The sequence below is a fragment of the Streptomyces luteosporeus genome (genome assembly GCF_039532865.1).
GTDB lineage: Bacteria > Actinomycetota > Actinomycetes > Streptomycetales > Streptomycetaceae > Streptomyces > Streptomyces luteosporeus.
On sequence record NZ_BAAASL010000019.1, the window covers coordinates 57,672 to 111,901 of the forward strand.

The following is a 54,230-nucleotide window of genomic DNA, read 5'->3' on the forward strand; positions in this document are numbered from 1 at the left end:
CGGACACGTGGAGAACGGCGAGAACGGGGTGAGCGACCCGGCCATCGCCACGCACTGACCCCGCGGACGTCCGGACCGTCCCGCCGCACCCGCGGTCGGGACGGTCCGGTGCTTTTTGACCGTTGTGTGACGAGAGGAACCCCTGCCGTCACGCGTGACATCACCACTTCCGGAAACACGTTCATGGCGCCCCGGTCGGGGCGCAGCAAGACCCCTGGAGTGTCGTGATGCCCCTCTCGCGCCGCAGGCGCCGGCTCTGGCTGGTGGCCCCTCTGGCCGTCCTCGCTCTGGTGGCCTGGCCGGTGCTGAATTTCTTCGGCGTCTTCTCCGACAAGGGCGACCCCGTCGACTTCGGCAAGGGCGGCGGCAAGGGCGCCGCGGGGACGCTGATGCCCACGGGTCCGCAGGCCGACTTCCGGGTGGAGAACACGCTGGGGGACGGCACCAAGATCGCCCGTACCACGCTGCACGGCAAGAAGTCCGGCTTCACCGGCGACGTGTGGGTCTGGGCGCCCGAGCAGTACAAGGAAGCCCAGTACGCCAACAGCGGCTTCCCCGTGCTCATCGCGCTGCCGGGCGGCGCGGGCTACCCCAGGAACTACTGGATGGGCACCAACCTCAAGCTGCAGTCCTCCATCGCCACGTGGTCCAAGGAGGGCACGTCCCTGCCCTTCATCGTGGTCATGCCCGTGCTCAACCCCGAGAACCACGACGAGGACCCCAAGGACCCCGAGCTCGGCCGGTACTGGGACGGCAGTGACATCCCCGGCCAGCCGAAGATGGGCACGTGGCTCACCGAGGACGTCCCCGACCTCGTCAAGGCCAACTTCCGGACGCTGACCTCCCGCGACGGCTGGGCGTTCATGGGCTCGTCCACCGGCGGCTTCGCGGGCCTGAAGTCCGTTCTGAAGAACCCCGACAAGTTCAAGGCCGTCATCGCCTCCGGCCCCGACACCGTCCCCGACTCCCTGCTGTGGAGCGGCCACGAGAAGGAGAAGCAGGAGAACAACCCGGAGAAGCTCGCCCCGCAGCTCATCGCCCGCAAGGGCCCGGACGTCTACCTCGCCTTCCAGGTCGGCACCAAGGAGAAGAAGGCGATGGCCGCGGCCAAGAAGTTCATCGCCTCGTACGGGAACAAGGGCCCCGTCCACACCATGCTGCGGGAGATACCGGACGGCGAGCACAACGCCGCCACGTACGTCCCCAGCATGGGCGAGGGGCCCATCCAGTGGATCAGCCGGCACATGCAGGGCCCCACGCCGGCCCCGTGACGGACGGTCCGCCGGCGCTCCCGCCCCACCGCCGCAGACAAATGTTTCTTTCTGCGTGCAACCGTCCAAGCGCACAGATCATCTGTAGAGGTGTGGTGGGGGCGCCGCCGGACTGTTCGGACATCGTGCGGCGGTTCGGCTGTGGGCGTGTCCGCCGCGAAGCTCACGACACTGTCAGACAGCTAGAAAGGTCGACTCACGTGCACGTCGGATCGGGCCGTCGCACCGCCCTGGTGGCATCCGCTCTTCTGGGCTCCATCGCCCTCACCGCCTGCTCCGGGGGCTCCGGCGGTGCGGACGCCGGGCCCGAGGCCAAGGTGACCGTCACCCCCGGCGGCGGCCAGGACGTCGCACTCGGCTCGCCGATATCCGTCAAGGCCGACGGCGGCCGGCTCACCGGCGTCGAGGTCAAGGACGACAAGGGCAACGCGGTCACGGGCAAGCTGGCCGGTGACGGCTCCGCGTGGACCTCCGACGGCAAGGTCGCCCCGAAGACCACGTACACCGTGCACACCAAGGCCAAGGGCGGCAAGGACGGCAAGGGCAAGGAGTCGCAGACCACCGCCACCTTCACCACCCAGCAGGCGCCGAAGGTCAACAAGCTCACCAACACCCCCGGCAACGGCGAGACCGTCGGCACGGGCATGCCGGTCTCCATCCTCTTCGACCACCCTGTCGACGAGAGCAAGCGCGCCGAGATCGAGAAGTCCCTGACGGTCACCACCCAGCCGAAGGTGGAGGGCGCCTGGGGCTGGGTGAAGGACTGGTCCGGCCAGGACCGCATCGACTGGCGGCCCAAGGACTACTGGCCCACGGGCACCAAGGTCTCCGTCAACGGCAACCTCGCCGGCGTCGACTCCGGCGAGGGCGGCTGGTTCGCCCGCAACTACGCCTTCGGCTTCTCCATAGGCGCCGACCGCAAGGCCGTCATCGACGTCCCGGCCCACAAGTTGACGATGTACGAGAACGGCAAGGAGGTCGGCCACATCATGGGCTCCGCCGGCTCCCCGACCGACCCCACCCGCGGCGGCATCCACACCGTGCGCAGCAAGAACGCCGCCGAGACCATGGATTCCTCCACCATCGGCCACGGCAACGAGTGGATGCTGGACTCGAAGTGGGTCACCCACCTGACCGCGTCCGGCACCTTCCTGCACTCCGCACCCTGGAACAACTCCATCGGCGTGGAGAACAACAGCCACGGCTGCTTCGGCATGACCACGAGCGACGCCAAGAAGATCTACGACTTCCTGCTGATCGGCTCCACCGTCGAGGTGAAGAACACCACCAGCACCAAGAAGACGGAGGTCGGCAACGGCCTGGAGGTCTGGCAGGAGAGCTGGGAGCAGTGGCAGAAGCGCACCGCGCTGAAGAAGTGACCACGGCCGGGGCCGCGCACGGGCCCCGGTGACCGTGAGGTCAGCCGTCGGGGTTGGCCTCCAGGCACGTCAGCTCTATGTCGTCGATGAGCGCCTCGTGCGTCTTGCTGGTCAGGTGGGCGATGTTCTCGATGCCGACCGCCGTCCACCCGGCCAGGCTCATCACCAGCACCCGCAGCCCGTCGGTGCCGTGCCGGGCCAGGACGTCGTCGGCGACCGCCAGCGCCTCCTGGGGCACCCGCTCCGCGGGCTCGAGCCCCACGGTCCTGCGCATCAGGCCGATGGTGACGTAGGAGATCTCCGGCGCGATCGCCCGTAACCGCCGGTCCTCGTCCTCGTCCATGCGTCCTCTCCCTCCGCCGGCTGCCGCCGGTCGTCGCCGAGCACAGTAGGGCAGCCGGGCGGCCGGCGGGAGGGCGCCACCGCCGCCCCCGCCGGCGGTCAGCGGATCGTGACACAGGCACGGCCGTGCGGCACGGTCTTCTCCTCCAGGTGCTCGACGCCCTCGACGCAGATCCGGTCGGGGGCGGGCAGCCGCCGGCCCAGCGCCTGGGTGTAGCGCTGGCCGTGCCGCCAGTGCCGCAGGGCGCTGGTGGTGTTCAGCCCGGCCCCGTAGAGGTGGAAGTGCCCGAAGAAGTCGCCGTCGGGGGCCGGGGAGGCGGAGATCCTGGCGACGTACAGCCCGTTCCCCTCGACGAGGACACAGGTCCCGCCGTCGCACACCGACGCGTCGGCCCCGGCCGGCGCGGCCGTGAGGAACAGCAGGACGGCCGCGCCCGCGACAGCCGGCACCGACCGCACCCGGCGGCGTCGTCCTGCTGTACGGCGAAGTGCGGCGTGACGGCGTGCGGCGTGGCGGAGTGCTGCGGCGATGCGTCCCATCTCCTGCGTCCCTCGGCTCGGCGGTCGGTGCTCGGTCGTGATCAGCACACGCTCGCGGGGCGGCACCCGTCGCCGCAACCGGCTCCGCCGGTCTTCACCCGGTCGCAGTAACCCCCGCCCCGGCCGTCACGCGCCGTCGGCCTCGCCGCCGCTGCGCCGCCAGTCCTGGCGCCGGCCCTCCTCCCGCACGACGATCCCCATCGCGCCGAGGTCCGCGCGCAGTTGCTCCGCGTCCTCGTGACGGCTCTTGCCGAGCGCGTGGGCGCGGGCCCGCAACAGGGCGTGGGCGGCGGGGGAGAGGGCCGGGTCGCCCGCGATCCAGCGCCGGAAGGCGGCACGGTGCGGATCCCCGTCCGGCTGCCAGGGCCAGCCGTGCCGCGTGAACGCCGCCTCGAACGCCTCGACCGAGAACTCGCCGGATATCCGGGCCACTTCCTGTGTGCCGCCGCCCAGCAGCACGATCCGCTTGCCGTCCCGGAACACCGCGGCAACCGCGTCGCGCGGCACCGTGCGCGTGTGCCCGTTCCGGGTGAAGGACACCTGCTTGCCGTCCATGACGGCGGTGACGTACTCGCGCTCGGTGAGCAGCGCCAGGCCCCCGCCCGCGGCCAGCCCGAGGACGACCGCCCCGATCGTGGCGTACGGCTCCGGCACGGAGGCCACCAGTTTGAACGGGCCGTGCAGCGGCGCCCAGGGCAGCGACGCCACCCAGCCCGCCGACGCCTTGAGCAACCACGCGACGGCGGCCCCCAGGAGCGGGAGGACGCTCCAGAGGAAGACGCGCTCCCCGGGCGTGGGGCCGAGCAGACTGCGGCCGTCGGCCGGTGGGTCGTACGAAGCCATGGCGGTACATCGCCTTTCGTCGTCGTGGTCTCGTCAGGGTCGTGCCGTGGTGCGCGCTGGTGCTCAGGACGGTGCGCGGCCCGTCAGCCAGGCGACGATCCGGCGCAGCTCGGCCGCGTGCGCCACGGGATCGAAGCCCGGCTCCCCGGCGCCGAGATAGCCGGAGTCGACGAGCCGGTGGATCCACCCGGCCACCCGCGCGGGGGCGAAGAGCGGGGTCCGGCCCGCCGCGGCCAGTCGCTGCACCAGCGTGGTGAGTGCGGCGCGCGTACGGGCCTCGTCCGCGGCGACCAGCCGGGCGAACTCCTCGTCCCGGTTCACCTCGAACAACACCGCCGCGGCCAGGCCCGGCACCAGCGGGTCGCCGAGATCGGCCAGCAGATGCTCCAGCAGCGCGTCCAGCCCCGCGGCCGGGTCCCCGAGGTCCAGGGCCTGCCGGCAGGCGGCGGCGTTCTTCTCGAAGTCGTCGCCGAAGAGCGCGTGGAAGATCGCGCGCTTGGTGGCGAAGTAGTGGAAGAGCGTGCCCGAGCCGATGCCGGCCCGGCGGCAGATCCGGGCGGTGGAGGTGCCGTCCACCCCGTGCGTGGCGAACTCCACCGCGGCGGCGTACAGGATCGCCGCCCGCTTGCGGGCGTGCTGTTCGGGATCGACCGTGCGCATCGCCCAATAATAGAGCAGCTGCTCCATTAATGGCGGCCGTGACGCGCGTCATGGGAGCCCGGCGCGCCGGCCGGTACCGTTACGGGTTCTCCCGCACCCGAGCCGAATGGTTTCTGGTTCCTCGTGTCCGCAGACCTCACCCCGCTCATCGCCGCCACCACCCAGTGGCTCACCCGCGCCTACGCGCCCACCGGCGGCGCCCTGAGCGCCGCCCTCGCCCAGACGCAGGCCCGCCAGGCCGTCACCGCCGCCGCCTGGCTGCGCTACCCCACCGAGCTCGACGCCGCCCTGGTCGTCGTCGCCGGGCCCGGCGGCTCCGCCCGCCTCGACTGGATCAGCGGCGCGGACTGCACCGACCTCGACACGGACGGTGCTCACGCGTGGCGGACCTGGGTCGACGAGGTCGTCGCCAGCTGGGCGGCCTGCCTGCTCTCCGACCCCGCCCTGGCCCGCACCGCGGCCGCCGCGGCCGCCGGCACCGACCACGCGGGCGGTCTGCCCGTCGACTTCCGCCGTCTGACCGCCCCCGACGACGGCGACCGGCGCGCGGCCGCCCTGCTGCGCCACCCCGACCTGGTCGCACCCCTGGCCGACCTGCACCGCCCGGCGCTCCTGCAGCACCTCGACGCCACCGCAGGCCCCCTCGCCGCCTGACCGAGCCCGACGGAGCCGACGGAGACCGACGGAGACCGGCCGCGCCGCGCCCGCCGCCGGACGCCGTATCCCACTCGGCCAGGCGAATGAAAAGCCGCCCCCGCGGCTGCTGCGACCGGACCACAACGGGTACCCGGTACCGGCGTATCCGCCGTCCGATCCGACAGGGAGTGGTCATGGCACAAAGGGCCCACGAGGGCGCCGCAGGCGCGCAGGACGACGTGGTGACGCTGCTCAAGCAGCAGCACCAGCAGATCCGCGAACTCTTCCGCGAGGTCGAGGCCAGCGGCGGCACCTCGCGCAAGGACGCCTTCAACCGCCTGGTGCGCCTGCTGGCCGTCCACGAGACGGCCGAGGAGGAGATCGTCCACCCGGCGGCCCGGCGCGCCTTCGCCAGCGGCGACAAAGTCGTCGACGACCGGCTGCGCGAGGAACACGACGCCAAGCAGGTCCTCTCCGAACTCGAGGACATGGACCCCGAGAGCCCCGAGTTCATGCCCACCCTCAACGCGCTGCGCGACGACATCGAGGCCCACGCCGACGCCGAGGAACGGCTGGAGTTCGACCGGCTGCGCGAGGCCCACGACCCCCGCCGGCTCGCCAGCATGGCCAAGGCCGTACGGACCGCGGAGGCCATGGCCCCCACCCACCCCCACCCGGGCGTCGAGAGCGCGACGAAGAACATCCTCCTCGGACCCTTCGCCGCCATCGCCGACCGCACCCGCGACGCCGTGCGGAAGGCCATGGGCGACGGCAAGTGACACGGCGCCGCCCCGCGGCGGCGCAGCCCGGCCTCCCCGTGCTCACCACCCTCGACGCGGTGGCCGCCCTTGTCGAACGCGTCGGCGAGCCCCTGTACGTACGGTGGTCCCGCGGGCCCGAGCCGGACCTCGCCCACCACGCGGGCGCCTCCAGCACCGACGACCTCACCGGCACCAGCCTGCCCGGGCTGTCGGCCAACCCCCTCGGCGTCGAACCCTGGTGGTCCGACCGCCCCGTCCGGCTGTGGGTGGCCAGACGCCTGCACGACTACAGCCACCTGCGCCACGACAAGGCGCCCGGGGTGCGCCCCTGGGTCCTGTCCGGCCGCGAGGCCGGCCGCGGACCCGACAACGAACCCCTCGTCCGCGACGTGCGCCCCATGGCCTGGATCGACCCCCGCGTGATCGACGAGGCGGAGGACGAGGTCCGCCGCCAACGCGGCCCCTGGGGCCCCCTGCGCCGCGCCCCCTGACGCCCCGAGATGTGCCCGGCCCGGTTGTGTGCCAGCCTGCTGCTGAACCGGGCCCTCCGCGGCCCCGCCGCCCCCGCGGAAGGGAGCACCCCATGCGGCCCACCCCGCCGTCGCCCCATTGCGGAGCGCCGCCCCTGCGGAGGGCGGCGCGCCGGCCCCGTTGCGGCCCGTTCGAAGCGGTCCGCCGAGCGGCTGCCGCCGCGTGGGCGCGACACGGCATCCCGTCTGCGGGCGCGTCGTGGCTTGTCGCGCAGTTCCCCGCGCCCCTTACGGGGCACTGCACCAGCCCACGGCGCCCCGTAGGGGCGCGGGGCGGCGTCGCATCTGCGGCTGCCGCCGCGGGACAGGCGCGGCCGGCCGCCCCCCTGGCCGTCAAGGACCGGCCCGGGGGTCGGTCGGAGGAGGCCGCGCCCGCGGGGCGGCGGCCGGGGCCGGGGCGGCCTGGGCCGCGGGGGCGGCGGGGGCGGCCGGACGAGGGCGGCAATCCGGCGCGGCGGGGGCCCTCGTGACGTCCTGTCATCCCACCGCGGTGGCGCTGCGCGCCGGCCCGCAGCGGCCCCGGCTGCTGGTGCTGCGGGCGCTCGGTCTGGGCGACCTGCTCGCCGGCGTGCCCGCGCTGCGGGCCCTGCGCCGGGCGCATCCCGGCCACGAGATCGTGCTCGCCGCCCCGCCCGGCCTCGCCGCGGCGGCCGCCGCGTGCGGTGCCGTGGACACCCTGCTGCCGGCCGCGGCGCCCGGGCGGGCCGTACCGCGCAGCATCCCGTGGGACGCGCCGCCCCCCGCCGTCGCGGTCGACCTGCACGGCAACGGGCCGCCCAGCCACCGCGTGCTGGCCTCCCTCGCCCCGGGCCGTCTGCTGGGCTTCGCCCGCGCCGGGGCGCCCGGCATCGACGGCCCCCGCTGGTCGCCGGACGAGCACGAGCGCGCACGCTGGTGCCGGCTGCTGCGCTTCTACGGCATTCCCGCCGACCCGGACGACCTGGCCCTCGACCCGCCCCCCGGGGCCTCGCCCGCGCCCGGCGCTGTCGTCCTGCACCCCGGTGCCGGTTCCGCCGCCCGCTGCTGGCCCGCCGAGCGGTACGCGGAAGTGGCCCGCCGCCTGCTGGATCGGGGGGAGCGCGTGGTGGTCACCGGGGGGCCCGGCGAGGAGGACCTGGTCGCCCGGGTGGCCGCGCCCGGTGCCGAGCCACTGGGCGGCGGGCTGCCCTTCCCCGTCCTGTCCGCCCTGGTCGCCGGCGCCCGGGCCGTCGTCAGCGGCGACACCGGCATCGCCCACCTCGCCGTCGCCCACGCCACCCCCAGCGTCACCCTCTTCGGCCCGGTGGCACCCGCCCTGTGGGGGCCCCCGCCGCTGCCGCGGCACCGCGCCCTGTGGCACCCCGGCCCCCCGGGCGACCCGCACGCGTCGCGCCCCGACGCGCGGCTGCTGCGCATCACCCCCGACGAGGTCCTGGACGCCCTGGCCGGGCTCGCCGCGGTGAGCGCGTGACACCCGGCGTCGGCGTCGTCGTCGCCACCCGAGACCGCAGGGCCTCCCTGGCCCGCACCCTGCAGCGGCTGACCGGCCTCCCGGAGCGGCCCGAGATCCTCGTCGTCGACAACGCCTCCACCGACGGCACCGCCGCCATGGTCCGGGAGCGCTTCCCGTACGTCCGGGTGCTGCGCCTGCCCCGCAACCGCGGCGCGCTCGCGCGCACGCACGGCGTGCGCCACGCACGGGCGCCGTACATCGCGTTCTGCGACGACGACTCGTGGTGGGCGCCCGGCTCCCTGGCCCGGGCCGTCGCTCTGATGCGCGACCATCCGCGGCTGGGCCTGCTCGCCGGAGCCGCCCTGATCGGCCACGACGAGCGGCCCGACCCCATGAACGCGGCCCTGGCGGCGTCACCACTGGGCCGTGCCCCCGACCTGCCCGGCCCCAGCGTGCTGGGCTTCCTGTGCTGTGCCGCCGTCGTCCGCCGCGAGGCGTACCTGCAGGCGGGAGGCTTCCACCCGGTCCTGTTCTTCGGGGGCGAGGAGAGCCTGCTGGCCTACGACCTGGCGGCCCGCGGCTGGGGCGTGGTGCACCGCCCCGACGTCGTCGCCCACCACCACCCCGAGCCGTTGCACCGCGCCGGCCGCGACGTGCGCTGGCGGCGCAACGAGCTGCTGACCTGCTGGTTGCGCCGCCCGCTGCCGCGCGTTCTCGGGCACACCCTGCAGACCGCCGCCGAGGCCCGTCACGACCCTGCCGTCCGGCGCGCCCTGTACGAGGCGCTGGCCCGGCTGCCGGTGGTCGTGGCGCACCGCCGGCGGCTGCCGGCGACCGTCGAGGCGGACGTCCGCCTGCTGGAGAAGGCCGGCGGGCCCGGCGCCCACGGGTGACGCGCCGCCCGCCGCGCCACCGGCACGGGCCGCGCCTACGCTGGTGACAGGGGGCGGGTTTTCGCCGGCGGCGACCGGCAAGGCGCACCAACAGCAAGCGCAACGACACGTACGCACGCGTGGAGGACGCGATGGGCAAGAACCCCCAGCAGAGCGCTGTGCACCGGAGCAAGAAGGGCGCCACCGTCCAGAACTCGGCGGAGGCCAAGGCGGGCCAGGACCGCTCGGTGGGCCCCGGCGGTTCCCGGCGGGCGCACGGGAGCGACAAGGGCGCCAAGGGAGGCGGCCGCGGTGGCGCGGTGCCGCCCGAGCAGCAGTCCGACAAGCCCTGAACCCCTGATCCGAACCCGCCGGACCCACTGGACCCGCCGGATACCCGGACCCGAAAAGGAGCGGCACTGCCATGGAGCGCCAGAGCGACAAGCACGGGCCGAAGAAGGACGACGAGCTGAAGCGGGAGATGCGTACGGCGCAGACCCGCGACGGCCGTCCCACACGGACCGAGGAGTGGCGCGAGCCCGAGGCGCTGACCCCGGAGGAGGCCGAGCCCCTCGACGAGCACCGCCCGCGCAAGCCGAGCTGAGGCCGGCGCTGCGCCACACCGGCGCACTCCGTGCCCCGCCACGAGCGGGCTGCGTGATCCGCGGGGCGTGCCGCACTAGTGTGCCGCCATGGACAAGCAAGAGCCCCCGGTCGTCGTCCACCCGCTCGTGGAGGGCACCCGCATGGTGAAGATCCACGGCGATTCGGTGGGCAAGGCCCACTCCCTGCGGGACCTGCAGGACTTCATGCGCCGCTACGGGCTGGACACCGTCGACCTCGACAACTCCGCGCTCGTCGAGTGGCGCGGCGGCGGCAGCAGCGTCTGGCCCGAGACGAGCCTGTGACCTAGCGGTCGCGGTGCACGCGGCACGAGGGCGCCCCGTAAGGGGCGCGGGGAACTGCGCGACAAGCCACGACGTGCCCGCAGACGGAGTGCCCTCGGCTGCAGGCCGTCGGTGGCCGGTCGCGCAGTTCCCCGCGCCCCTTACGGGGCGCCGCGGCGCCGTGCGGCCGCGGTCTCGCGGGCGTTGGCCTTGCGGATCGCGTCGACGAGCTCGGCCTTCGCCATGGTCGAGCGGCCCTCGATGCCCAGTTCGCGGGCCACGTGGCGCAGGTGTTCCTTGCTCGCCTCGGTGTCGACTCCCTCGGCCGAGGCGCCGGAGGTGCCGCGGGGGCGGCGCGAGCGCTCGTCGGAGGGGCCCTTGCGGCCGTGTTCCTTGGGCTGCCAGTGGTCGCCGACCTTCTCGTGGGTGTGTTTGAGGGCCCCGAAGGCCACGCGGTGGGCGCGTTCGCCCTCGCCGTACTGCTCGACGGCCGAGTCGTGGGCCTTGATCCAGGTGCGGCGGGCCTTCGCGTCCGAGCGCCGGATGGTGTCGGGCAGTTCTTCACGTCCGGGCATGGTCGGTCCACCCCTTTCCTGTGTGCGTACCGGCCGCCCCTCTGGGCGGCTCAGGCGGCCCGCCGGCGGGCCCGCTGGTTGAAGCGGGCGGCCGCCCGGTCGTTGAGCACGGTGAGCCGGTGCAGGAGGGACGAGGAGACGCCCGCCGCCTCGTACCCCGGAACGAGGCGCTCCGGCCGGGCACCGGCGTCCGGCAGCAGCCGGCAGGCGAGCGACAGGGCCCGGGTCGTGGTGGCCGGTGCCAGGCCGTGCATCCGCACCGCGGCCTTCGCCCAGGCGGTCAGGACGAGTTCCGGCCGGCGCCGCTCGGCGGCGCGGACGATGGCGCGGGCGGCCCGTTCGGCGTCCATGGACAGCCCCGGCAGCCCCGCGGCCGCGGCGAACCAGCCGTACTCCCGCGCCGCCTGCCCGCTGAAGCGGGCCGCGGTGTGCGAGCCGGTGCGCATGAGCCCCGGCACCACCGTGGTGACGCTGATGCCCTCGCCGGCGAGCTCGGCCCGCAGGCCCTCGGACAGGCCCGCGGTGGCGAACTTCGCCGCGCCGTAGGGCAGCAGGTGCGGGGCGGCGATGCGGCCGCCGATGGACGACACGTTCACGATGCGGCCCTCGCCGCGCTCCCGCATGCCCTCCAGGGCGGCCAGCGTCAGCCGCAGCGGCCCGAAGAACATGGTCTCCATCGCGGCGCGGAAGTCCTCCTCCCGCATGGCCCGCAGCGGCCCGACCTGGATCACTCCGGCGTTGTTCACCAGGACGTCCACACTGCCGAACGCCTCGGTGGTACGGGCCACCAGGCGCTCGGCAGCGGAGGGTTCGCTCACGTCGGCCGCGACCGAGGCGACCTCGGCACCGTCCTCGCGCAGCATGCGCTCGGCGCGGCGCAGCCCGGCCTCGTCACGGGCGCAGAGCATCACCGCGCAGCCGCGCCGGGCCAGCTCGCGGGCGACCAGCAGGCCCAGGCCCCGCGAGGAGCCCGTCACCAGGGCGGCTCTGCCCTGCAAGTGATCATGGTGCCCCAGCGCCATCGCATCACCTCCGCAGCGGCCCGAGGGCCGCCTCGGGTTCTACCAGCGGTACCAGCGGCCTCCGCCGGAGCGCATCAGGAAGCCCAGCAGCCACAGGATGAGGACGGCCAGGGCGATCCACCACAGGACCTTGATGGCGAATCCAGCGCCGAAGAGGATCACGACGAGGACCAGAACCAGCAACAGTGGCACCACAATGATCACCTCCGCAAGGGGGACCTTTCCACTGTCCAGTGTCCTCCCGGCGGGCCCGTCGTGCTCACCGAGCCGCTCGCGGCGGCCCGGCCGGCGGGCGCTGGGCCGTCGGGGTGAATCGCCGGCGACCCGCTCATGTCGCGCACCGGGCCGGTTACCCCGGGGGCCATGACAGTGAACCCCATCCAGCTCCAGAAGTCCCTCGGCGGCGTGGACTACCCCGCGTCCAAGGAGACCCTCGTGGAGCACGCCAAGAGCCACGGTGCCGACAAGAAGACGGTCGACGCCCTGAGCGCCATGCCCAAGAAGAGCTACGGATCCCCGGCGGAGGTCACCAAGGAGGCGACGAAGAAGGGATGAGCTGACCCGACGCACCGCGGAGCACTCCTGTCCGCCGCCGGAACGCCGGTCCCCCGAGGCCGGCGGCCCGGCGGCGGGCTTGCGCGCGCCCGGGCCCGCCGCGGCGGGCTCACGGCACGCGCCAGGAGTCGTCCCGCAGGTGGGAGCCGGCCTGCGGGCCCATGCGCAGCATGCCGCCGTCCACGCTCCACGAGGCCCCGGTGACGTAGCCGGCCTCCGGCCCGGCCAGGAAGGCGATGACGGCGGCCACCTCCCGCGCGTCCCCCGGCCGTCCCAGGGGCACGCCCGGCCTGCTCACGCCGTGGACGTCGACGTCCTCCTGCCCGGTCATGGGCGTGGCGATCTCGCCGGGGGCGACCGCGTTGACGGTGATGCCGTGCTCGGCCAGTTCCAGGGCCATCACCTGCGTGAGCAGGCCGAGCCCGCCTTTGGCGGCGCAGTAGGGAGCCGCTCCCACCCGCGGCTGGTGCTCGTGGACGCTGGTGACGTTGACGATCCGGCCGCCGCCGCCCTGCCGGATCATGCGGCGCGCCGCCCGCTGCGCGCACAGCAGCGGGCCGACGAGGTTCACGTCGAGCACCTCGCGGACCGCCTCCAGCGGCACCTCGACGAAGGGGGCCCGTACGCCCGTCCCGGCGTTGTTGACCAGGACGTCGAGGCGCCCGAGTTCCTCGGCCAGCCCGTCGACGGCGTCGGCGGCCGCGGGCAGCTCGGTGAGGTCCATGGGCGCGATCGCCGCCCGCCGGCCCAGGGCGCGTACCTCGGCGGCGGTGCCCCGGGCGCCGTCGAGGTCGCGGTGGTAGGTGATGCCGACGTCGAGGCCGGCGCGGGCCAGCCGGACGGCCGTGGCCCGGCCGATGCCGGAGTCGGCGCCGGTCACCACGGCCACGCCCCCGGTGGCACCGCTGTGCTGCGCGTCCATGAGGTCCCCTTCTCCCGGTGGTCGTCGGGGGCGGATGCGCCCCCGTCCCGGCATCCTTGCCACGGCCGCCGCCGTGTCTCACAGCGGCCCGGGCGGGACGGGCCCGCCCGGGCCGCCGCGGTGAGGCGCCCTCAGGCGGCGTGCCGGCCACGGGAACGGTGCCGGGGCCCGTCCTCGGCGGGCGGCCCCGGCAGGGCCCGCAGCCTCCTCACGGGCGCCTGCTGCCCGTCCGGTGCGGCGGGCTCCCGCACCCGGGTGGCGGAACCATTCTTCAGAAGACGTTCCTCGTACTGGCCCAGGGCGAGCACCAACCCGAGCAGCAGGGGCGGCAGGAGAAGGGCGACGACGACCACGAGGGGCTCCTTCCGGCGTCGGCTTGCGGCACGGACGCGTACCAGGAGGCGGCTTGCCCCCGCGAGCCGGAACAAACACGAAGAACCGGCCGGTACCGGCACGCAGATCCGCAAGGACGGGCGACACCGCGCCCGTGGCACACGCGCCGCACGGCCACCCGGCACGCTACGCATCTCGCCGTAGTGCGGCCGCCGGACCGCGGGCGACGCAGTACCGTCGCTCCTACGCGTCCCGACCCGCCCGCACCCGCGCAGGTGCGCAGCTCGCGTGCGACCACCGCCGGGAGACGGCGGCACCCGTGCTCAGCCGTCGGTGAGCATGTGCTCGCGCAGCCGCGCGAGCGTGCGGCTCAGCAGCCGCGAGACGTGCATCTGGGAGATGCCCAGCTGCGCCCCGATCTGGGACTGCGTCATCTCCTGGCCGAAGCGCATCCCCAGGATCCGCCGCTCGCGCTCGTCCAGGCACGGCAGCAGGCGCTCGAGGACGTGCAGGTTCTCGACCTTCTCCAGGTTCTCGTCGGTGGTGCCGATCCGCTCCGACCACGGCCGGGCACTGCCGTGGCCGCGCTGCGGTGCCTCGTCGGCGGGCATGTCGAGGGAGTTGGCCCGGTAGCCGTTGCTGGCGATCCTGGCCTCGATGACCTCCTCGTCCGACAGGTTCATCACCTCGGCCAGCTCGCGGACGCTGGGGGAGCGGCCGAGCCGGCTGGAGAGCTCGTCGGTGGCCTTGGCCAGCTCCACCCGCAACTCCTGCAGCCGCCGCGGCACATGCACGGCCCAACCGGTGTCACGGAAGAAACGCTTGATCTCACCAGTGACGTAAGGAATGGCGAACGTGGTGAACTCGACCTCGCGCGTCAGGTCGAAGCGGTCGATCGCCTTGATCAGACCGATCGTGCCGACCTGGACGATGTCCTCCATCTGCTCGGCGCGGCCGCGGAACCGCCCGGCGACGAAGCGCACGAGCGAGAGGTTCATCTCTATCAGGGTGTTGCGCACGTACTGGTAGTCGTGCGTGCCCTCCTCCAGCACGGCCAGGCGGTCGAGGAAGACCTTCGTCAGGGCCCGGGCGTCGCGCGGATCCACGCTGCCCGCGTCGTCCACCCGCGGCAGCGGGTCCGCCGCGGACTTCGGCGCGGCGATACCGCTCCGCCGGGTCGTCACCGACCGCGTCGCGCTGGTGCCGGTCATGTCACAGCCTCCTTTGCGTCTGCAGTCCCACAGAGCTGCTCCTGCCCGGAGCACGGCGGGTCACTCCGTCCCCGACGCACTTGTTCCGCACTTCTTTCGGACGTGCGCCGGCGGACGGTGAACGACCAGGGGCCGCCGGGTGGATTCCCGGCGGCCCCTGCGCGGTGGGTGTGCGACGTCCACGCGGGAAAGCGATTCACACGCTCACCATCGGTACCAGCGACCCCGGCCACCTCCCGTCCCCGCGGAGCGCATGACGAAGCCGAGGAGCCAGATCACCAGGACCGCGACGGCGAACCACCACAGGACCTTGATGGCGAATCCGGCGCCGAAGAGGATCAGGGCGAGGAGCAGAACAAGGAGCAGAGGAACCATAGTTATCAACCTCCGACGGTTCGTGTTCCCGGAATTACCCCGGTTACTCCACGGCCCGCTCGACGAACGGGCGCACGGTGGTTTTTCTCCTTCCCGTGTTTGAGCGGCCCACACCACGGTATCCGCAGCAGCAGGCCCGTCGACCGAAACCGAGAGGGGCCCATGACCGACTCCGAGAAGACATCCGGTACACCCGACGAACGCGGAATCGAACGCTCCGCCCCGTCGGCCGTACAACTGCTCCGCGCCGCCCGCGAACAGTTCGCCGAACTCACCGGACTGCGCCCCGAGGGCCTGGCCCGGTTCGAGCGGACACAGGACGGCGGCTGGGTGCTGGAGGCCGAAGTGGTCGAGCTCTCCCGCATTCCCGACACGATGAGCGTGATGGCGCTCTACGAAGTCACCCTCGATTCCGACGGCATGCTCACCGGCTACCGCCGGCTGCGCCGCTACGAACGGGGAAGGACCGATTCCCGTTAGTTCCACGGGAAGGGTGGGAGCGAGGAAAGCGGGTCCAGGAGGTACCGGAGGGAATTCCCGGCCGGGAAATCCCGCAGAAGGACGAGAGGAAGTCTTTCGATGAGCGTTGTCCCCGCACCACAGGGCGGCGGGGGTGCAGGCGGTACCAGCGGTCTGTACGACGTCCTGGAGCTGGTGCTCGACCGCGGCCTGGTGATCGACGCCTTCGTGCGCGTCTCCCTGGTCGGCATCGAGATCCTGAAGATCGACGTGCGTGTCGTCGTCGCGAGCGTCGACACCTACCTGCGCTTCGCCGAGGCCTGCAACCGCCTCGACCTGGAAGCCGGCCCGCACCGCAGCGCGGGCCTGCCCGACCTCGTCGGCAACGTCACCGAGGGCGTCACCGAAGGCGGTGCCCGGGGCAAGACCAAGGGCGCCATCTCCGGGGCCGCGCAGAGCATCGCGGACGCGGTGCAGCAGGTGCGCGGCGACTCCCAGGGATCCCGCCGCGGCGCCTCCCGCAAGAAGGAGGAGAGCGAGTGAGCACCTACGTCTACGGCATCGCACGCGCCGCCGACGCGGGCCTGCCGGCCGGCCTCACCGGCATCGGCGACCCCGCGCTGCCGGTGCGCCTGGTGACGGCCGCCGGCCTGGCCGCGGTCGTCAGCGACTGCCCCACCGAGCTGCGGCCCAAGCGGCGCGACCTGCTCGCCCACCAGCGCGTCCTGGCCGAGGTCGGCCTGCACACCACCGTGCTGCCCATGCGCTTCGGCAGCGTCTCCGACGACGACGAGAAGGTGCGCGAGGTCCTCGCCGAGCACACCGACCGCTACCGCGACCGACTCGACCGCCTCGCAGGGCGCGTCGAGTACAACGTCAAGGCGGTCCACCACGAGGACGCCGTCCTCCACCTCGTCCTCGCCGAGGACGCCGGCCTGCGCACCCTGGCCGAGGCCAACCGCGCCGACGGCGGCGGCTCCTACGAGCAGCGTCTGCAGTTCGGCGAGAAGGTGGCCGCAGCCGTGCGCGAGCGCGAGATGCGCGACGCCCGGCTGCTGCGCGAGGCCCTCGCCCCACGGGCGGAGGACGAGCGCCCCGGCCCCGACAGCGGCGGATGGTTCCTCAACGTCTCCTACCTGGTGCCCGAATCCGGCGCCGGAGCGCTGCTGGAGGAGGCGGAGCGGCTGCGCCGCGCCCACCCCCACATCGACCTGACGATCCACGGACCGCTGCCGGTCTACAGCTTCGTCGAATGATCGGCTTCGTCGGCTGGGTCCTGCGCCGGGTCGTCGACGAGGCCGAGCGCCTCTACTACGACCCGGCCGTCGTCCGGGCCGAACTGAAAGCGCTGGAGGAAGAACTGATGCGCGGGGAGATCGACGAGGAGGAGTTCGACCGGCGCGAGGACGCGCTGCTCGAACGGCTGGAGGAAGTCCGGCTGCACACCCCGGGGAGGAGCTGGACGCCATGACCCCCGACCGGCCCGGGCCGCCGGCCACCACCGCCTCCGGCGCCAACCTGGCCGACATCCTGGAGCGGGTGCTCGACAAGGGCGTGGTCATCGCCGGCGACATCCGCGTGAACCTCCTCGACATCGAACTGCTGACCATCAAGCTCCGCCTCGTCGTCGCCTCCGTCGACAAGGCCAAGGAGATGGGCATCGACTGGTGGGAGAGCGACCCGGCCCTCTCCTCCGGCGCCCGCCGCCGGGAACTGGGCGCCGAGAACGAGCGGCTGCGGGCCCGCGTCGCCGAACTCGAGCAGCACAGGGAGGAACACCGGTGAACCACCCCGACACCGGGCGGCTGCTGTACGCCTACGCCGTCGCCCGCGACACCCCCGCCCTCGGCGCCGTCGCCCTGCGCACGGTCACCGGCGTTGCCGGCGAGCCCGTACGCGCCGTACGTCACCAGGGGCTCACCGCCCTCGTCGGGGCGGTGGACGCCGCGGACTTCGGCGAGCGGGCCCTGCGCGCCCGCCTGGAGGAACTGTCCTGGCTGGAGAGCACCGCCCGCGCCCACCAGCGGGTCGTCGACGCGGCCGGCGCCACCGGCACCTGCGTCCTGCCGCTGCGCCTGGCGACGGTCTACCGCGACGAGGCCTCGGTGCGCGCGATGCTCCAGGAGCGGGGCGCACACCTGGCCGCCACCCTGGAGCGCCTCGACGGCCGCGTCGAGTGGGGCGTCAAGGTCCACGCCAGGGCGCCCGGGGCCACGACGGCCGCCCCGCGCGCCCCCAGCAGCGGCCGGGACTACCTGCGCCGCCGCATCTCGGCGCGCCGGGCGCACGAGGAGGACGCCCGGCGCGCCGAGGAGACCGCGCACGACATCCACGCCGCACTCACCGCCCTCGCCGAGGAGACCCGCCTGTACCCGCCGCAGCACGCCGGCCTCACCGGCCGCAACCTGCTCAACGCCGCCTACCTCGTGCCCCGCACCGCCGGCGACCGCTTCACCGCGGCCGTCGCCCGCCTGACCGGCTCCGCCCCGGCGGACGGCGCGGAGGTGGAGCTGACCGGGCCCTGGGCGCCCTACTCCTTCGCCGGGCCCGCCGCCGGCGACGAGGAGGAACCGGCGAGGACGCGGGAGCCGTCGTGACGCCCGGCGGCGAGCTCGCCGGACGGCGGATCGCGCTGGTGGACCTGCTCGACCGGCTGCTCGCCGGCGGCGTGGTGCTGGCCGGCGACCTCACCCTGCGGATCGCCGACGTCGACCTCGTCCGCATCGACCTGCACGCGCTGATCAGCTCCGTCGGCGAGCGCGTCCCCGCACCCTGGGAGGAGGCGAACGCACCGTGACCCGCCGCGTGGAGCTGGACCGGGACACCGTCGAGCGCGACCTGGTCCGGCTGGTCCTCACCATCGTCGAACTGCTGCGCCAGCTGATGGAACGCCAGGCACTGCGCCGGGTCGAGGCCGGCGACCTCACCGAGGAGCAGGAGGAACGCATCGGCACGACCCTGATGCTGCTGGCCGAGCGCATGGAGGAGCTCGCCGCCCGCTACGACCTCACCCCGGAGGACCTCAACCTCGACCTCGGCCCCCTGGGCACCCTGCTGTGATCACCGCACCAGGGCCCCGCCCCCGACCGGCCTCGGGATCAGCTCCCGGTCGCCGCGGGATCCCCGGTCTCCGTCAGCGCACCTGCCGATAGATCGAGCCACCGGTTCACCCCGATCTCCCGCAGGAACCGCTCGTCGTGGCTGACCACGACGAAGGCCCCACGGTAGGAGTTCAGGGCGCCGGCCAGCCGGGCCACGCCGACCAGGTCGAGGTTGTTCGTCGGCTCGTCCAGGAGCAGCAGATGGGGGGCCGGTTCGGCGCACAGGACGCAGGCCAGCGTGGCGCGCAGGCGTTCACCGCCGGAGAGCACGCCGACTGGCAGGTGCGCCCGGGCGCCGCGGAAGAGGAAGCGGGCCAGGAGGTTCATCCGTTCGGCCTCCGGCCGGCCCGGTGCGGACGCGGCGAAGTTGTCGGCGACGGTGGCCTGCGGATCCAGCAGGTCGAGGCGCTGCGAGAGGTAGGCGATCCGGCCCCGGGCCCGCTTGATGCGTCCGCTGTCGGCATCCAGGTCGCCGCCGATCAGGCGCAGCAGCGTGGTCTTGCCGGCGCCGTTGGGGCCGGTGAGCGCGATCCGCTCGGGGCCGCGGATGTTCAGCTCCAGGCCGTCCTCCGTGAAGACGGCCCGGCCGTCGCGGCGGACCTGCATCCCCTCGCCGAGGAAGAGGGTGCGCCCGGCGGGCACCTCGGTGTCGGGCAGGTCGAGGATGAGCCGCTGTTCCTCGCGCAGCGAGCGCTCGGCCTCGTCCAGGCGCGCCCGGGCCTCGGTGATCCGCGTCGCGTGCATCTGACCCGCCCGGCCGGCGGACTCCTGGGCCCCGCGCTTCATGGTGCCGGCGAAGATGCGGGGCAGGCCGGCGTTCTTGAGGTTGCGGGCGGCGTTGCTCGCACGGCGCTCGGCGCGTTCGCGGGCCTGCTGCATCTCCCGCTTCTCGCGCCTGAGTTCCTGCTCGGCGTTGCGGACGTTCTTCTCGGCGGCTTCCTGCTCGGCCCGCACCGCCTCCTCGTACGCGGTGAAGTTGCCGCCGTGGAAGCGCAGTTCGCCGCCGTCCAGCTCGGCGATGCGTTCCATGCGGTCGAGCAGGGCGCGGTCGTGGCTGACGACGAGCAGGGTGCCGGAGAAGTCCGTCAGCACGTCGTAGAGCCGGTGGCGGGACTTCAGGTCGAGGTTGTTCGTGGGCTCGTCGAGCAGCAGCACGTGCGGTCGCCTCAGCAGCTGGGCCGCGAGCCCGAGCGAGACGACCTGGCCGCCGCTGAGCGTGGCCAGGCTCCGGTCGAAGGACAAGTCCGCCAGGCCCAGGCGCTGCAGTTGGGCGCGGGTGCGTTCCTCGATGTCCCAGTCGTCGCCGATCGTCGCGAAGTGCTCCTCGCCGACGTCGCCCGACTCGACGGCGTCCAGGGCGCGGATCACCTCGGCCACGCCGAGCACCTGCGCGACGGTCATGTCGCGCTGCAGGGGGAGGGTCTGAGGGAGGTAGCCCGTCGTGCCGGGCACGGACACCGAGCCGGCGTCGGGCTCGAGCTCGCCGGCGATGAGCTTCAGCAGCGTGCTCTTGCCCGCGCCGTTGGGGGCGACCAGCCCGGTGCGGCCGGAACCCATCGCGAAGGACAGGTCCTGGAAGACGGGGGTCGCGTCGGGCCAGGAGAAGGACAGGTGGGAGCAGACGACGGAAACGTCGGACATGGAACGACCTCGAAAGAAGCACGGGCACGCGCACGGGTTGCCACAGGCAGACACGCGTGCCACAGGCAGACAAGGGAAAAGGAGACGACGAAGAGGCCACGGCGGCGCTTCAGCGCGCGACCGACGGCCGAACGACTCGGGTATCACCCGGAGATGTCGTCGTCACTCACCATGTCTGCGGCTCCTCGCTGATCGAGAACGTCTCCCGCACTGTAACAGCCGGGACTAGAACGCTCCCATGTCCGCCGAGAGCCAGTGCTCCGGGCGCATGTAAATGGCCACGTGCTCGCCCAGATGCGTCTGTTCGTACTCCACGAAGGCCGCCACCCGCTCCGGCGGCAGGTAGCGCGCGGCCATCTCCCAGGACAGCTCCCGGCTGCCGGGGACGATCCGGGTGACCGGTCCCTCCACGGACACGTAGCGCACGGTCGGGTCCGTCCGCTGCGCCATCAGGCTGAATCTGCCCGCCGCCTTGATGGCCTGCGCCTTCCGCGAGTGCGGACCCGTGTGGATCCACAGCTCGCCACCGGGCGCGTAGTGGTACCAGATCGGGACGGTCAGCGGCCCTCGCCCGGGCTGCCCGGTCACCGCCAGCGCACCGATGTGGGGTTCGGCCAGGAACTGCTCTCGTTCGTCACCGGACAACGCCATGTGTTCGAAGGTAGCACCGGCTGCCGGTCATCGGCGCGGGATGCGGGCCGTCCGCCCGGCGGCACCGGCCGCGCCGGATCCCGATCCTCCGCTTATTGTGACGGCATGGGTGGCAAGGACGACCCCGCGACGGAGCGGCGACGGTGGACGGCCTTCCGGCATTCGCCGTTCTTCCCCGCGGTCGTCGTCTGCCTCATCACGGCCGCGGGCGCGGGCCTGTTCGCCGGCTCGTACACGTACGCCATGGCCAACCCCACGCCCCACAACATCCCCACCGCCGTCACCGGGGTGCCCCCGCCCGAGGTCACCCGCGCCGCCTTCGTGCAGGGCATGGAGAAGGCGCTCGGAGCCGAACTCAGGCTCCGGCACTACGACACCTACGCCGACGCCCGCCGGGCGGTCGAGGAGCAGAAGGTCTACGCGATCCTGCGCGAGCGCCCCGACTCCGCCGAACTGGACGTCTCCGGGGCCTCCGGCGCCACCGTCGCCCAACTGCTCGCCCAGACCGCCCCGCAGGTCGGCCGGGCCATCGGTGCCCCCGTCATGGTCAAGGACATCAACCCCCTGCAGAAGGGCGACCCGCGCGGGCTGGCGCTGTTCTACATCACCCTCGCCGCCGTCGTCGTCGGCTTCGTCGGCGCCATCCAGCTCAGCGTCAACGCCGCCGCCCTCAACCCGGGCGAGCGCATCGCCTTCACGGCCGTCTACGCCCTGCTCGGCGGGTTCGCCATCGCCGCCATCGTGGACTGGGGCCTGGGCGCCCTGCGCCTGCCCTTCGTGGAGTCCTGGCTGATCCTGGCGCTGACGATGTTCACCTCCGGCATGGTCTTTTCGATGTTCAATGCCTTGATGGGGCGCTGGGCCATGCTGCCCACCTGGGGCCTGATGGTGCTGCTGGGCAACCCCTCCTCCGGCGGCGCCGTCTCCTGGCCGCTGCTGCCCTCGCTCCTGGGCACGATCGGACGCTGGCTGCCGCCCGGCGCCTCCGTCAACGCCCAGCACACCGCGGTCTACTTCCATCACCACCAGCACTTCTTCCCCTTCGCCGTACTCGTGGTGTGGGCGGCCGTGGCGTGCGCGGTCTTCTGGACCTGGCGCCACCGCCACCCCGGCGGCCGGCCACCGCTGCGCCCGGCCCGCTGACGTCCGCAGCCGCAACGGCGCCAGGAACCGGCCACCCGCCGCGCATAACCGCGCCGTCCCCGGTTAGCCGCTACCGGGAACGCCACAACGGCGGACTGGCAACCCACCGGCGACAGGGAGGAAGCGCGCGCAATGAACTGGCGGCAGTACGCCAAATGCCGGTACGAGGACCCCGATCTGTTCTTCCCCATCGGCAGGAGCGGCCCTGCCCTCGCCCAGGCGCAGGACGCCAAATCGGTCTGCCGCACCTGCCCCGTGCAGGAGCAGTGCCTGCGGTGGGCGATGGAGACCGGGCAGGAGTACGGCGTGTGGGGCGGCACCAGCGAGGACGACCGGCGGGCCCTGCGCCGCGCCCGGCAGCGACGGCAGCGCGCCGCGGCCGAGGAGCACGCGGCCTGAAAGCGGCCTGAGAAGGCCTCACTCGCGGAACGGCGGCCCCTCGCGCACCTGGTCCAGGGCCTGCTGGGAGGCCGTGCGCACCTCGTGCAGCTGCCGGCGCCCCCACCACGCGAGGCCCGCGCCGCACACCGCGTACCCGGCGCCCAGTGCCGTGGCGGCGCACCGCCGGGGCATCGACCGCTCCAGGGCGGCCAGGGCCGCCTCGTGCGCCGAGAGCACCGCGAGCGCGCCGCACACCGCCGCGGCCGTCAGGGTGAGCGTGCCCAGCCCCGCCCGGCGCAGCGATGCCAGGGCCTCCGGGCGCGCCCGCTCCAGCTCGCGCCGCACGAGCTCCAGGACGTCGCGCGAGAGCCGTTCGGCGGCCGCCGCGAGGGTCGCGTCGTCCTCGGGCGGGTGAGCCCGCCCGGACCGCCGTGGTCCGCGCCGTGCATGTGACATGCCGCTTCCTCCCGCCTACCGCTGCCGGTCCCCGCCGGCGATGCCGCGCAGGGAGCGCGTCGTGCCGGGCGGCGGGGCGGAGAGCACCCCGGCGTGCCGCAGGGAGACGTCCAGCAGCAGGTCCCATTTGTCGTCGACGGCCGCGGCCGTCGCGCGCTCGTCGGCCAGGTGCCGCGCGGCGACCTCGGCGGTCGCCGCGTCCCCGGCGCGCCGCGCCAGGTGTCCCAGCAGTTCGTAGCCGGCGACGGCGGCGTGGATCAGGGTGTACGCATCGCGGGCGTGCTTGCCGGCGTGGTCGGCCCGCACCCGCGCCAGCAGCCCCTCGGCGAGGGCCGCGGCGGCCAGCCCCGAGTCCTTGGGCGCCGAGGCGTGCCGGTCGTGGGCGGCCAGCCGGTCCTCCAGCGCGGCCAGGTGAGCGCGCGTCAGCTCGCGGTGGTGCTCCAGCAGATCGCGCAGCTCGGGGGCCCCGGCGGTGGGGATCAGCGCGCCCAGCGCGGTGTCCACGAACTTCTCCAGCGCGTGGGCGTCCTGCAGGTGCGTGAGGAACACGTCCTCGATCGTCGGATGGCTCATGGTCGCGGGTCCGTCCTCACATGCTCTCCATCTTGATGTAGCGCACCGCGTCGGGCGTGCTGAAGGCGATGGCCGCGAGCGCGGCCGCGGCGAGCGCGCCCACCGCGATGCGCACCACGACCGCCGGGATGAAAATGCCGTTCCGCATGTCGAGTCACCTCCTCGCCGCGTCCGCAGTCAGCGCGCCGCGCGGGTCGCGCAGCAGCTCCTTCGTCAGCGACGGCAGCCACGCCGCGGCCTCGCCGACCGCGGCCCGCACCGGTGGGCTGAGCCCGACCTCCACGTCCGTCTCGTCGCCGCGCATCCGCAGCAGCGGCTCGCAGCCGAGCACGACGACGCGCGGCAGCTCCAGGCCCTCCTGGCGGGCCAGTTCGCGGGCCAGGGCGAGCACCTTGACCGGGTCCATGCCGTGCGCCCCGGGCACGTCCGCCAGGGCGCCGACGTCGTCGGGGCCGACGTCGAGGAGGTGGAGGGTGCCCGGGCTGCCGCCGCGCGGCGCCGCGTCCACGAGCACGGCCGCGTCGTAGCCCTCCAGCAGCCGGTAGGCCAGGTCCATGCCGCGGATGCCGAAGTCGGCGGCGTGCACGCCGTGCGGCAGGGACCGGCCCAGCAGGGCGTTGATCACCTCGGGGCCGAAGCCGTCGTCGGCCAGGAAGAGGTTGCCGATGCCCGCGACCAGCACGCGCCGGCCGGCCGCCGGCGGCCGCGCCGCGGCGTCCGGTCCGTCCGGCCCCGTGGTGGCGTACGGCTCGACCTCCTCCGGCGCGAAGAAGAAGCGGTGCCCCAGGCCCGTGGCGAAATCCCGCCCGGCGTCCCCGTGCAGGCTCACCACGAGGTGGACGCGGCCCTCCATGTCCTCCTCCACGGCCTCGACCTCGGCGGTGCGCCCGGTCAGTGCCAGGTCGAGCACGTCGGTGCGGTGCAGCGGCCGCAGCCGCACCGTGCTGCCGCGGCCGAGCCGTACGCCGGCGACGACCACCGTCCGGGCGTTCACACCGCCTCCCGGGAGGGGGCCGGTGCGGCGGGCGCGACGCCGCGGAGGGCGCCGTGCAGCGCCATCAGCTCGCGCGGGGACAGCGCGGCGCAGCGGTCGAGGATCTCCCGGGCCCGGGGATCGCTCGCCCGGGCCTCCTGCTGTTCCTCGGGGGTCAGGGCGAGCACGCTGAGGACCAGCAACTGGTCGATCTCGCCCCCGTCGAACATCGGCCCCGGGCTCTCGGGCGCGACCGAGGGGAAGTCCTCCAGCGTGACGGGCGAGGCCAGCACGGCGGCGCAGCGGTGCCGGTCGCCGTCCGGGGGCCCGTCGGGGCCGGCCACCAGGGCCGGCCACACGCCCTCGTTGCGGCACTCCCGCGCCGCCTGCGCGAGGGGGCCGGCGGGCGGGGCGGCGAGCGAGACGAACGCGCCCTCGCCGGCGCACTCCAGCACGGCGTGGGTGGAGAGGAAGGCGTGCCGGGCCAGCTCGTCGCGGGCCGTGCGCCGGCCCGGCACCACCGGCGGGCACGGCGAGGTGTTGTGCAGGGTGACGCCGAAGCGCCAGGCACCGCCGCCCAGCGGCACGGCCGCCACCTCCAGCTCCCCGGCCAGCGGCTGCCAGCTGCGCACCAGGCTGCCCTCCGGCTGCCCGTCCGCGCCCGTCAGCACCTCCTCGCAGCGGCCGCCCGGCACCTCGACGGGCACCCGCAGCGGGCCGTCGCCCGGCGACCACGGCGGCAGCGGCCACTCGCGCTCGGTGGCCTCCTGCCACGTCAGGTGCCGGGTGCCGGCGACGGTGAGGGCGTCGACCGGCTCCCGGCCGCCGTCCGGCAGCCGCCGGTGCACCTGCCGGTCGACGGCGTGCAGGAACCGCACCCGTCCCCGCACGCGCACTGCTCCGGCCGCCTCCAGCAGCACCTCCGTGCGCATCCGGTTCCGCTCGCCCAGGGCCGCCGCGCAGGCGGTGGGGAAGACGGCGCCGAACGTCCAGCGCCGGGTGTTCTTCAGCGCCGAGCGGCGGTAGGGCCACAGCAGGTAGCCCTCGTACAGGCAGGTACGGGTGATCTCCTCGACGGCCCGGGCGACCGTCCGGGCGGCGGCAGCGGGCGCGGTCATCCTGCGGTCCCCTCGACGAGGTCGCGGACGGTCTCGTCCCAGCCGGCCAGCGCCCGGCGGTCGCGGTGGGCGGCGAGGAGGTCGTGGGTCTCCCGGGAGACGCGCAGCCAGCTCTGCCCGCCGAAGTAGCGGCCCGTCAGCTCGTGCCACTGCCGGGCGGGCAGCCGGTGCACCGCCTCGCCGTTCCAGGAGATCTGCGAGGTGCGCAGCCTCCCGTCGTCCCCGGTGTGGAAGACCGTGCCGCTGAAGTGGAACTCCAGCGGCACCTCCCCGTCCCGCACCGCCTCGAAGTAGGCGGTCACGGCCAGCTCGCACTCGCGGGTGCAGGGCACGGGCAGCTCCAGGACCGTACGCGCGTCGAAGGGCGGTACGAACGTGGTCAGCCGCGCCCAGGACAGGGGCCGCATGCTGGTGGCCCACTGCTCGGGCCGCCCGAACAGGCGGGCCAGGGCGAGCCGTTCGCCGTCCGCCGGGCGCCGGCGCGCCGGCGCGATGCGCACGTCCGTGGTCAGCGCCACCGAGCGCACCGGACCGCCGCCGGTGCGGGTGAGGGACAGCCGGAAGGCCAGCGTGGGCACGGCGGCGTGCTCGAGCGGGCGGCAGCCGGTGACGGCGAACGACAGCTCGGCGATGTCCTCGCGCCGCGCCGGCCCGGGCGCGCACCCGGGGGCGGTGGGCGCGCTCATGCGGGGGAGAGGTTGGGCATGCCGGGCAGGATCGGGTTCTTCGGGCCCGGGTTGATGCCGGTCGACCGGCGGGAGGAGGACCGCTGGTCCTTCTGGTGGCCGGGCTGGCGTTTGTAGTGCCCGGTGTGGTTGCCCTGCCGTACGCCGCGGACGTGCGCGGGCTTGTCCGGGCGCACCTGCGGCCTGCCGACGGTGATGGCGGCCATGCCGGTCGACGCTTGCGTGCGGTCCATCTCGCCTCCTACAGCTCCCCGGGGGCCGGCGCGTCCGTCGCCAGCTCCCTGAAGAAATCCGTGATCCGGGCCCGGGCCGCGGGTCCTCCGGACAGGCCCTTCCAGTGTGCGCGGAGCACGGCCACCAGGCGACGGCAGTCGTCCACCGGGACGATCCAGTGCTCGCCCGCCTGCCGGTCCACCAGCAGCGCCTCCACCCCGGCGGCCGGGCGTGCCTGCTCGGGCAGGCCGGCGGCGAGCTCGCGCCACAGCTCGGCGTCCACGGCGGCGCACGGCGCCCCGAGCGGGCCGGGGTAGCTCGCCGTGGCCGCGCCGTCCCCCTCCTCGGGGACGAAGAACGCCAGGTGCACCGGCACGCCGAGCGCCGCCCACAGCAGGTCGTCGATCCGGTGGCCGGCGAGGCGGATCCGGCGCCGGGGCACCAGCCGGTAGCGCCCGGCCGCCTGGTGGCCGAAGAGCAGCGCGCACGCGCCGCAGGCGCACACCAGCGCCGTGCCGTCGGCGGCGTCGAGCAGGTGCCGGTGGCCGGCGGGCAGCAGGCCGGCGCACAGGTCGCAGCGCTGCGGCGGCGCCGCGGGCGGTGGCCGCCGGGCGAGGGCGCGCAGGCGCACGGCGGTGCTCACGGCACCTTCTCCCCGCCGGCACCGGCCCGGAAGAGCGCCTCCACCGGGATCAGCGCCTGCGCGGCCGCCGGGGCGCTCTCCTCCAGCTCCACGTGCTCGATCTCGGGCGCCGCCCACGTCACCGCCTCGCGGACCTGCTGCCGTGCCCGGTCGGCCGAGCAGCCGCAGCCGGCGGCATCGAGCCGGACGCGGGCCACCGTGCCCTCCACGGAGGTCAGCTCGGCGGCCCGGGCGGGGCGCAGGGTCGCCAGGGCGCGCCGCACCCGGTCGGCGGCCGGCTGCGGGTGCAGGTCGTGCACCAGCAGCAGGTGGCCGACGAGCTCGTCGGCCGCCAGCTCCGCCGCCGTCGCCTCGTCCACCTGCGCCAGGACGCGGGCCAGGCACTCGCCGTACAGGGCGACGACGGCGTGCAGGGCGTCGGCGGCCACCTCGCGCGCGGCCGGGCCGGGCAGCTCCTCCAGCCCGGCCAGCAACGCCTCGGTACGGGCGACCCGGGCGCGGGCCTCGTCACGGTTCCAGGGCATGGATGCGCCTCCCGCCTACGCCAGGGCGCCGAAGGTCGGCGAGTGGCTCTGCCGCAGGGTGCGCCCGCCGCCGAGGTACATGTGCACGCCGCACGGCAGGCACGGGTCGAAGCTGCGGACGGTGCGCATGATGTCGATGCCCTTGAAGTTCTCGGGCCCGTTCTCCTCGAACAGCTGCAGACCCTGCACGGCGTCCTCGTACGGGCCGGGCGTGCCGTAGGGGTCGCGCGGGCTGGCGTTCCAGGGGGTGGGCGGGTACGGGTGGTAGTTGGCGATCTTGTGGTCGCGGATGACGAGGTGGTGGGAGAGCACGCCGCGCACGGCCTCGTGGAAGCCCACGCCGATGGCCTCCTTGGGCACGTCGAAGTCCTCGAAGACCTTGGTGCGCCCGGCCCGCACCTCCTCCAGGGCCCGTTCGACGAAGTACAGGGCCATGCCGGCGGCGTAGGCGACGAAGTACATCCGCGCCCGGTCGCGCTCGATGGTGTTGGGGAAGGGCGGCGGCTTCCACTGCAGGCGCATCTCCGGGGTCGAGGGCGTCTTCGGCAGGTCGATCTCGACGCCCTGCCCGGTGGAGCGCACGTACGGGGTGCGGACCTTGCCGGCCAGCGCCGTGACCCACAGCCGGGCCAGCGGGCCGCCGCCGGTGTCGAGCGCGAGGTGGTCGCCGGTGCGGGCGTCGTACCAGCGCGGGCTCATCACCCAGCTGTAGTTGCCGCCGTCGAGGTCGCGCTTCTGGGGGCGGGGCAGGGTGGTCTGGTTCCAGGGGTGGCGCTGGTCGACGGGGTTGCCGAGGGGGTCCTTCTCGACGTAGGTCTCCTCGCCCGCCCAGTCCTCGTAGTACGAGCTGCCCAGCAGCACGCGCATGCCGAGGTTGATGTCGACGAGGTCGGTGGTGACCAGTTCGTTGTCGACGACGATGCCGGGGGTGACGAACATGGCGTTGCCCCAGGTGTTCATGTGCCGGTAGTCGTAGTCGACGACCTCCGGGTCCTGGAAGCAGCCCCAGCAGCCCAGCAGCGTGCGCCGCCGGCCCACCTCCTCGTAGCCGGGCAGGGCCTCGTAGAAGAAGTCGAAGACGTCGTCGTTGAGGGCCACGCCGCGCTTGACGAAGTCCAGGCAGCGCATCAGGCGCACCAGGTAGTCGGTGAAGACCTGCGGGGTGGCCACCGTGCCGACGCCGCCGGGGTAGAGGGTCGAGGGGTGCACGTGGCGCCCCTCCATCAGGCAGCACATCTCGCGCGTGATCCGGCTCATGCGCAGCGCTTCCTTGTAGACCTCGCCCTCGAAGGGGTTGAAGGCGCGCATGATGTCGGCGATCGTGCGGAAGCCGTGGACGTCGCCGCGCGGGGCGGGGGTGCGCTCGGCGCGTTCGAGGACCGAGGGGTTGGTCTCCTTGACCATGCGTTCGCAGAAGTCGACGAAGACCAGGTTGTCCTGGAAGATCGTGTGGTCGAACATGAACTCGGCGGCCTCGCCGAGGTTGATGATCCAGTCGGCGAGCGGCGGCGGCTTGACGCCGTAGGCCATGTTCTGGGCGTACACCGAGCAGGTGGCGTGGTTGTCGCCGCAGATCCCGCAGATGCGGCTGGTGATGAAGTGCGCGTCGCGGGGGTCCTTGCCCTTCATGAAGACGCTGTAGCCGCGGAAGATGGACGAGGTGCTGCGGCACTCGACGACCCGCCGCGCCGGGAAGTCGATCTTCGTGTAGATGCCCAGATTGCCCACGATCCGGGTGATGGGGTCGAAGGCGACCTCGGTGAGGTCGCGCTGTGCCGCGTCGATGTCCTGGGCGGTTGCCACGGGCGGTTCCTCTCCTGGTGCCTGGGGTGCGTCGGGCCTTCGGCCGGCTAGTGGCCGCCCGACCAGCGCGGCTCGTAGCCGCTGGTCAGTGCCGGTTGGTTGTGGCGCCACTTCGGCTCGCGGTTGGCGCTGACGTTCGTGATCGAGCGCAGGGTGCGGATGACCGGGCCGTAGACGGCCATCGCGGCGGTGGAGACGGTGCCGCCGGGCGGCTCGTCCATGAACGGCATGAACTTGTCGGGGAAGCCCGGCATGGTGCAGCCGATGCAGATCCCGCCGACGTTCGGGCAGCCGCCGACGCCGTCCATCCAGCCGCGCTTGGTGACGTTGCAGTTGACCACCGGGCCCCAGCAGCCCACCTTCACCTGGCATTTGGGGGAGTTGTAGTCCTTGGCGAAGTCGCCCTGCTCGTAGTACGCGGCCCGGTCGCAGCCCTCGTGCACCGTCTTGCCGAACAGCCAGGTCGGCCGCAGCTGTTCGTCCAGCGGGATGACCGGCGCCAGCCCCGCCGCCTGGTGCAGCACCCACAGCAGGGTCTCCATGAAGTTGTCCGGCTGCACGGGACAGCCGGGCACGTTGACCACCGGCAGCCCGCCGGCCGAGCGGAAGTCCTCGCCCAGGTAGTCCACCAGGCCCATGCAGCCGGTGGGATTGCCGGCCATGGCGTGGATGCCGCCGTACGCGGCGCAGGTGCCGACGGCCACCACCGCCCAGGCCCGGGGGGCCAGCCGGTCGAGCCAGGTGTTGAGGGTGATCGGCTCGCCGGTGTCCGGGTCGTTGCCCATCGAGGTCCAGTAGCCCTCGCCGTTGATCTTCTCGTTGGGGATCGACCCCTCGACCACGAGGATGAACGGCTCCAGCTCGCCGCGCGCCGCCCGGTGGAAGGCGGCCGTGAAGTCGTCCCCGGTCTCGTAGGCGAGCACCTTGTTGTGCAGGTGCACCTTCGGCAGGCCGGGGATCGCCCCGAGGAGCACGTCCTCCAGGCTCGGCAGCGAGGCGGCGGTCACCGAGACGGTGTCGCCGTCGCAGCTCATGCCCTCCGAGGTCCACAGGACGTGCACCTCGTCGAAGCCGGGTGTCATGGGCTCGAAACCCATCGGCTCGCTTCCCTTCGGCTTCCGGCGGGCGCGGCAGGCGGCGCGGCACCGGGATACGGCCCCGGGGCTAAAACTGGCATACCTCATCTTTCCCGGCAATACGCCTGCTCGGGGCGTGCAGGCGCGACAACGCCTCCAGCCGCCCCTGCGCACCCGGCGCCGGCAGCCCCCGCACGAACGCCGACCGCAGCGCGTGGTACGGCGCGTCCGGCGTGAAGAACACCTCCCGCATGCGCTCCAGCTCCTGCGCCCGGTACGCCGCCAGGGGCCGCAGCCCCTCGTCCCGCTCCCGCGCCGCCTTCTTCACCGCGATGCGCACCGGCACGTCCGATTCACCGATCAGGTCCGCGGCCATCCGGGTGACCGCACCGGCGAACTCCTGCGCCGGCCCCGCAACGATCCGGTCCACCAGCCCCAGCGACCGCGCCCGGGCCGCGCTCACCGGCGCCGCCTGCTCCATCAGCGCCTGCGCCTGCCGCGCACCCACCCGCCGCGGCAGGGTGTACGTCCAGTACTCCGAGCCGTACAGCCCCATCAGCCGGTAGTGCGGGTTGAACACCGACCCCGCCCGGCACCACACCTCGTCCGCCGCCAGCGCCAGCATCGCCCCGCCCGCCGCCGCGTTCCCCGCCACGGCCGCCACCACCAGCCGGTCGGTGGTCGTCAGCACCGCCTCCACCAGGTCGTCGATCGCGTTGATGTTCGCCCACGACTCCGCCGCCGGGTCCGCATCCGCCTCGATCACGTTCAGATGGATGCCGTTGGAGAAGAAGTCCCGCTCCCCGCCCAGCACGACCACCGACGTCGGCCGCCGGCAGGCGAAGCGGTACGCGTTGAGCAACCGCCGGCACTGATCCGTGCTCATCGCCCCGCCCGGGAAGCGGAACCGGACGAAACCCACCTCGCCCTGCTCCGTGTAGCGGATGTCGCTCCACGTGCACCGGTGCGCCGGCAGCTCCAGCGGCGCGGGCACCTCCGGCACGTCCGGCAGCGCGTCACCCAGCGCCAGGGTGGCCGGCAGCTTCACCCCCGCCGGCGCGTCCTGCGTCCGGCAGCGGCGCAGCTGCGGGATCCACACCGCACCGTCCACCGTCGCCCGGCAGATCGCGCCCGCCCGCGTCGCCAGCACCTCACCGGGCCGGCCCCGCAGCCGGTCCTCCGGATGCCCGCCGTACAGGAACCACTCCGCCCCCAGGAACGCGTCGCGCACCCCCGGCCGGGAATCGGCCGCCCGCAACGCCCGCAGCACCGACTCCGTCGGCTGCGCCTCCCAGTCGATGCGGCGCTGCGCCTGCCGCAGCGCCGGCCGCGTCCGCACCCGCAGCCCCTCCTGCGGCCGCGGACGCCAGGAGCCCGACGCGAACCGCTGCACCGCCAGCAGCACCGCCTCCACCGCCGCGTCCGCCACCTCCCCCCGGTACAGCTCGCTCTTGGTCACCCCCGGCGCCACCGCGAACTGCGCACTCGCCCACACCGGACCCGCGTCCATCTCCTCCTGCGCCTGCAGCACCGTCACCCCCCAGCGCCGCTCGCCCTCGTGCAGCGCCCAGTCCAGCGCCGCGGGCCCCCGGTCGCCCGGCGGCCCCGGATGCACCACCAGACACGGCCGGCGCGACCACACGTCACGCGGGATCGCCGACGTCAGCATCGGCGCGAGGACCAGCTCCGGACAGTGCCGGCGCACCGCGGCCCGCAGCGACTCGTCCCCGTCCACGACGGCCACGGCCACCGCGTGGCCCCGGTCGCCGAGCTCGGCGAACACCCGCTGGGTCAGGCTGTTGAACGCGCTGGCGATGAGCAGGATCTGCACGGGATCGACCTCCTGGCGCGGCTTTGCCGGCCCCGGCCCGGACGCGGGCCACCGGCACACCGATCGTCACCACGGGCGGCCCCCGCCCCGCGCAGCGCCGCGCGGACGGCACCGTGATTGCGCTACGCGGGCGAATACCCCGCCCCCGTCGCACCGGTGCCGCCGTGGCGCTGCGCCGTCCACGGCGGCGCTGTGCGCACTGTGGTCGCACAAGCACCTTTTCCGACGGCGGTGACCTGAGCAGGAGGGCGCGTGCACGAGCTGTCCATCGCCACCGCGATCGTCGAACGCGCGGCCGCCCTGGCCCGGCCGCACGGCCCCGCGGCCGTGGCCGCGGTGCGCGTACGCGTCGGCGAACTCGCCGGCGTCGTCCCCGACGCCCTGCGCTTCTCCTTCGCCGTCGCCCGCCAGGACACCGAGCTCGCCGCCGCCCGGCTCGACGTCGAGGAGATCCCCGCACGCGCCCGCTGCGCCGCGTGCGCCCACGACTTCGCCGTCGGCACCCCGCCCTTCCTGTGGTGCCCGCGCTGCGAGGGCTCCACGACGCACCTGCTGAGCGGCCGGGAGCTGGAGATCACCGGAATCGAACTTCAGGAGGCGAGCGCGTGATGTGCCGCGCCATCGACGTGCGCCAGGCGGTCCTGGCCGAGAACGACATGCTGGCCGGCGCCCTGCGCGAGGAACTCGCCGCGCACGGCACCACGGCGGTCAACCTGCTCTCCAGCCCCGGCAGCGGCAAGACCGCCCTGCTGGAACCCGTCCTGACCGCGACCGCCGCCCGCGGCGTGCCGGCCGCCGCCCTGACCGCCGACCTGGCCACCGACCACGACGCCGTACGCCTGGCCCGCTCCGGCGCCCCCGTCAAACAGGTCCTCACCGGCGGCCTGTGCCACCTGGAGGCCTCCCACCTGCGCTCCCACCTCGACGGCTGGCCCCCGCCCGGCACCCGCGTGCTGTACGTCGAGAACGTCGGCAACCTCGTCTGCCCGGCCGCCTTCGACCTGGGCGAGACGCTGCGCGTGACGCTGATGTCGGTGACGGAGGGCGAGGACAAACCCCTGAAGTACCCGCTGGCCTTCGGCCTCGCCCACCTGGTCGTCCTGACCAAGACCGACCTGGAGGAGGCGGCCGCCTTCGACCGCGCCGCCTTCACGGCCCACGTCCACCGCGTCAACCCCGGCGTCCCGATCCTGCCCACCTCCGCCCGCACGGGCGAGGGCGTGGGCACGCTCGTCGACCACGTCCTGGCCGCGTCCGACGGCGCCACCCTCCACCGGCCGGCGCTGCAGAGCGCCCCCGCGACGGCGGACCTCCCGAAGACCTGCACCCCGGGCCCGGGCCGCCACCGCCGCCCGGACCCCGACGACGCGACCGCACCCCGGCCGTGACGACGCCCACCGACGAGGGGCGGTCCGCGCCCGGCGCACCTGCGGAGGGCGGCACGGCCGCCGCCGGCTGCGTGCGGGAGCGCGTCGTCGTGCGGGGGGCCGTGCAGGGGGTGGGCTTCCGGCCGTTCGTGCACGGGCTCGCGCGGGAGCTCGGGCTGTCCGGGTTCGTCCGCAACGACGCCGGCGGGCTCGTCGCCGAGGTCGAGGGCGACCCGCACCGCCTGCGCGCCTTCCGCGAGCGCCTGACCGGCCACGCCCCGCCGCTGGCCGTCATCTCCTCCATCGACCGGCACCGCCTGCCCGCCCTCGGCGGGACCGGTTTCGTCATCCGGCCCTCCGTGCCCGGGCCCGGCCACACGCGCGTGCCCCCCGACGCCGCCCTGTGCCCGCAGTGCCACGCCGAACTCACCGACCCCGCCGACCGGCGCCACCGGCACCCCTTCATCGCCTGCACCCATTGCGGCCCGCGCTTCACCATCGTCACCGGCCTGCCCTACGACCGCGCCACCACCACCATGGCGCCGTTCGCGCTGTGCGAGCGCTGCGCCGCGGAGTACGCCGACCCCGCCGACCGCCGCTTCCACACCCAGCCCGTGGCCTGCCCCGACTGCGGCCCCCGGCTCCACCTGGACGACAGCGGCGCGCACCTCACCGGCGAGCAGGCGCTCGCCCGGGCCCGCGACCTGCTCGCCGGCGGCCGCATCGTCGCCGTCAAGGGCATCGGCGGCCACCACCTGGCCTGCGACGCCACCGACCCCGCCGCCGTCGGCCGGCTGCGCGCCCTGAAGGAACGCGGCGGCAAACCCTTCGCCGTCATGGCCGCCGACCTCGCCGCCGTACGCGCCCTCGCCGCCGTCTCCGACGCCGAACGCGACCTGCTGTGCGGGCCGCGCGCCCCCGTCGTCCTGCTGCGCCGCCGCACGACCGCACCCCTGGCCGACGCCGTGTGCCCCGGCACCCCCGACGTCGGCGTCATGCTGCCCTACAGCCCCCTGCACCGGCTGCTGTTCGGGCTGCCGGGCGATCCGCCCGGACCCCGGGTGCTCGTGATGACCAGCGCCAACCGCTCGGGCGAGCCGCTGGTCACCGACGACGCCGACGCCCGGCTGCCCGCCCTGTGCGACGCCCGCCTGGGGCACGACCGCGCCATCCGCACCCCGTGCGACGACTCCGTCGTGCGCGTACGCCCCGACGGCAGCCACCTGCCGCTGCGCCGCTCCCGCGGCTACGTGCCCGAACCCCTCGACCTGCCCTTCGACGTCACCCCCGCCCTCGCCGCCGGCGGCGACCTGAAGAACGTCTTCTGCCTCGCCCGCGGCCGCACCGCCTGGCTCTCGCAGCACATCGGCGACCTCGACCGCCTGGAGAACGTCGCCGTCCTCGACGCGGCCGTACGCCACCTGTCCGCACTCACCGGCGTACGCCCCCGCCTGCTCGCCGCCGACCGGCACCCCGGCTACCGCTCCACCGCCTGGGCCCGCGACCGCGCCGCCGGCCGCCCCCTGCACCTCGTGCAGCACCACCACGCCCACGTCGCCTCCGCCATGGCCGACGCCGGCCTCGACGGCAGTGCACCGGTCATCGGCGTCGCCTTCGACGGCACCGGCTACGGCGACGACGGCGCCGTGTGGGGCGGCGAGGTGCTGCTCGCCGACTACGCCGGCTACCGGCGCCTGGCCCACCTGGCCTACGTGCCGCTGCCGGGCGGCGACGCCGCCGTGCGCAACCCCTGCCGCATGGCGCTGGCCCACCTCTACGCCGCGGGGGAGCCCTGGCACGCGGACCTGCCCTGCGTACGCGCCTGCGACGAGCGCGAACGCACCCTGCTCGCCCGCCAGCTGGAGCGCGGCGTGGCCTGCGTACCCACCTCCAGCATGGGCCGGCTCTTCGACGCCCTGGCCTCCCTCGCCGGCATCCGCCACCGCACCGGCCACGAGGCCCAGGCCGCCGTCGAACTGCAGGCCCACGCCGCGCCCGCCATGGACCACTGCGGCACCCCGTACGCCTTCGCGCTGCACGGCGAGCCCGGGCGGCCGCAGGCCATCGACCCGGCCCCGGTCCTGCGCGCCGCGGCCGCCGACGTACGGGCGGGCACGCCCCGCGAGGTCGTCGCCGCCCGCTTCCACCACGCCGTCGCCGCAGCCGTGGCGGCCGCCTGCGAGGCGGCCCGGCAGCGCACCGGCACCACCACCGTCGCCCTGACCGGCGGCGTGTTCGCCAACGCCGTGCTCGACGAGGCCTGCACGGCGGCCCTGGGCGCACGGCACTTCACCGTGCTCCGGCACCGCGCCGTGCCCTGCGGCGACGGCGGACTGGCCCTCGGCCAGCTGCTGGTGGCCGCCCGCGCCCACCGCACCCCGGAAGGAGGGACCCATGTGCCTGGCCGTGCCCGGCAAGGTCGTCCGCATTGAGGAACGCGACGGAACCCGCATGGCGCAGGTCGACTTCGGCGGCGCGGTCAAGGACGTCTGCCTGGCCTACCTGCCCGACATCGAGGTCGGCGACTACGCCATCGTGCACGTCGGCTTCGCCCTGCAGCGCCTGGACGAGCAGGCCGCCCGGGCGACGCTCGACCTCTTCCGGCGCATCGGCGCCCTGGAGGAGGAGTTCGGCGACGCCTGGGGCCGCGCCGCGGCCGAGGCGGGCGCCCCCGCCCCCGACATCCCGGAGAAGGACGCGCGGTGAAGTACCTCGAAGAGTTCCAGGACCCAGCCCTCGCCCGGCGGCTGCTGGAGGACGTCCACGCCACCGTCACCCGCCCCTGGGCGCTGATGGAGGTCTGCGGCGGCCAGACCCACTCGATCATCCGGCACGGCATCGACCAGCTGCTCCCGGACGCCGTCGAGCTCATCCACGGCCCCGGCTGCCCGGTGTGCGTCACCCCGCTGGAGACCATCGACAAGGCGCTGGCCATCGCGGCCCTGCCCGAGGTCGTCTTCTGCTCCTTCGGCGACATGCTGCGCGTCCCGGGCACCGGCCGCGACCTGTTCCGCGTCAAGAGCGACGGCGGCGACGTACGGGTGGTCTACTCCCCGCTGGACGCGCTCGACATCGCCCGCCGCACCCCCGACAAGCAGGTCGTCTTCTTCGGCATCGGCTTCGAGACCACGGCCCCCGCCAACGCCATGACGGTGCACCAGGCCCGCCGGCTGGGCGTGCGCAACTTCAGCATGCTCGTCTCGCACGTGCGCGTACCGCCCGCCATCGAGGCGATCATGAGCTCCCCGCACTGCCGCGTCCAGGCGTTCCTGGCCGCCGGGCACGTGTGCAGCGTGATGGGCACCGCCGAGTACCCCGCCCTCGCCGAGCGGTTCGGCGTGCCCGTCGTCGTCACCGGCTTCGAGCCCCTCGACATCCTCGAAGGCGTCCGCCGCGCCGTCCACCAGCTCGAACGCGGCGAGCACCGGGTGGAGAACGCCTACCCGCGCGCCGTACCCGAGCGCGGCAACCCCGCCGCGCTCGCGATCCTCGCCGACGTCTTCGAGGTCACCGACCGCCCCTGGCGCGGCATCGGCACCATCCCCGGCAGCGGCTGGCGACTGGCCCCCGCCTGGCGGGAGTACGACGCCGAGCACCGTTTCGGCGTCACCGGCCCCGGCACCCGCGAACCGGAGGCCTGCCGCAGCGGCGAGGTGCTCCAGGGCCACATCAAGCCGCACGAGTGCGCCGCCTTCGGCACCACCTGCACCCCCCGCACCCCCCTCGGCGCCACCATGGTCTCCAGCGAGGGGGCCTGCGCCGCCTACTACCTCTACCGCCGCCTGGGCACCGGCCCGGCGGCCGCGACCGGCAAGGAGGCCACCCCCGTTGGCTGACGCCACCACCACACCAGGGGCCACCGCCCTGCCCGACCCGAGCGCCTGGTCCTGCCCGGCGCCCCTGCGCGAGGCACCCGTCGTCGTCCTGGGCCACGGCGGGGGAGGGGCCCTGTCGGCCGAGCTGATCACCGGCCTGTTCACGCCCGCCTACGGCAACGACGTCCTCGACGCCCTCGGCGACTGCGCCCAGCTGCGCCTGGGCGGCACCCGCCTGGCCTTCTCCACCGACTCCTACGTGGTGCGGCCGCTGTTCTTCCCCGGCGGCTGCATCGGCGACCTCGCCGTCAACGGCACCGTCAACGACCTGGCGATGAGCGGCGCCCGCCCCGCGTACCTGTCCTGCGCGTTCGTCCTGGAGGAGGGCACCGCCCTCGGCGTCGTCGAACGCGTCGCCCGCGCGATCGGCGCCGCGGCGCGGGCGGCCGGCGTCACCGTGGCGACGGGGGACACCAAGGTGGTCGACGCCGGCCACGGCGACGGCGTGTACGTGACGACCTCCGGCATCGGGGTGATCCCCGACGGCGTGGACATCCGCCCCCAGCGGGCCCGGCCCGGCGACGTCGTGCTCGTCAGCGGCCCGATCGGCCTGCACGGGGTGGCCGTGCTCAGCGTCCGCGAGGGCCTGGAGTTCGGCGTGGAGGTCGCCAGCGACACCGCCCCGCTGGCCTCCCTCGTCACCGCCATGCTCGCCGTCACCCCCGACCTGCACGCCCTGCGCGACCCCACCCGCGGCGGTCTCGCCACGGCCCTGAACGAGATCGCCGCGGCCTCCGGCACCGGCGTCGTGCTGAGCGAGGACGCGGTGCCGGTGCCCGAGGCCGTCGCCGGCGCCTGCGGCTTCCTCGGCCTGGACCCGCTCTACGTCGCCAACGAGGGCCGGCTGGTGGCCTTCGTCCCGCGGGAGCACGCCGACGCCGTCCTGGCCGCGATGCGCGCGCACCCCCAGGGCGCCGGTGCCGCCGTGGTCGGCGAGTGCGTCGCCGAGCACCCCGGTACGGTCGTCGCCCGCACCCGCTTCGGCGGGACGCGCGTGGTCGCCCTGCCCGACGGCGAGCAACTGCCGCGCATCTGCTGACGGCCGCGCCTCACGTCTCCTCCTCCATGCGGATCGCGTCGCGCAGCTCGTCGAACGCCTCCTCGTCGCCTCCTTCGTGCTGCGCCAGCAGCGCCCGGGCGATCGCGTCCAGCTTGCGCTGGATGGCGTGCTCGGCGCGCTGCTCGGAGTTCTTCAGCAGGGCGAGCAGCAACAGGGTGACCGCCGTCATCACACCGGCCGCCAGCAGCTCCAGTTCGACGGACGGCTGCAGGACGTGCATCGCCACGAAGTTGGCGACCAGCAGGAAGCAGACCACGAAGAACGACCGCGAGCTGGTGAAATGCGAGGCGTTCTCGGCCAGGTGCTCGAAGGCCCCGCGTCGCCCGCCGCCGCGGTGGGAAGGGTGCCGGACTCTCACCTGGCGCCGGTACCCCGCAGCGCGGCCCGCCAACGCGCCATGACGCCGAAAGGCGGAACGGCGCGGCGCGAACGGGTGGCTTCACCGCGCGGTCCGCCGCCGGGCGGGCAGGCGCCTTCAGGGGGAAGGACCCGCACGGAAATGGGTATGGCATGAGCGAATACGAGCGGTCCCGCACGATGCCCGCGCTGGCCGACCACGTCTTCCAGGAGGCCTCGGACGTGACCCGGCTCGGCAGCTGGCTCCCGGACGACCTGCACGTACGGGCCGAGGAGCTGCCGGCGGTCACCGTCCACGAGGACCGCACCGGCCAGGACGAGCCCGGGCTCTTCCGCGCGGAGGCCGAGCAGATGCGCGTGGAGTGGGGTACGCGCGAGGGCGGGAGTTACGCGGGCTGGCTGCAGGTGGCGGGCATCGGCGGCGGCGCCAGCGAGGTCACGGTCCACCTGTCGTTCTTCGACGAGCGGCACGACCCCGGAGCGGACGTCGTCACCACCGCGCTGGAGCGCAGCCTGGACCGCCTGGAGGAGCAGGTGCGGCTGCGGGTCGACGGCCCGGAGGGCCCCGGCTGACCCGGTCACCTGCCCGCGGGGAGCGAGGGCGCCCCCGCGGGCAGGCGTGCCGCTCAGCTCGTGACGACGTTGTGCGCGGGCGTGATCTCCGGCCGCAGGTGCCCGTAGCCGAGCTCGGCGAGCACGGGGGCCAGTATCTTGCCGAAGGCCTCCAGGGCCTCCGGCGACTCCCACACGTCGGTGACCCGCCAGCCGCCGTCGACCGGCCCGGCGACGTGCGCGAGCAGTCCGCTGACGGGCATGTCGGCGAGCGAGGTGAAGGGCCGGCCGACGAGGCGCTCGATGCACGCGTCGTAGAGCTCCTGACCGGCGCCCTCGGCGTGGAACGTGACGATGATGGCCACTGCTGGCACTCCTGTCCCTGGGGTTCGTCCTGGCGGCGGCCCGGCGGGTCGGGGGTGGGGGCCGCACCCACCGGTCTCCCCCTCGGCCCCGGGCGGAACCCCCGTGCCCGGGCGGCTCGTCGGAGCGCCCGTCCGCGTGCGGCGGCGGACACCACGCCGGTGGTACGGCGCGCTCACGAGCCGGGCGGCAGGGCGCCCGTGGCGTGCTCCGGGGCGATGCGCAGCCCGTCGGCGTCGATGACGTCGCTGGTGATCAGGGCCTGCCGGGCGCGCACGTCCGTCATGAAGACGAACGGCGGCACCACCGGCGGCACGGGCAGGGCGTCCGCGCTGAAGGACAGGCACAGCAGCCCCTGGACGCAGCCGCTGAAGTCGGTGACGTACAGCGTGACGTCCCCGCGCAGCCGCAGTTCCCGCACGTCCAGGGCCAGTTCGGGGCCGCCGTCGTGGGTGAGCAGCCGGTAGTCGCGCAGGGACGCGGCCCGCATCCTGAGCACCATCACCTTGCGCGGCCCGGCGGCGGTCGGCAGGCGCTCGACGGAGGCGAGGGTGAACCCGCTGGGGGCGAAGCGGGTGGTGGTCACCGTCGGCGGGACGGCACCGGCCGGGACGGGCCCGGTCCGCTGCGGGGCCCGCGCCGGCAGGGCGGTCGCCAGCAGGACCAGGGGCAGCGCCACCGCCAGCGCCCTGGACGGCGACTCGCCCGCAGCCGGCCCGGGCCCCGGTGCGGGCGGCGCGCCCGCCCGCACCGGGCGCCACGCGAACGCCATGGCGCCGCCGGCGATGCCCAGCAGCATCCCGGCCCCGAACCCACCGAGGTTGCTGGCAGCGAAGGAGACCACCGACAGGATCACCGCGTGGAGGCCCACGTAGTGCCGCATCTGCGGCCGCAGCAACAGGAACACCCCGGCGACCACCAGGGCCGCGCCGATGCCGAGGGCGGCGATGCCGCCCAGCCCGAGCCCGATGAGCACGCTCCACGGCGCGAGGGGCGCCAGGGCCAGCTCCGCACCGGCCAGGACGAGCAGCACCGCCGCCCAGAACGGCCGGGTGCGCCGCCAGCGCCTGCTCAGAAGCACGCCGGCCCGTTCAGGCCCACGTCCAGCCGCAGCCCCGTCAGGCGGAAGTCGCCGCCGGTGACCGACCAGGCGTGGGAGCGCACGCCGGTCACCGACACCTCGCGGGCCTGCAGGCCGAACTGCCCGGGCGCGCCGTGCACTGCGGGCACCTGGTCCAGCGTCGAGGCGTCCCGGCCGATCTGCACCTGGCCGAAGCGGGCGTCGCCCACCAGGTCGTCGCCGTGCAGCACCAGGTCGTGCACGTCCACCGGCCCGGCGCTGCCGCCGGCCCGCAGCCGGAGGACCACCTCGCCCACCGGGGTGGGCACGCGCGCCGCCTGGCAGATGTCCGACAGCCGGGCGTCGCCGATGCCCAGCAGGGCGCCGGGGCGGCCGCCGCCGGTGGACGGGGCCACGTCGACGTACGCGGCCAGGCCCTTGCTCCGCAGCTGCTGCGCGGAGACCTGGAAGGCCGTGCCGGACACCGCGAAGGAGGAGGCGAGGACGCCGTCCGCCATCGCCACGGCCATCGCCGCGACGGCCAGCAGCGCGGGCAGGGCGACGAGGGCCGCCCTGGGCCAGGACGTCCGGCCCTCGGGCGGGTCGCCTTCCAACTCGGCAGGGTTCACGGTGGGTTGACTTCCCGGGAACGCAGACGGCATCCGTCGTGGGATGTCACCCACACGGATGAGAAGTGGTGGAGTGAGCTATTCCGGACATCAGTTGCCAATCACACAGATTTTTGCCGGGGTCCTGCGAAGGGGTGTTGTCCGTTTATGCCCGGCCTGCGAGGTCATCGATATCCGCGAAGGGTTCCCGGGGGAAAGGCGTGCAGGCCCATGGGAGTTGACGGCAACGGCAAGGTCCCGGCGGACAGGATCGTGGCGGTGGTCGGAGCGGCCTGCCGCCTGCCCGGCGGCATCGGCGGCCTCGACGCACTGTGGCGGGCCCTGCGCGAGGGCCGCGACCTGATCACCGAGGCCCCCGCCGACCGCTTCGACAGTTCCCGCTTCGTCGACCCGGCCATGCCCCGGCCCGGCAAGAGCTACACCGCCGCCGGTGGATTCCTCGACGACATCAGCGGCTTCGACGCCTCCTACTTCGGCATCTCGCCCCGCGAGGCCGCCCAGATGGACCCCCAGCAAAGACTGCTGCTGGAACTGGCCGCCGAAGCCTGCGACGACGCCGCCGTCGCCCCCGCCGCCCTCGCCGGCACCGACACCGCCGTGCACGTCGGCATCTTCGACAACTCCTACGGCGCCCTGCAGTTCATGAACCGCAGCGTCAACGCCTACACCATGTCCGGCGCCGCCTCCTCCATCGCCGCCAACCGCATCTCCCACGTGATGGACCTGCACGGCCCCAGCGTCGTCGTGGACACCGCCTGCTCCTCCTCGCTGGTCGCCCTCGTCCAGGCCTGCCGCGACCTGCAGGCCGGCATCAGCCGGACCGCCCTCGCCGGCGGCGCCAACATCCTGCTCAACCCCTACCACTACGTCGGCTTCTGCCAGGCCTCCATGCTCTCCCCGACCGGCCGCTGCCGCTCCTTCTCCGCCGGCGCCGACGGCTACGTCCGCGCCGAGGGCGGCGGCATGGTGCTCCTCAAGCGCCTGCCCGACGCGCTCGCCGACGGCGACCGCATCCACGCCCTCGTCCTCGCCGGCGCCGTCAACAGCGACGGCCGCACCCCCGGCATTTCGCTGCCCCGCATGCAGCTCCAGGAGCGCCTGCTGCGCGAGGTCTACGAGCACGCCGGCATCGCCCCCGACGACATCGCCTACCTGGAGGCGCACGGCACCGGCACCCCCGCCGGCGACCCCATCGAGGCCGAGGCCATCGGCCGGGCCCTGGGCAGCCGCCGCACCCGCGACGCACTGCCCATCGGCTCGGTGAAGTCCAACCTCGGCCACCTGGAATCCGCCTCCGGCATGGCCGGCCTGATGAAGGCCCTGCTCGTCCTGCGCGAAGGCGAGATCCCGCCCACCCTGCACGCCGACGAACCCACCCCCCACGTCGACTTCGCCGCCCTGCGCCTGGCCCTCACCGTACGGCCCCGGCCCGCGGGCCTCGGCGAACGCTCCGTGGTGGGCGTCAACTCCTTCGGGTTCGGCGGCACCAACGCCCACGTGGTCCTCGCCCCGCCACCCGCCCCGCCCGCGACCCCCGCACCCCCGCCGCCGGCGGCACGCCCCCTCCTGGTCACGGCGCGCACGCGCCGCGCACTCGCCGACGCCCTGCAGCGCACGGCGACCCGCCTGGCCCAGGCACCGGACGAGGAGTTCTACGACCTCGCCTACACGGCCACGATGCGCCGCGGGAAGCACCCCCACCGCGCCGCAGTCCTGGCGCCCGACCCGGCCACGGCGGCCGAACGCCTCGGCGCCCTCGCGCAGTCGCTCACACTGGCACCGGAGCCCCGCCAGGGGCGGCTGCCCACCCCGCCTCCGGAGCCCCGTAAGGGGCACGGGGAACTGCGCGACCAGCCACAACGGACCGGCAGCCGGGAGGACGGCACCTGGCAGCAGCGCGTCTCGACCCTGCTGCAGAAGCCCGACCTCCTCGCCGAAGCGCCCACGCCGACCGCCGAAGGCGACACCGGCCGGCCCGCCCCCGCGCCGCGCCACGCGGCGCTCGGCACCGAAGCCGCCCACGGCCGGGTCGCCTTCGTCTTCACCGGCAACGGCGGCCAGTGGCCCGGCATGGGCGAGGCCCTCATGGCCGGTGACCCCGGCTTCCGGGAGACCGTCGAGACGCTCGACACCCTGCTCGCCCCCCGCCTGGGCTGGTCCGTGGCCCGGGCCATGGCCGATCCCGGCAGCGGCCCCGACCTGTCGGCCACCGAGTACGCCCAGCCCCTGCTGTTCGCCCTCCAGACGGGCCTCGTCGGCATGCTGCGGCGGCACGGCGTCACCCCCGCCGCGGTCGTCGGCCACAGCGTGGGCGAGGTCGCGGCCGCGCACGCCGCCGGGGCCCTGGACCTCGCGCAGGCGGCCGCCGTCATCGCGGCCCGCGTCCGGGCCCAGGCCCCCACGGCCGGCAGCGGTGGCATGACCGCGGTGTCGCTGCCGCGCCACGAGGCCGAGGACGTCCTCGCGCGCCACCCCGGCCTCGGCATCGCCTGCGTCAACACCGACAGCGACGTGACCGTCTCCGGCCCCACCGCCCAACTGGCCGCCCTGGAGGCGGAGCTGGCGCGCAAGGGCGTCGCCTGCAGCCGCCTGGACGTCGACTACGCCTTCCACAGCCCCGCGATGGACGCCGCCCGCGCCCTCATCGGCACCGATCTGGCGGAGCTGCGCCCGGCCGCCGCGACGGTCCCCATGGTCTCCACGGTCACCGGCGCCCCCGTGACGGGCACCGAACTCGGGGCCGACCACTGGTGGCGCAACGTCCGCGAACCGGTGCTCCTCACCCCCGCCGTCCAGCACCTCCTCGCCACCGGGCACGACGTCTTCCTCGAAGTGGGCCCGCACCCCGTGGTGTGCCCCTACCTGCGCCGCCTGACCCGCAAGCACCCCACACCGGTGGCCGTGGTGCCCACCCTCGCCCAGGACGCCGCCGGGCCGGACGCCGTGCACACCGCCGTGGCCGCCCTCGCCGCCGCCGGCGCGGACCTCGACTGGCGGCACCACTACCCCGTACCCGGCCGGGTGGCGGACCTGCCCGCCTACCCCTGGCAGCGGGAACGGCACTGGAACGGCTCCCCGGGCATCTGGTCCGGCGTCGCCGGGGACGGCGGGGTGGACCACCCGCTGCTCGGCGACCGGCTCGTCCCCCTGCACCAGCCGACCTGGCGGGGGCCGGTCGAGCCGGCCCTCGCGCCCTGGCTCGCCGACCACCGCGTCGGCGCCGCGGTGGTCTGGCCCGCCACCGGGTACGTGGAGATGGCCCTGGCAGCCGGCCGGCGCGTCCTGGACGCCCCCGCCGAGGCCGAACACCTGGAGATCACCCGCGCCCTCGTCGTGCCGTGGGACGACCCCGGGAGCACCGTCCTCTACCTCACCGTCTCGCCCGACGACGGCGCCGTCACGATCACCAGTGTCACCGGCGACCGCAGCGCGCCCGTCCAGCACGCCCGGGCCCGCCTGCGCCGCCTGCTGCGCCCGCGCCCCGGGCCCGTCGACCTCACCGCCGTACGCCGCCGCTGCACCGCCTCCGCCGATCCCGCCGAGCTGTACCGCACCGCCGCGAGCGCCGGCCTCGACTACGGCCCCGCCTTCCGTACCCTGCGCCGCCTGCACACCGGCGACGGCGAGGTCCTCGCCGCCTACGAGATCGAAGAACCCCGCGACGCCTACGAGGCCCACCCCGCCCTGCTGGACGGCGCCCTGCAGGCAGGACTGCCGCTCATGGCCGGTGCCCTGGCCCGCGGCGAGGCCTACCTGCCCGCCGGTATCGAGGCCGTACGCGTCTGGCAGGCGCCGCCCGCCCAGGGGCTCGTGCACCTGCGCGAACGGCCGCGCACCGCCACCGAGGTCTGCTGGGACATCACCGTCACCGCCCTCGACGGCACCGTCACAGCCGAACTGCAGGGCTGCCGGCTGCGGCGCTTCGACGGCGCACGGACCACACCGCTGATCCGCTCCGCCACCGTGCTGCGCGCCGCCCCGCACACCGACCTGCCCTGCCCGCCCTCGCCCCTGCCCTCCTGCACCGACCTGGTCTCTCGGGCGCGCCCGCGCATCGAGGCCGCCCGGGACGCCCTGCGCGCCGGCGGCTACGAACGGGCCCGCCGCATGAACCTGCTGGCCACCGCCATCGCCTTCACGGAGGGGCTGCGCGGGCTGCTGCCGGAGGGGGAGCGGATCCTCGCCCTCGACGGCGAGGGCGCGCCACCGCTGCGACCGCACCACCGGCAGATGTGCGCCTGGGTCCTGCCCGTGCTGGCCCGCCGGGGCCTGGCCGAGCGGCTGCCGGACGGCCGCTGGGCCCTGCAGCCGTCCGCGGTGACCGCCGACGACGTCCTGCGCCGGGCGGCGTACGAACTACCCGCCTTCGCCACCGAGATCGCCCTGGCCGCCCTCCACCGCGGGGGCCTGACCAAGGTGTTGCGGGGCGAGAGGCAGGAGTTGGAGTACCTGGTCGAGGGCGGCATGGAGCTGATGGACCAGTTCTTCGACCTCGCCCCGTTCATCCGGTGCCAGAACCGTATGCTCAGGGCGCTCATGGAGGAGATCGTGCGGCAGTGGCCCGCCGACCGGCCCCTGCGCATCCTCGAAGTGGGCGGCGGCACCGGTGGCGCCACCGCCGCTCTGCTGGCCGTCCTGCCGCCCGAGCGCACCCGCTACACCTTCACCGACGTGTCGCAGTACTTCACCGGCCGGGCCGAGAAGCGCTTCGCCCGCCACGACTTCGTCGACTACCGCCCCTTCGACCTGGACGCCGATCCGGCCGGGCAGGGCCTGACCCCCGGTGGCTTCGACGTGGTCGTCGCGGCCAACGCCCTGCACACGGCCAAGGACCTGGCCCCTGCCCTGCGCCGCGTTGCCGGCCTCCTGGCGCCCGGAGGGCGCCTGCTGGCCTCCGAGCAGCACAACGTGGAGGCCATGGCGCAGTACTTCGCCACCCTGGAGAGCTTCTGGCACCACACCGACCGCGACCTGCGCCCCGAGGTGCTGCCGCTGCCCGCCCACCGGTGGCCCCGGCTGCTGCGGCAGTGCGGCTTCACCGACGTCGTCGGTCTCGGCGAGGGACGCCGCCGCACCGCCGGCGCCGACGGATCCGTTCTGCTGGCCACCGCCGCGGACACCGCCGCAGCCGCCGTCGTCCCGCCGGCCGCCCCACCCCCGGCCGGCACGGCCGGCGCGTGGATCCTGGCGGCCGAGGGGGACCAGGAGAACGAGCCACAAGCCCTGGCCCACGCCTTGCGGCAGTCCACGGACGCGCCCGTACGCATCACCGGCGTCCCGGACGACACCGCGGCGTGGGACCGGCTCCTCGCGCGCGAGCGCGGCGACGTGACCGTCGTCCTCCTCCTCGACCCCGCCGCCCCGGACCCCGGCCCCGGCGACGTGGTCGGCCTCACCGCCCGGCGGATCGCCGTGCTGGCCGCCCTCGCCTCCGCCGGGGAGCGGCTCCCCGCCGGCACCGGCCTGACGGTGTGGCTCGTCACCAGGCCCAGCGGCGTCCTGCCGGCCCCCGAACGCCCCGACGCCCCCCACGACGCCGCCGTCTGGGGCGTCGCCCGGACGCTGGCCAACGAGCACCCCCGCATCACGGTGCGGCGCCTGTCCTTCGAACGCACCGCGGACCCCGGCGCGGATGCCCACCGCCTCGCGCGCGAGCTGCTGACCGCCACCGACGAGGACGAGATCGTCCTGACGGCCGGCGGACGCTTCGTCCCCCGCGTGGTCGACCTCGCGGAGCATCCGCAGCTCACCGCCGACAGCCGTACGGTGGCCGCCTTCGCCCTGGAGGTACGCGACCGCGGCCTGGCCTACCGCCTGGCCTGGACCGAGACCGAGGCCCCTGCCGAACCCGGCGTCGGCCAGGTCGTCGTGGCCGTCCGCGCCGCCGCCCTGAACTACCGCGACATCATGCACGCCATCGGCGTCCTGCCACAGGCCGAGGTGGTGCGCGAGCTGCCCCGGCAGCCCGGCCCCGGCATGGAGTGCGCGGGCGTCGTCGAGGCCGTCGGCCCCGGCGTGACCGGCGTGGCCGTGGGCGACCGCGTCTTCGGCCTGGCCCCCAGCGCACTGGCCTCCCACGTGCTCACCAGCGAACACGCCCTCGCGCCCATTCCGGCCCGCATGTCCTTCGCCGAGGCCGCCACCCTGCCCGTGGTCTTCCTGACCGTCCACTACGGGCTCGGGCACCTGGCCCGGCTGCAGCGCGGCGAGACCGTCCTGGTGCACGGCGCCGCCGGCGGCGTGGGCCTGGCCGCCCTGCAGTACGCCCGGCGCTGCGGCGCCCGCGTCATCGCCACGGCGGGCACCGCCGCCAAGCGCAACCTGCTGCACGTCCTCGGCGTCGAACACGTCCTGGACTCCCGCGACCTGGCCTTCGCCGAACAGGTCCGGCAGATCACCGGGGGCGAGGGCGTCGACGTCGTCCTCAACTCGCTCGCCGGCGAGGCCATCGCCCGGGGACTGGACGTCCTGCGTCCCGGCGGCCGGTTCGTCGAACTCGGCAAGCGCGACATCGTGGAGGACAAGCCACTGCGGCTGCACCCCTTCAGCAAGAACATCGCCTTCTTCGGCGTCGACCTCGCCCGGCTGCGGCACCACCCCGAGCTCGCCATGCGGCAGTTCGCCGAGGTCGCCGCGCTGGTCAAGTGCGGCCGGTACCGCCCCTTGCTGCACACCGTCTATCCGGCGGCCAGGGCGGGCGAGGCATTCCGGCTGCTGCAGCACTCCCGGCACATCGGCAAGGTCGTGGTCACCTTCGACCCCCTGGACGAGCCCCTGCACGTCGAACGCGCACCCGCCCCGCCCCCGATCGACCCGAAGGGCACCTACCTCGTCGCCGGCGGCCTCGGCGGCTTCGGTGCCGCCACGGCCCGCTGGCTCGCCGGTCACGGCGCCCGTCATCTCGACCTCGTCGGCCGCCGTGGCCCCGACAGCCCGGAGGCGGCGCAGCTCCTGGCCGACCTCGCCGCCCACGGCACCCGGGCACGCGCCCACGCGGCGGACATCGGTGACGCCGGCGCCATCGAGGCCATCGCCGCACAGGCCGACGCCGAGGGCCGCCCGCTGCGCGGCGTCGTCCACTCGGCGATGCACATCGACGACGCCTTCCTGGCCCGTCTCACCGACGAGCAGGTGCGTGCCGTCCTGGTGCCGAAGACGGCCGGCGGGGCCGTCCTCGACGCCGTCACCCGCGGCCGGGACCTGAGCCTGTTCCTCGCGTACTCCTCCGCCACCGCCACCTTCGGCCATGTCTCCCAGGCCAGTTACGTGGCCGGCAACTGTTACCTGGAGGCCCTCGTCCGCCGGCGCCGCCGGCAGGGCCTGCCCGGCACCGCCATCGCCTGGGGCGCCATCGGCGGCACGGGCTACGTCGTCCGCAACGACATGCTCTCGCTCCTGGAGCAGGCGGGCATCGAGCCCGTCATGCCGGAGGAGGCCCTCGAAGCGGCCGCGGAATTCCTCGCCGCCGGCGTCGACGTGGCAGGCGTCGGGCGCTACGACTGGGGACGGATCCACGCGCTGCTGCAGTGCGTCGGCGCCCCCCGGCTGGCCACCCTCCTGCCGGCGAGGACCGCCCAGGGCACCCTGACCCGGGAGGACATCCGGCGCAAACTGGCCGGCATGGCGCCCGACGAGGCCCACCAGTACATCGCCGACTCGCTCACCAGCGTGCTCGCCGAGGTCCTGCAGATCCCCGTCGAGGAGATCGACCACCACCGCAGGCTCGACACCTTCGGCGTGGACTCCCTCATGGCCACCGAGGCCCTGGCCATGCTCCGCCGGCAGTACGACGTGGACATCCCGCCCATGGAACTCCTGCGCAGCGAGGGCACCATCGCCGACATCGCCCGCATCGTCCAGCTGCGCCTCGGCCTGGCCGCCGGCGAACAGCCGGGTGCGGCGCCGCCCGCAGGAGGGAAGGAGCAGGTCACGGACGCAGCGGCGCGTAGGTGAACGGCCGCCACAGCGCCCGGGCGTCGGGCACGCACGGGCCGACCGGCCCGCCGTCCTCCACCGACCAGGTGCGCACGGGCCCGCCGGCCGGGCCCAGCGGCGGCCAGCCCGGGTCGCCGGTGGCCGCGAAGGAGACCCACGCCGCCACCATCCGCTCCGACAGCCGCTGGTCGGCGGCGGTGGGCGGGCCGCCGATCAGGAACTCCACATGGGGGCAGGCGAGGGTGCCGAACGCGAAGGGGACGTCCGCGCAGTGCCACGGCCGCACCACACCACCGGGTCCGGTGCGCTGCCGGTCGAAGCGGGAGAGGAACACCCGCCCGCCGGCCCGCGCGTGGGCCTCGGCGAGCCGCCTGCCGTACTCGGCGAACAGCAGGTCGCCGTAGGCGGCGAGGTACACCTCCAGCACGGACGCGCCCGGCATGAGGGCCCGGTATCCGGCCATCATGTCCGGCGGCAGCCCGAAGTCGGCCGCAAAGGCGCCCAGTTGCTCCTCGGTGGTCACTTTCGCGCTGCTGCCGACGGCGTCCAGCAGCCAGTACTCCTGCGTGGTGTGGCACACCAGCAGCTCCACGCCGCCGGCAGCCCCGGCGGCCACGGCGGACAGCGGTTCGGCCGGCAGGACGTGCCCGTCGACGACGGGACCGTAGAGCACCGGGTCGTAGTGGCGGTGGCCGGACGCCGGGTCGCGCCGGTAGGCGTCCGCGACCCGGTCGGAGGCCTCGACCAGGACGCCGGGCGGGGCGGCCAGGAGGGCCTCGGCGGTCGCGGGCAGCCCGGCGGCCGCCGCCACCCGCCGGGTGGTCTGCGCCGCGAGGGCGGGGGAGAAGCTGGGGCTGGCCGGGCTGTGAGCGACGGCCCGCCGGAAGAGCCCGCGGGCGCCCTCCATCACCGCCAGGCAGACCACCGAAGCGGCGCCCGAGGACTGCCCGGCCACCGTGACCCGCTCGGGGTCGCCGCCGAACGCGGCGATGTTCTCCCGGACCCAGCGCAGGGCCGCGACCTGGTCGAGCAGGCCGCGGTTGTCCGGGTACCGGGAGCCGCCGGCCCCGGGCGGGACGTGGCCGAAACCCTCGAAGCCCAGGCGGTAGGTGACGGTGACCACGACCAGGCCCGCCCGGGCGAGCGCGGTGCCGTCGAAGTCGGGCTGCGCCGACGACCCGAAGGTGTAGGCACCCCCGTGCAGCCACACCAGCACCGGAGCCGACCGCGCGCCGGCCGGCGTCCAGACGTTCAGCGTCAGGACGTCCTCGTCGCCCGGTGACCAGTGGGGTGCGCCCGGCAGGCGCGCCGACTGCGGGGCGACGGGCCCGAAGTCCGTGCAGTCCCTGACCGCTGTCCACGGGACCGGCGGCTGCGGCTCGCGGAACCGCGCCGCGCCGAACGGCGCGGCGGCGTAGGGGATTCCGGGCACCGCGACCACGGCCCCGTCGCGCGGGTGGCCCCGTACCGGGCCGGAGGTCGTGGGGAAGACGGTCACGTTCGGCGCTCCTCAAGATCTGTAAGCAACAAGCGAATTATGTGTGTCGCCGACGTAAAACGTGACAGTGCTTCCCACCAACACGTGCCCCAACTTGCCGTGTTTCCTTGTGGTTTGCATTTACGCAGGGGCGTTGCGTATGTCACACCTCGGTTCAGGTGTTGATCTGCCCGCGTCAAAGCTGACAGGGTTTCGGGTCATCCGGAGCCGATCACTTCGGTTCCGGGGTGTCGCATGCCGACACGCACGTCCCCCCACAACCTCACGAGGAGGAACCCTCGTCATGGCACACCACAAGCGCGCCGGCAAGCGGCGGATCACTCTTGCGATATCCGCCGCAGTGGCCGTCACGGCCGGCGCAACCCTCTTAACCCTTCCCGCCGAGGCCACGCCCCCCGCGGAGGGCACGGTCTTCGGGACCGACGCGAAGGGCGCCATTGAGGGCAGCTACATCGTCCTGCTCAAGGACGGCAAGGCGGCGGCGCACGACGGCGCCTTCTCCGCCCAGGGCAAGGACCTCGCGGAGCGGTACGGCGGCAAGCTGGAGCGCACGTACTCCTCCGCCGTGCACGGCTTCTCGGCCAGCGGCCTGAACCGCACCGAGGCCAAGCGGCTCGCCGCGGACCCCTCGGTCGCCAAGGTCGTCCAGAACCACCGCTTCACCATCAACGCCGCCCAGGAGGCCCCACCCTCCTGGGGGCTCGACCGCATCGACCAGACCGAGACCAAGGGCGACGGCAAGTACACCTACCCGGACGGCGCCGGCGAGGGCGTCACCGCGTACGTCATCGACACCGGCGTGCGCATCAGCCACAAGGACTTCGGCGGCCGGGCGGCGTACGGCTTCAACGCCGTCGACAACAACGACAAGGCCGACGACGGCAACGGCCACGGCACCCACGTGGCCGGCACCATCGCCGGCACCGCGCACGGCGTCGCCAAGAAGGCGAAGATCGTGGCCGTGCGCGTGCTCGACGCCCAGGGCTCCGGCACCACCGAGCAGGTCGTGGCGGGCATCGACTGGGTCACCAAGAACCACAAGGGCCCCTCGGTCGCCAACATGAGCCTCGGTGGCGGTGCGGACGAGGCCCTCGACGCCGCCGTCCAGAAGGCGATCGCCTCCGGCGTGACCTTCGCCGTCGCCGCGGGCAACGAGTCCACCGACGCGGGCAAGGGCTCCCCGGCCCGGGTCAAGGAGGCCATCACCGTGGCCTCCAGCACCAAGGACGACCAGCAGTCCGACTTCTCCAACTTCGGCAGCGTCGTCGACCTCTACGCCCCGGGCACGGACATCACGTCCGACTGGAACGACAGCGACTCCGGCACCAAGACCATCTCCGGCACCTCGATGGCCACCCCGCACGTCACCGGCGCGGCGGCCGTCTACCTGAGCGGTCACAAGGACGCCAAGCCCGAGCAGGTCGCCCAGGCCCTGACGGCCGGGGCCACGCCGGACAAGATCAGCAACCCCGGTCAGGGGACGCCCAACAAGCTGCTCAAGATCGTCGAGTAGCCCCGGCGCCTGCTTCCGCCCCCCGGCGCCGCGCGTACGAGTGCACGCGTCGCGTAGCGGCGGGGGGTGCGGGGCGTGAGGACGCCCATAGGGCGTGGATCACATACGAAAGAGGGCCGTTGACGTCGGTGGACGTCACGGCCCTTCGCCGTCGGTGGGTACGGCGCCGGGTCGTAGGTCACATCGTTGCAGGGGGTTTCGGGCGCCGCTAAGAATGGCTGGGTCGCACGGCGCCGTCCGATCGAGAACGGCGCTTCTTTATGCGCCGCTTCCGGGCTCGTGCGGCATCCCCGATCGAGAGGTTCAGCTCCTTCATGCGCTCCAACCACTCCGGCTATACCCGTCTGACCAAGACCCACAAGTTCATCGCTGCCGGCCTCACCGCCGCCGGTGCCACGGGTGTCGTGCTGGGCGTCGTCCCCGCCGCCACCGCCGCCACCCACACCCCGGTCAAGCCGGTGGCGTGGAACGCGGAGGCCTTCGGTCAGACCCAGGACGCCGAGCTGGCGAAGACCGCTGACGCCGCTGCCACCCAGGCCAAGGCCGACGCGTCGGCCAAGGTCAAGGCCGCCGGGCGTGGTGCCCAGGCCGCTTCCCGCTCCGAGGCCCGCACCGCCCTGAAGCCCGCCGCTGCGGCGCCGAAGGCTTACGCGGACAATCTGGACGGCTGGATCCGCCAGGCTCTGGACATCATGAAGTCCAAGAACATCCCGGGCTCCTACGAGGGCATCAAGCGCAACGTGATGCGTGAGTCCACCGGTAACCCGCGTGCGATCAACGACTGGGACGTCAACGCCGTCAACGGTGTCCCCTCGAAGGGTCTGCTGCAGATCATCGACCCGACGTTCAAGGCGTACCACGTCGACGGCACCTCCTGGGACATCTACGACCCGGTCGCCAACATCGTCGCGTCCTGCAACTACGCCGCCGACAAGTACGGCTCCATGGACAACGTCAACTCCGCCTACTGACGGCAGGACGCACCGGCTTTCCCGGGGCGGCGGCACCTCAACGGTGCCGCCGCCCCTTTCTCATGGTGTTGCGACACGTGGATGATTAATTTGTTTTGTATTTGATTAAGGATCGCCGTGCCTGCACAGTTTCGGGTAAGCGGAAACGTATTTGTTCCGTCGTATCCCGGTTCACGACAGTCAGGGGAGTGATCGTGAAGGGCAGACACAAGAGGTTCCAGGAAAGGCGGCGTGGGAGCGCTCCCCGCCGGCACCCTCTCGCCGACCAGGTGTATGACGCGCTGACGATCGTGATCGTCGTGGTCGTCGTCGCGGTGTGCGCACCGGGCATGAAACCCGAAGCGCTGGGACTGGTCGGACTCGTGGCATCGATTGTCGGATCGCGATCGCGTATGGGCGCGCATCGCTAGAAAGGAAAATCCAGCACCCCGCGCCTGTTCGTCCTATCGCCGTACCGGGTGACCTCATCGCGTAGTGCACGTTGAACCCTGCGTGACGAAGTTGCCAACAGCCGCGGTGCCGTCACCCCGCCCGGCCGGTCAGGCCGGGCGGAAGGCGGTGGAGAACCCGCCCATCTTCCAGGCCCTGGCGGAGCGATGGCGCGAGGCCGGCCGGCTCGTGCCGGGCGACCA

General features: G+C 74.2%; 64 protein-coding genes (2 of these 64 cut by a window edge). 34 read left to right on the top strand and 30 right to left on the bottom strand.

Features of this window, described 5'->3' with window-relative positions:
* From ABD361_RS23175 to ABD361_RS23185, 3 genes are all read left to right on the top strand, one after another.
* On the top strand, positions 1–58 hold the 3' end of the coding sequence (locus ABD361_RS23175) for a phosphocholine-specific phospholipase C (protein ID WP_344437478.1). 2,000 nt of this gene lie to the left of the window's left edge; only the last 58 of its 2,058 coding nucleotides appear in the window; its start codon lies off the left edge, out of view; it ends in the stop codon at positions 56–58.
* 169 nt (positions 59–227) lie between these two features.
* A complete protein-coding gene (locus tag ABD361_RS23180; RefSeq protein WP_344437480.1) occupies positions 228–1,271 on the top strand; it encodes an alpha/beta hydrolase in 1,044 nt (347 codons plus the stop codon).
* A 233-nt stretch (positions 1,272–1,504) separates the two neighbouring features.
* Positions 1,505–2,650, top strand: a complete 1,146-nt coding sequence (locus ABD361_RS23185; RefSeq protein ID WP_344437482.1) for a L,D-transpeptidase family protein — start codon at positions 1,505–1,507, stop codon at positions 2,648–2,650.
* Between the two features lie 40 nt (positions 2,651–2,690).
* On the opposite strand, the gene ABD361_RS23190 is transcribed toward ABD361_RS23185, so the two are convergent.
* From ABD361_RS23190 to ABD361_RS23205, 4 genes are all read right to left on the bottom strand, one after another.
* Positions 2,691–2,993 carry a hypothetical protein gene (locus ABD361_RS23190; RefSeq protein ID WP_344437484.1) on the bottom strand — a complete coding sequence of 101 codons (303 nt, stop codon included), beginning with the start codon at positions 2,991–2,993 and terminating at the stop codon, positions 2,691–2,693.
* Positions 2,994–3,091: 98 nt separating this feature from the next.
* A complete protein-coding gene (locus tag ABD361_RS23195; protein ID WP_344437486.1) occupies positions 3,092–3,442 on the bottom strand; it encodes a hypothetical protein in 351 nt (116 codons plus the stop codon).
* Positions 3,443–3,658: 216 nt separating this feature from the next.
* A complete protein-coding gene (locus tag ABD361_RS23200) occupies positions 3,659–4,375 on the bottom strand; it encodes a YqeB family protein (protein ID WP_344437488.1) in 717 nt (238 codons plus the stop codon).
* A 63-nt stretch (positions 4,376–4,438) separates the two neighbouring features.
* Entirely contained in the window at positions 4,439–5,035 is a 597-nt protein-coding gene (locus tag ABD361_RS23205; protein ID WP_344437490.1) for a TetR/AcrR family transcriptional regulator, read from the bottom strand.
* A 123-nt stretch (positions 5,036–5,158) separates the two neighbouring features.
* Between ABD361_RS23205 and ABD361_RS23210 the strand changes: the two genes are divergently transcribed.
* The 8 genes from ABD361_RS23210 (at position 5,159) to ABD361_RS23245 (ending at position 10,174) form a co-directional block, all read left to right on the top strand.
* Complete coding sequence (locus ABD361_RS23210) at positions 5,159–5,689, top strand: hypothetical protein (RefSeq protein WP_344437492.1); 531 nt, start codon at positions 5,159–5,161, stop codon at positions 5,687–5,689.
* Between the two features lie 176 nt (positions 5,690–5,865).
* Positions 5,866–6,450 carry a hemerythrin domain-containing protein gene (locus tag ABD361_RS23215; RefSeq protein WP_344437494.1) on the top strand — a complete coding sequence of 195 codons (585 nt, stop codon included), beginning with the start codon at positions 5,866–5,868 and terminating at the stop codon, positions 6,448–6,450.
* Positions 6,447–6,923: a DUF6098 family protein gene (locus ABD361_RS23220; protein WP_344437496.1), complete on the top strand. Its 477-nt coding sequence runs from the start codon at positions 6,447–6,449 to the stop codon at positions 6,921–6,923. The genes ABD361_RS23215 and ABD361_RS23220 overlap by 4 nt, the downstream gene beginning before the upstream one ends.
* A gap of 505 nt (positions 6,924–7,428) precedes the next feature.
* A complete protein-coding gene (locus tag ABD361_RS23225) occupies positions 7,429–8,412 on the top strand; it encodes a glycosyltransferase family 9 protein (protein ID WP_344437498.1) in 984 nt (327 codons plus the stop codon).
* Entirely contained in the window at positions 8,409–9,287 is an 879-nt protein-coding gene (locus ABD361_RS23230) for a glycosyltransferase family 2 protein (RefSeq protein WP_344437500.1), read from the top strand. Before ABD361_RS23225 ends, ABD361_RS23230 begins: the two co-directional genes overlap by 4 nt.
* Before the next feature lie 131 nt (positions 9,288–9,418).
* Positions 9,419–9,619: a hypothetical protein gene (locus tag ABD361_RS23235; RefSeq protein ID WP_344437502.1), complete on the top strand. Its 201-nt coding sequence runs from the start codon at positions 9,419–9,421 to the stop codon at positions 9,617–9,619.
* A gap of 71 nt (positions 9,620–9,690) precedes the next feature.
* On the top strand, positions 9,691–9,870 hold the full coding sequence (locus ABD361_RS23240; RefSeq protein WP_344437504.1) for a hypothetical protein: 180 nt from the start codon (positions 9,691–9,693) through the stop codon (positions 9,868–9,870).
* A gap of 88 nt (positions 9,871–9,958) precedes the next feature.
* Positions 9,959–10,174 carry a hypothetical protein gene (locus ABD361_RS23245; RefSeq protein ID WP_344437506.1) on the top strand — a complete coding sequence of 72 codons (216 nt, stop codon included), beginning with the start codon at positions 9,959–9,961 and terminating at the stop codon, positions 10,172–10,174.
* 140 nt (positions 10,175–10,314) lie between these two features.
* Here the strand turns inward: ABD361_RS23245 and ABD361_RS23250 are convergent, their stop codons facing one another.
* The 3 genes from ABD361_RS23250 to ABD361_RS23260 all read right to left on the bottom strand — a co-directional run bounded on the left by ABD361_RS23250 (position 10,315) and on the right by ABD361_RS23260 (position 11,945).
* Complete coding sequence (locus ABD361_RS23250; protein ID WP_344437508.1) at positions 10,315–10,728, bottom strand: ChaB family protein; 414 nt, start codon at positions 10,726–10,728, stop codon at positions 10,315–10,317.
* Between the two features lie 50 nt (positions 10,729–10,778).
* A complete protein-coding gene (locus ABD361_RS23255) occupies positions 10,779–11,726 on the bottom strand; it encodes an SDR family NAD(P)-dependent oxidoreductase (RefSeq protein ID WP_344437509.1) in 948 nt (315 codons plus the stop codon).
* A gap of 63 nt (positions 11,727–11,789) precedes the next feature.
* A complete protein-coding gene (locus ABD361_RS23260; protein WP_344437512.1) occupies positions 11,790–11,945 on the bottom strand; it encodes a hydrophobic protein in 156 nt (51 codons plus the stop codon).
* A gap of 168 nt (positions 11,946–12,113) precedes the next feature.
* On the opposite strand from ABD361_RS23260, the gene ABD361_RS23265 reads away from it, so the two are divergent.
* Entirely contained in the window at positions 12,114–12,305 is a 192-nt protein-coding gene (locus ABD361_RS23265) for a DUF2795 domain-containing protein (protein WP_344437514.1), read from the top strand.
* A 109-nt stretch (positions 12,306–12,414) separates the two neighbouring features.
* Here the strand turns inward: ABD361_RS23265 and ABD361_RS23270 are convergent, their stop codons facing one another.
* The 4 genes from ABD361_RS23270 to ABD361_RS23285 all read right to left on the bottom strand — a co-directional run bounded on the left by ABD361_RS23270 (position 12,415) and on the right by ABD361_RS23285 (position 15,146).
* Positions 12,415–13,227, bottom strand: a complete 813-nt coding sequence (locus tag ABD361_RS23270; RefSeq protein ID WP_344437516.1) for an SDR family oxidoreductase — start codon at positions 13,225–13,227, stop codon at positions 12,415–12,417.
* Between the two features lie 131 nt (positions 13,228–13,358).
* Positions 13,359–13,580 carry a hypothetical protein gene (locus ABD361_RS23275; protein ID WP_344437518.1) on the bottom strand — a complete coding sequence of 74 codons (222 nt, stop codon included), beginning with the start codon at positions 13,578–13,580 and terminating at the stop codon, positions 13,359–13,361.
* Positions 13,581–13,883: 303 nt separating this feature from the next.
* Complete coding sequence (locus tag ABD361_RS23280) at positions 13,884–14,771, bottom strand: RNA polymerase sigma factor SigF (protein ID WP_344437520.1); 888 nt, start codon at positions 14,769–14,771, stop codon at positions 13,884–13,886.
* A gap of 204 nt (positions 14,772–14,975) precedes the next feature.
* Positions 14,976–15,146: a hydrophobic protein gene (locus ABD361_RS23285; protein WP_344437522.1), complete on the bottom strand. Its 171-nt coding sequence runs from the start codon at positions 15,144–15,146 to the stop codon at positions 14,976–14,978.
* Between the two features lie 162 nt (positions 15,147–15,308).
* Here ABD361_RS23285 and gvpO point away from each other — a divergent pair, with 162 nt between their 5' ends.
* The 8 genes from gvpO to ABD361_RS23325 all read left to right on the top strand — a co-directional run bounded on the left by gvpO (position 15,309) and on the right by ABD361_RS23325 (position 18,665).
* Positions 15,309–15,626, top strand: a complete 318-nt coding sequence (gene gvpO / locus ABD361_RS23290; RefSeq protein WP_344437524.1) for a gas vesicle protein GvpO — start codon at positions 15,309–15,311, stop codon at positions 15,624–15,626.
* A 99-nt stretch (positions 15,627–15,725) separates the two neighbouring features.
* Positions 15,726–16,148: a gas vesicle protein GvpJ gene (gene gvpJ / locus ABD361_RS23295; protein WP_344437526.1), complete on the top strand. Its 423-nt coding sequence runs from the start codon at positions 15,726–15,728 to the stop codon at positions 16,146–16,148.
* Positions 16,145–16,861 (top strand): GvpL/GvpF family gas vesicle protein, encoded by a 717-nt coding sequence (locus ABD361_RS23300; protein ID WP_344437529.1) that lies wholly within the window; start codon positions 16,145–16,147, stop codon positions 16,859–16,861. Before gvpJ ends, ABD361_RS23300 begins: the two co-directional genes overlap by 4 nt.
* Positions 16,858–17,076 (top strand): gas vesicle protein GvpG, encoded by a 219-nt coding sequence (locus ABD361_RS23305; protein ID WP_344437531.1) that lies wholly within the window; start codon positions 16,858–16,860, stop codon positions 17,074–17,076. Before ABD361_RS23300 ends, ABD361_RS23305 begins: the two co-directional genes overlap by 4 nt.
* Positions 17,073–17,390 carry a gas vesicle protein gene (locus ABD361_RS23310; RefSeq protein ID WP_344437534.1) on the top strand — a complete coding sequence of 106 codons (318 nt, stop codon included), beginning with the start codon at positions 17,073–17,075 and terminating at the stop codon, positions 17,388–17,390. Before ABD361_RS23305 ends, ABD361_RS23310 begins: the two co-directional genes overlap by 4 nt.
* Entirely contained in the window at positions 17,387–18,202 is an 816-nt protein-coding gene (locus tag ABD361_RS23315; RefSeq protein ID WP_344437536.1) for a GvpL/GvpF family gas vesicle protein, read from the top strand. Before ABD361_RS23310 ends, ABD361_RS23315 begins: the two co-directional genes overlap by 4 nt.
* Complete coding sequence (locus ABD361_RS23320; protein WP_344437538.1) at positions 18,199–18,402, top strand: gas vesicle protein; 204 nt, start codon at positions 18,199–18,201, stop codon at positions 18,400–18,402. The genes ABD361_RS23315 and ABD361_RS23320 overlap by 4 nt, the downstream gene beginning before the upstream one ends.
* Positions 18,399–18,665 (top strand): gas vesicle protein K, encoded by a 267-nt coding sequence (locus ABD361_RS23325; protein WP_425583300.1) that lies wholly within the window; start codon positions 18,399–18,401, stop codon positions 18,663–18,665. The genes ABD361_RS23320 and ABD361_RS23325 overlap by 4 nt, the downstream gene beginning before the upstream one ends.
* Positions 18,666–18,703: 38 nt before the next feature.
* On the opposite strand, the gene abc-f is transcribed toward ABD361_RS23325, so the two are convergent.
* On the bottom strand, positions 18,704–20,347 hold the full coding sequence (gene abc-f / locus ABD361_RS23330; protein WP_344437540.1) for a ribosomal protection-like ABC-F family protein: 1,644 nt from the start codon (positions 20,345–20,347) through the stop codon (positions 18,704–18,706).
* A 225-nt stretch (positions 20,348–20,572) separates the two neighbouring features.
* Positions 20,573–20,998 (bottom strand): pyridoxamine 5'-phosphate oxidase family protein, encoded by a 426-nt coding sequence (locus ABD361_RS23335; RefSeq protein WP_344437542.1) that lies wholly within the window; start codon positions 20,996–20,998, stop codon positions 20,573–20,575.
* Between the two features lie 105 nt (positions 20,999–21,103).
* Here ABD361_RS23335 and ABD361_RS23340 point away from each other — a divergent pair, with 105 nt between their 5' ends.
* Together ABD361_RS23340 and ABD361_RS23345 are read left to right on the top strand one after the other, a co-directional pair.
* Entirely contained in the window at positions 21,104–22,141 is a 1,038-nt protein-coding gene (locus ABD361_RS23340; RefSeq protein ID WP_344437544.1) for an ABC transporter permease, read from the top strand.
* Between the two features lie 132 nt (positions 22,142–22,273).
* Positions 22,274–22,540 carry a WhiB family transcriptional regulator gene (locus ABD361_RS23345; protein ID WP_344437546.1) on the top strand — a complete coding sequence of 89 codons (267 nt, stop codon included), beginning with the start codon at positions 22,274–22,276 and terminating at the stop codon, positions 22,538–22,540.
* A gap of 18 nt (positions 22,541–22,558) precedes the next feature.
* On the opposite strand, the gene ABD361_RS23350 is transcribed toward ABD361_RS23345, so the two are convergent.
* From ABD361_RS23350 to ABD361_RS23405, 12 genes are all read right to left on the bottom strand, one after another.
* A complete protein-coding gene (locus tag ABD361_RS23350) occupies positions 22,559–22,978 on the bottom strand; it encodes a phage holin family protein (RefSeq protein WP_344437548.1) in 420 nt (139 codons plus the stop codon).
* Between the two features lie 15 nt (positions 22,979–22,993).
* Complete coding sequence (locus ABD361_RS23355) at positions 22,994–23,551, bottom strand: DUF892 family protein (RefSeq protein WP_344437550.1); 558 nt, start codon at positions 23,549–23,551, stop codon at positions 22,994–22,996.
* Between the two features lie 16 nt (positions 23,552–23,567).
* A complete protein-coding gene (locus ABD361_RS23360) occupies positions 23,568–23,699 on the bottom strand; it encodes a DUF6893 family small protein (protein WP_344437552.1) in 132 nt (43 codons plus the stop codon).
* 6 nt (positions 23,700–23,705) lie between these two features.
* A complete protein-coding gene (locus tag ABD361_RS23365; RefSeq protein ID WP_344437554.1) occupies positions 23,706–24,545 on the bottom strand; it encodes a hydrogenase maturation protease in 840 nt (279 codons plus the stop codon).
* Entirely contained in the window at positions 24,542–25,642 is a 1,101-nt protein-coding gene (locus ABD361_RS23370) for a hypothetical protein (RefSeq protein ID WP_344437556.1), read from the bottom strand. Before ABD361_RS23370 ends, ABD361_RS23365 begins: the two co-directional genes overlap by 4 nt.
* A complete protein-coding gene (locus tag ABD361_RS23375; protein ID WP_344437558.1) occupies positions 25,639–26,328 on the bottom strand; it encodes a DUF6084 family protein in 690 nt (229 codons plus the stop codon). Before ABD361_RS23375 ends, ABD361_RS23370 begins: the two co-directional genes overlap by 4 nt.
* Positions 26,325–26,561 carry a hypothetical protein gene (locus ABD361_RS23380; protein WP_344437560.1) on the bottom strand — a complete coding sequence of 79 codons (237 nt, stop codon included), beginning with the start codon at positions 26,559–26,561 and terminating at the stop codon, positions 26,325–26,327. Before ABD361_RS23380 ends, ABD361_RS23375 begins: the two co-directional genes overlap by 4 nt.
* Before the next feature lie 8 nt (positions 26,562–26,569).
* Entirely contained in the window at positions 26,570–27,184 is a 615-nt protein-coding gene (locus ABD361_RS23385) for a DUF5947 family protein (protein ID WP_344437562.1), read from the bottom strand.
* Positions 27,181–27,708, bottom strand: a complete 528-nt coding sequence (locus tag ABD361_RS23390; RefSeq protein WP_344437564.1) for a NifU family protein — start codon at positions 27,706–27,708, stop codon at positions 27,181–27,183. The genes ABD361_RS23385 and ABD361_RS23390 overlap by 4 nt, the downstream gene beginning before the upstream one ends.
* A gap of 15 nt (positions 27,709–27,723) precedes the next feature.
* Positions 27,724–29,511, bottom strand: a complete 1,788-nt coding sequence (locus ABD361_RS23395; protein WP_344437566.1) for a nickel-dependent hydrogenase large subunit — start codon at positions 29,509–29,511, stop codon at positions 27,724–27,726.
* A gap of 47 nt (positions 29,512–29,558) precedes the next feature.
* A complete protein-coding gene (locus tag ABD361_RS23400) occupies positions 29,559–30,608 on the bottom strand; it encodes an NADH-quinone oxidoreductase subunit B family protein (protein WP_344437568.1) in 1,050 nt (349 codons plus the stop codon).
* Between the two features lie 67 nt (positions 30,609–30,675).
* A complete protein-coding gene (locus ABD361_RS23405; protein ID WP_344437570.1) occupies positions 30,676–32,418 on the bottom strand; it encodes a hydrogenase maturation protein in 1,743 nt (580 codons plus the stop codon).
* A gap of 252 nt (positions 32,419–32,670) precedes the next feature.
* Between ABD361_RS23405 and hypA the strand changes: the two genes are divergently transcribed.
* The 6 genes from hypA to hypE all read left to right on the top strand — a co-directional run bounded on the left by hypA (position 32,671) and on the right by hypE (position 38,699).
* Positions 32,671–33,027, top strand: a complete 357-nt coding sequence (gene hypA / locus ABD361_RS23410; protein ID WP_344437572.1) for a hydrogenase maturation nickel metallochaperone HypA — start codon at positions 32,671–32,673, stop codon at positions 33,025–33,027.
* Positions 33,027–33,806 (top strand): hydrogenase nickel incorporation protein HypB, encoded by a 780-nt coding sequence (hypB, locus tag ABD361_RS23415; RefSeq protein ID WP_344437574.1) that lies wholly within the window; start codon positions 33,027–33,029, stop codon positions 33,804–33,806. The genes hypA and hypB overlap by 1 nt, the downstream gene beginning before the upstream one ends.
* Positions 33,807–33,877: 71 nt before the next feature.
* Positions 33,878–36,217 (top strand): carbamoyltransferase HypF, encoded by a 2,340-nt coding sequence (gene hypF / locus ABD361_RS23420; RefSeq protein WP_344437673.1) that lies wholly within the window; start codon positions 33,878–33,880, stop codon positions 36,215–36,217.
* Positions 36,180–36,491, top strand: a complete 312-nt coding sequence (locus ABD361_RS23425; protein ID WP_344437576.1) for a HypC/HybG/HupF family hydrogenase formation chaperone — start codon at positions 36,180–36,182, stop codon at positions 36,489–36,491. The genes hypF and ABD361_RS23425 overlap by 38 nt, the downstream gene beginning before the upstream one ends.
* The gene (hypD, locus tag ABD361_RS23430; RefSeq protein ID WP_344437578.1) at positions 36,488–37,621 is read left to right on the top strand and encodes a hydrogenase formation protein HypD; all 1,134 of its coding nucleotides are present in this window, start codon (positions 36,488–36,490) and stop codon (positions 37,619–37,621) included. The genes ABD361_RS23425 and hypD overlap by 4 nt, the downstream gene beginning before the upstream one ends.
* Entirely contained in the window at positions 37,614–38,699 is a 1,086-nt protein-coding gene (gene hypE / locus ABD361_RS23435; protein WP_344437580.1) for a hydrogenase expression/formation protein HypE, read from the top strand. Before hypD ends, hypE begins: the two co-directional genes overlap by 8 nt.
* A gap of 10 nt (positions 38,700–38,709) precedes the next feature.
* Here hypE and ABD361_RS23440 read toward each other — a convergent pair whose 3' ends face one another.
* Complete coding sequence (locus ABD361_RS23440; protein ID WP_344437582.1) at positions 38,710–39,078, bottom strand: low affinity iron permease family protein; 369 nt, start codon at positions 39,076–39,078, stop codon at positions 38,710–38,712.
* A 152-nt stretch (positions 39,079–39,230) separates the two neighbouring features.
* On the opposite strand from ABD361_RS23440, the gene ABD361_RS23445 reads away from it, so the two are divergent.
* A complete protein-coding gene (locus tag ABD361_RS23445; protein ID WP_344437585.1) occupies positions 39,231–39,650 on the top strand; it encodes an SRPBCC family protein in 420 nt (139 codons plus the stop codon).
* Between the two features lie 53 nt (positions 39,651–39,703).
* On the opposite strand, the gene ABD361_RS23450 is transcribed toward ABD361_RS23445, so the two are convergent.
* The 3 genes from ABD361_RS23450 to ABD361_RS23460 all read right to left on the bottom strand — a co-directional run bounded on the left by ABD361_RS23450 (position 39,704) and on the right by ABD361_RS23460 (position 41,681).
* Complete coding sequence (locus ABD361_RS23450; RefSeq protein WP_344437587.1) at positions 39,704–39,994, bottom strand: hypothetical protein; 291 nt, start codon at positions 39,992–39,994, stop codon at positions 39,704–39,706.
* 173 nt (positions 39,995–40,167) lie between these two features.
* The gene (locus tag ABD361_RS23455; protein WP_344437589.1) at positions 40,168–41,073 is read right to left on the bottom strand and encodes a DUF6114 domain-containing protein; all 906 of its coding nucleotides are present in this window, start codon (positions 41,071–41,073) and stop codon (positions 40,168–40,170) included.
* The gene (locus ABD361_RS23460) at positions 41,064–41,681 is read right to left on the bottom strand and encodes a DUF6230 family protein (RefSeq protein WP_344437591.1); all 618 of its coding nucleotides are present in this window, start codon (positions 41,679–41,681) and stop codon (positions 41,064–41,066) included. Before ABD361_RS23460 ends, ABD361_RS23455 begins: the two co-directional genes overlap by 10 nt.
* Positions 41,682–41,891: 210 nt before the next feature.
* Between ABD361_RS23460 and ABD361_RS23465 the strand changes: the two genes are divergently transcribed.
* Positions 41,892–49,634 (top strand): SDR family NAD(P)-dependent oxidoreductase, encoded by a 7,743-nt coding sequence (locus ABD361_RS23465; RefSeq protein ID WP_344437593.1) that lies wholly within the window; start codon positions 41,892–41,894, stop codon positions 49,632–49,634.
* On the opposite strand, the gene ABD361_RS23470 is transcribed toward ABD361_RS23465, so the two are convergent.
* Entirely contained in the window at positions 49,609–51,114 is a 1,506-nt protein-coding gene (locus ABD361_RS23470) for a carboxylesterase/lipase family protein (protein ID WP_344437595.1), read from the bottom strand. The genes ABD361_RS23465 and ABD361_RS23470 overlap by 26 nt on opposite strands.
* Before the next feature lie 283 nt (positions 51,115–51,397).
* On the opposite strand from ABD361_RS23470, the gene ABD361_RS23475 reads away from it, so the two are divergent.
* From ABD361_RS23475 to ABD361_RS23490, 4 genes are all read left to right on the top strand, one after another.
* Positions 51,398–52,627 (top strand): S8 family peptidase, encoded by a 1,230-nt coding sequence (locus ABD361_RS23475; protein WP_344437597.1) that lies wholly within the window; start codon positions 51,398–51,400, stop codon positions 52,625–52,627.
* Between the two features lie 314 nt (positions 52,628–52,941).
* The gene (locus tag ABD361_RS23480; protein ID WP_344437600.1) at positions 52,942–53,598 is read left to right on the top strand and encodes a transglycosylase SLT domain-containing protein; all 657 of its coding nucleotides are present in this window, start codon (positions 52,942–52,944) and stop codon (positions 53,596–53,598) included.
* A gap of 269 nt (positions 53,599–53,867) precedes the next feature.
* The gene (locus tag ABD361_RS23485) at positions 53,868–54,008 is read left to right on the top strand and encodes a hypothetical protein (protein ID WP_344437602.1); all 141 of its coding nucleotides are present in this window, start codon (positions 53,868–53,870) and stop codon (positions 54,006–54,008) included.
* 82 nt (positions 54,009–54,090) lie between these two features.
* Positions 54,091–54,230: the 5' portion of a hypothetical protein gene (locus ABD361_RS23490; protein ID WP_344437603.1), read on the top strand. Its footprint extends 79 nt past the window's final position; only the first 140 of its 219 coding nucleotides appear in the window; it begins with the start codon at positions 54,091–54,093; its stop codon lies beyond the right edge, outside the window.

What these genes read in the sequence shown, in the direction of transcription:
- ABD361_RS23360 (WP_344437552.1), bottom strand. Translation starts at nt 23,699, where the DNA reads ATGCGGAACGGCATTTTCATCCCGGCGGTCGTGGTGCGCATCGCGGTG.
- hypB (WP_344437574.1), top strand. Translation starts at nt 33,027, where the DNA reads ATGTGCCGCGCCATCGACGTGCGCCAGGCGGTCCTGGCCGAGAACGAC.
- ABD361_RS23240 (WP_344437504.1), top strand. Translation starts at nt 9,691, where the DNA reads ATGGAGCGCCAGAGCGACAAGCACGGGCCGAAGAAGGACGACGAGCTG.
- ABD361_RS23265 (WP_344437514.1), top strand. Translation starts at nt 12,114, where the DNA reads ATGACAGTGAACCCCATCCAGCTCCAGAAGTCCCTCGGCGGCGTGGAC.
- ABD361_RS23215 (WP_344437494.1), top strand. Translation starts at nt 5,866, where the DNA reads ATGGCACAAAGGGCCCACGAGGGCGCCGCAGGCGCGCAGGACGACGTG.
- ABD361_RS23305 (WP_344437531.1), top strand. Translation starts at nt 16,858, where the DNA reads ATGATCGGCTTCGTCGGCTGGGTCCTGCGCCGGGTCGTCGACGAGGCC.
- ABD361_RS23335 (WP_344437542.1), bottom strand. Translation starts at nt 20,998, where the DNA reads ATGGCGTTGTCCGGTGACGAACGAGAGCAGTTCCTGGCCGAACCCCAC.
- ABD361_RS23180 (WP_344437480.1), top strand. Translation starts at nt 228, where the DNA reads ATGCCCCTCTCGCGCCGCAGGCGCCGGCTCTGGCTGGTGGCCCCTCTG.
- ABD361_RS23270 (WP_344437516.1), bottom strand. Translation starts at nt 13,227, where the DNA reads ATGGACGCGCAGCACAGCGGTGCCACCGGGGGCGTGGCCGTGGTGACC.
- ABD361_RS23425 (WP_344437576.1), top strand. Translation starts at nt 36,180, where the DNA reads ATGTGCCTGGCCGTGCCCGGCAAGGTCGTCCGCATTGAGGAACGCGAC.
- ABD361_RS23355 (WP_344437550.1), bottom strand. Translation starts at nt 23,551, where the DNA reads ATGAGCCATCCGACGATCGAGGACGTGTTCCTCACGCACCTGCAGGAC.
- ABD361_RS23370 (WP_344437556.1), bottom strand. Translation starts at nt 25,642, where the DNA reads ATGACCGCGCCCGCTGCCGCCGCCCGGACGGTCGCCCGGGCCGTCGAG.
- ABD361_RS23280 (WP_344437520.1), bottom strand. Translation starts at nt 14,771, where the DNA reads ATGACCGGCACCAGCGCGACGCGGTCGGTGACGACCCGGCGGAGCGGT.
- ABD361_RS23445 (WP_344437585.1), top strand. Translation starts at nt 39,231, where the DNA reads ATGAGCGAATACGAGCGGTCCCGCACGATGCCCGCGCTGGCCGACCAC.
- ABD361_RS23475 (WP_344437597.1), top strand. Translation starts at nt 51,398, where the DNA reads ATGGCACACCACAAGCGCGCCGGCAAGCGGCGGATCACTCTTGCGATA.
- ABD361_RS23480 (WP_344437600.1), top strand. Translation starts at nt 52,942, where the DNA reads ATGCGCTCCAACCACTCCGGCTATACCCGTCTGACCAAGACCCACAAG.
- ABD361_RS23285 (WP_344437522.1), bottom strand. Translation starts at nt 15,146, where the DNA reads ATGGTTCCTCTGCTCCTTGTTCTGCTCCTCGCCCTGATCCTCTTCGGC.
- ABD361_RS23390 (WP_344437564.1), bottom strand. Translation starts at nt 27,708, where the DNA reads ATGCCCTGGAACCGTGACGAGGCCCGCGCCCGGGTCGCCCGTACCGAG.
- ABD361_RS23310 (WP_344437534.1), top strand. Translation starts at nt 17,073, where the DNA reads ATGACCCCCGACCGGCCCGGGCCGCCGGCCACCACCGCCTCCGGCGCC.
- ABD361_RS23190 (WP_344437484.1), bottom strand. Translation starts at nt 2,993, where the DNA reads ATGGACGAGGACGAGGACCGGCGGTTACGGGCGATCGCGCCGGAGATC.
- ABD361_RS23235 (WP_344437502.1), top strand. Translation starts at nt 9,419, where the DNA reads ATGGGCAAGAACCCCCAGCAGAGCGCTGTGCACCGGAGCAAGAAGGGC.
- ABD361_RS23465 (WP_344437593.1), top strand. Translation starts at nt 41,892, where the DNA reads ATGGGAGTTGACGGCAACGGCAAGGTCCCGGCGGACAGGATCGTGGCG.
- ABD361_RS23205 (WP_344437490.1), bottom strand. Translation starts at nt 5,035, where the DNA reads ATGCGCACGGTCGATCCCGAACAGCACGCCCGCAAGCGGGCGGCGATC.
- ABD361_RS23245 (WP_344437506.1), top strand. Translation starts at nt 9,959, where the DNA reads ATGGACAAGCAAGAGCCCCCGGTCGTCGTCCACCCGCTCGTGGAGGGC.
- ABD361_RS23400 (WP_344437568.1), bottom strand. Translation starts at nt 30,608, where the DNA reads ATGGGTTTCGAGCCCATGACACCCGGCTTCGACGAGGTGCACGTCCTG.
- ABD361_RS23250 (WP_344437508.1), bottom strand. Translation starts at nt 10,728, where the DNA reads ATGCCCGGACGTGAAGAACTGCCCGACACCATCCGGCGCTCGGACGCG.
- ABD361_RS23375 (WP_344437558.1), bottom strand. Translation starts at nt 26,328, where the DNA reads ATGAGCGCGCCCACCGCCCCCGGGTGCGCGCCCGGGCCGGCGCGGCGC.
- ABD361_RS23200 (WP_344437488.1), bottom strand. Translation starts at nt 4,375, where the DNA reads ATGGCTTCGTACGACCCACCGGCCGACGGCCGCAGTCTGCTCGGCCCC.
- ABD361_RS23345 (WP_344437546.1), top strand. Translation starts at nt 22,274, where the DNA reads ATGAACTGGCGGCAGTACGCCAAATGCCGGTACGAGGACCCCGATCTG.
- ABD361_RS23340 (WP_344437544.1), top strand. Translation starts at nt 21,104, where the DNA reads ATGGGTGGCAAGGACGACCCCGCGACGGAGCGGCGACGGTGGACGGCC.
- abc-f (WP_344437540.1), bottom strand. Translation starts at nt 20,347, where the DNA reads ATGTCCGACGTTTCCGTCGTCTGCTCCCACCTGTCCTTCTCCTGGCCC.
- ABD361_RS23350 (WP_344437548.1), bottom strand. Translation starts at nt 22,978, where the DNA reads ATGTCACATGCACGGCGCGGACCACGGCGGTCCGGGCGGGCTCACCCG.
- gvpJ (WP_344437526.1), top strand. Translation starts at nt 15,726, where the DNA reads ATGAGCGTTGTCCCCGCACCACAGGGCGGCGGGGGTGCAGGCGGTACC.
- ABD361_RS23380 (WP_344437560.1), bottom strand. Translation starts at nt 26,561, where the DNA reads ATGGACCGCACGCAAGCGTCGACCGGCATGGCCGCCATCACCGTCGGC.
- gvpO (WP_344437524.1), top strand. Translation starts at nt 15,309, where the DNA reads ATGACCGACTCCGAGAAGACATCCGGTACACCCGACGAACGCGGAATC.